The organism is Paeniglutamicibacter sp. MACA_103 (assembly GCF_045798555.1).
GTDB lineage: Bacteria > Actinomycetota > Actinomycetes > Actinomycetales > Micrococcaceae > Paeniglutamicibacter.
Window position 1 is genome coordinate 1 of the sequence record NZ_JBIXLN010000020.1, and the last position, 56,805, is coordinate 56,805.

The window sequence follows — 56,805 nt, forward strand, 5'->3', positions numbered from 1 at the left end:
TCGCCATCGAGGACCACCGTGACGGTGGCACCCGGCTCGCCCTTGCCCGACACCGGAACAGAGCCGGTCTCGCCCAGATCCTGACCGGCGGTCGGGGAATCAATGCTCACCGGAGCAACAACCGGTGCGACATCAAGTGCTCGCACCGTGGAGGATCCAAGGCGCACTTCTGCCGCTGCTGCTTGGGGCAGCAGCGTCAATGTCAGGGCGTTCACCGTGAACGACTCAGCGCCCAAAAGGCCCGGGGTAGGCTGCTCGTTTACCGTCAGTTGGACAACCTCAGCAAGGACGTTGTCAATAACCGGAGTCAGGGCCGTCAGCAACGGGGTGACCGCATTTGCAGCCAGGCCGCCGACGCCATCCAGTACAGGATTGAGTGCGCCTCCAACAGCAGTCTTGATAAGCGGCAGCGCCACGGTGTTCAGAGCTGCCTCAAGGGTGGTCTCCACCAAGAGAGCGCCAACACCGGTCACGTCAACAGAAACTACAGGCGTGGTTGTTGCCGTTCCCAGCAATTCACCAATCGAAGCATCGATAGTCGCGGTACCGGAAACGAGACCCGCGTCGACATCCGCCGTGATCTTGAGACGGATCGAGTTGATCGCGTCCTTGAGTTCTTGGGTGAGCGTCGCCGTCAGGTCATCGATGGCTTCGCCAAGAGCCGTGGTGATGGCGGTTAGTGTCGCTGCATCGATAACTTCGGTGTTCGGTGCCTGGCCGTTCAGGCCATTGGTTGCATCGAAGGCCTTGGCAAGGTCGATCGTGACTATGCCGGTCCCGAGATTGATGGAGGCAATGCCATCAGCGTCAGAAAAGCTCTGCGTAATGATGCTATCCGTGACGCCCGACAGTGCTGCATCAGCTCCTTCGAGACCGATGACAGTGTTGCTCAGGCCGATTCCAGCGAGGTTCAGGTTACCGAGAATGCCGGAAATTGTTCCCAGCAGCGGGCTGCCGACGCCCACTAGACCATCAAGCGTGTCACCAAGCTCGACAACCGTCGCGCCGACGGCAGTCGTCATGGTTCCGACGGCTGGGCTTTCGAGGGCGATCTTCGCGTCGGCCACCACGTAGTCAGACGTTACGCTGGCGGCGTCCTTCGTTGCGGTCGAACCGATGGCTCCGAGTTCAAGTGAAAGGTTCTTGATTACCGGGTCGGTCGCTGGATCGATGCCGATCTGGGCCAGGAGGTCGGTCAAGTTCACCGTGGCGTTGCCGCGCGGCTCGGCGGCACCACCGTCAACATCAATGGCACCGTTCTGATCGACGGCACCAGCGCCGGCCACCGCCTGAGTCACGGAGGGCGCGGACGCATAGCTATTCAGCACTCCGGCATTGCCAAGGTTCAGCAATCCTGGAGTTGTCCCGTCAGTGATGAGCGGGAGCTGCACGGATCCGAGGTTCAGATCAAGTGCTCCGAGTGCTGAAAGGTTGATTGGCTCGGCGTTTGGACCAGCATCACTGGGGTTTCCCGCAGCACTCGTCGCGACATCCAAGAGGCTCAAGGAAAGCAAGTCAGATCCAATAACCTGACCCATTGCCTCCGAATCATCGGTTTCGGCTGCATAGGCCGAAGTTGTAGGCACAATAAAAAGGCTGGACGCAACGGCGCCAGCCATAATTTTGCGGGCGATTGGGAAACGACGCTTCCCAATGCCAGGTGGTGAAATATCTCTTGTCAATGCATCCTCCAGGACGAAAGCGAAATGATCTGAGGCACATTTCTCACGTGACCCAAGCTTGACCTTATGGAAGCGATCGGATGCTTGCCTTACCCTTACTGGACAAAATCCATTCACTGTACGGTTATCATTGAAGGGCCTATTGGAAGGACACGTCCGTCGAATGGCCAAATCCAGCTAGCCGCCCGGCCATAAGTCACTCTCTTTTCCGTAACCTGCACTCTTCTGACAGTCGTAGTTCGCCAACTGGCTATTGAACATGGCTAACATGGTGAACAAATACATCGAAAAATATGGATTAGGGGCATTGTTCGCTGTATCTTTTTCTGATTATTGCGATCTATTACTTACATTTTCAGATTCCATAGGAGCCCAACCATGCAGCCTCGTATACGAGTCCATCTAGCAGATGGTGATTACTTTCTTCGGCTTGGACTCGAAAGCCTCCTGGCTTCCAGCCCGGACGTGGAGCTTGAGTCAGTCACCGGCACAGGCGACGCGGCCATCGAAGCTGCCCTCGGCAAAAAACCTGACCTGATTCTGATGGAAACCACCATTAGTGATGTCTCAAGCTTGGAAGCCACGAGGCGGATCGTTGCAGGAGTTCCGGAGACAAAGGTTGTCATGCTCTCGGCGACCCATGACGTCGAAACCATGGCTCGGGCGCATGCTGCCGGGGCCTGTAGCTATCTGGCCAAGAACGCCGTCTCAACGGATCTCGGTGCCGCACTTCGGATGATCAATTCCGGCAACATGATCTTTTCCAAACCAATCGATGCAGAATATTTTCCAATTCATAGCCCGGGAAAGTACGACTTGAGATCACAGATCCTGCGTCAGGCGGGATCCCGCGATCGACGCATGCTGCACGCCCTGGCGGAGGGTCACACGAATGCCCAGATAGCCGCGCTTCTGCATGTCAGCGAAGGAACAGTCAAGGCGCAATTGGCAAAGATCATGGAACCGCTCGACGTCAGCAATCGTGTTCAACTCGCGGTTTTGGTCGTTCAGGCAGGGCTTCTCGATGACGTCCGGCCCACGGTGCCGCTAAGTGCCGGACCCCTGCGTCATGCAACACCCCGGGCTTGAGCGTCGTTCCGAGGTCAGTATCCCAAAAACGGATCATAGGAATTGACGAGGTCTTCGCCGCCTAGATAGCGGCGAAGATTACTGGTGAAGAGATCCACCAGTCGCGCGTTTTCGGCGTCGACATTGGCGGCGGTATGTGGTGACAGGAGGAGGTTCGGGGCATCCCACAAAGGATGGCCGATCGGCAGTGGTTCAGGTGTCGCCACATCGAGGACGGCTCCGCCAAGGTGCCCGGATTCCAGGAAATCCATGAGTGCTTCCTGGTCGAGCACCGGGCCTCGGGCCAGGTTTACAAGCAAGGCCCCATTCCTCATCGCGGAAATTCTCTGCTTGTTTAGGATCCCCGTGGTCTCCTCGGTCAACGGGCAAGCCAGAACCACGATGTCGTACTCCCCCAAATCACAGTCTTGCAAGGTGACGGAACGCTCGAACGGTCGACCAAGAATTCTTGATCCCCTTGTCGCTCCGTCGCAGCTGACACCCATGAAGCCCAGCGTCCTGGCAACTTCGCTACCGATGCTGCCGGCACCGACGATCAAGGCTCTTTGCCCGTGAAGCGTGCGTGATGCCCCGTTCTGCCACTGCCTCGACTCTTTTTGGGACGCGAGGCGTGGCAGTTCCCGGACGAAGTACAGCAGGCCGGCCAAGGCGAACTCAGCCAGCGGCTTGGCATGGACGCCTGCGGCGGTAGTAATTCGAACTTGGTTTTCAGTGTGCCCCATGGCCGCGGCCCGCGCCCCCACACCCGCCTGGGTAGCCTGGATCCACGCGAGGTTGGGACTGTGTTCCCGCCAGGCACTGGGCTGCCACCAATCGAAGTCAAACATGATGGTGGCGTCGGCCAAGAGGGCTCGCCATTCGGCGATTTGGTTGTCAGACAGCTCGCGGGGCTTTCCCCAGTGGTCTGCCCCGAATTGTGGGACCGGCAGCAGGTCAGGTCGGTAGACGACGTCGACCTCGGGCACCTCGGCGATCAGCCTGCCAACCAGGTCTTCGTGCAGATACGAGCAGATCAATACCTGTGGACGCATGAAACTCTTGTACCTCTTTCATCGGCTGACGGCCAGGGACGAGCGAAGGTCCATTGGATTGCCGTCACGGGCGTCACCACAACGACACGCCTGAACCTCTCGCCCCCTTCGGACAGGCTATCCCGGCCGATTGGATAAAGTGAGCGCATGACTACACACGTAGGCGACCGAAAGGGCCCCAGTGAGGCCTCGGTTCCTCGTCACCACCAGCTGATCGTCTCGCTCTTCGGCCTGTACGCGCGCCAACACGGCGGCGCCTTGGCCGTGGCCACCATCATTTCCCTGATGCAGGATATCGGTGTCGAGTCCACCGGGACCAGGTCGTCGATATCCCGCCTGAAGAAGCGCGGCGTCATCGACAGCGTGCAGGTCAACGGCCGCAATGGCTACGCATTGGCGCCTTCCGTCATCGAAACATTCATTGAGGGCGACGAACGCATCTTCCACCCGCGACGGGCGAAGATCGACGACCAGTGGCTCCTGGCAACGTTCACCGTGCCGGAATCCCAGCGCAACATCCGCCACAAGATCCGTTCCTCGCTGGTGCGGATGGGATTTGGTTCGGTCACTCCCGGGCTCTGGATTGCGCCCGGCCATCTGCGCGACTCGGTGCTGGCCTACTTTGACACCCGCGGGTTGAACGAATACCTCGAGTTCTTCATGGCAGACCACATCGGCGGAGCCGACCTGCACAAGAACATCGGGTCATGGTGGGACTTGCCCGCTCTCGATGCCTTGTATTCGGACTTCCTGGAGCGCAACAGAGGGCTCTTGAAGTCCTGGGCCCAGCGGGACGGATACCGCATTGATCCCGAATCCGACGCGCGCGCCTTTGCCGACTACCTGGTCCTGATCACCCAATGGCGGCGTCTGCCGTACCTCGATCCCGGGTTGCCCATCGAGTTCCTGCCCGAGAATTGGAATGCGCTGGAGGCCGAGCGCCTTTTTCAGGAACTCCACGCGTTATTGTCGCCGCGTGCCCAGCGACATGCCGACCGCGCCATCGATCAGAACATGGTGGCCCGCTGACGGAACCTCCCGGTCCACAAAAAAGCCGTGCCGTGTAGCCAAGGTCCCCTCCATGGGGATGGCTGCACGGCACGGCTTCGTTGTTTACTTCTTGGGGCCCGGGACGGGCCCGACCGGGCGCTAGCCGCGATCCTGGATCACGGCCACGCCTTGGATCTCGATGAGCGCTTCCTTCTGCCACAGGCGGCTGACTCCGATGCCGGCGAGCGCCGGATACTTGTTTCCGGCCATCTCACGCCAAAGCCGGCCGATCTCGCGGCCGTTGGCCATGTAGTCATCCACGTCCGTGAGGTAAATGGTCACGGAAACCAGGTCGTCGGGCTGCCCGCCGGCCTCGGCAAGTGTCGCGAGGACATTTGAGAATGCCTGCTTGAACTGATCGACGATGTTGCCTGGGACGATCTTCATGTCCTTGTCCAGGGCAGTCTGTCCGCCCAGGTACACGGTGCTTCCGGCGAGCACGCCGTGGGCAAATCCGGAGGGCTTGCCCAGTGAATCCGGATTGATCGTGAGGTTCTGGAAGAGGGTGGTCTCGGTCATGGTGCTCTCCTATGGGTTCCCGTGGCGATTGGAGCCGTTCCGCTCTGGCGCCGAACTAGTGATGCGTGTTACATTGAGGATACGTGACGGCAGTCAAAAAGTCGACACACGCAAATTTGATGGATGGCAAGGGGCCCAGGAATGAAACTCGCAACGATTCGACACGACGGACGCATCACCGCTGCCCTGGTGGCGGACGGCGGCTACCGGCCGCTGCCAGCACGCAATCTCAGCGAGCTATTGGCCATGCCCGAGTGGAAGGGAATTGTCCGCGATGCCGCTTCCATGCTTGGCGGGTCCGATGTCATTCCGGCGTCGGACGCCACGCTGCTCAACCCGGTGCCGGCCCCGGCCAAGGTCATCTGCTGCGGACTGAACTACTCCGAGCACATCCGTGAAATGGGCCGCGAGCTTCCCGAGTACCCCACGCTCTTCGCCAAGTTCGCCGACACCCTCACCGACCCCGATGCACAGATCGTCGCCGACGGGTCGGTGGACCTTGATTGGGAGGCCGAACTGGCCGTCGTCGTCGGCTCCACCCTGAAGGACGCTTCTCAGGACGAGGCCGCCGCGGCCATTGCCGGCTACACCGTGGCCAATGACGTCTCCATGCGTGACTGGCAGCGCCGCACCCTGCAGTGGTTCCAGGGAAAGGCCTTTGACGCCACCACCCCGTTGGGCCCGGTGCTGGTCACCGCCGACGAGATCGATCCGGAAGCCGGGCTCGACGTCGTCTGCACCATCAACGGCGAGGAAGTCCAGCGCGGAAACACCAAGACGCTGGTCTTCTCCGCCCCCAGGCTCCTGGCATACATCTCCACATTCACCGTCCTTCGCCCCGGCGACGTCGTCCTCACCGGCACCCCCGGCGGGGTCGGCATGGGCATGGTCCCACCGCGCTTCCTGAAGGACGGCGACGAACTCGTCACCGAAATCCCCGGCATCGGCGCGTTGAAAAACGTCATCAAGATCCGCGTCGGCGCAGCACTCTAGAATCCGCACACCCACCAAGCCCAGCATCCAGGAAAGCCAAGGAGAACAACTCATGAGCAACACCGCCCCCACGATCTACCGCACCGAGGGTGACAACTCGGTCTACGCCGGCAGCGACGGAGTCGTCGTCCCGGTGGTCACCCGCAAGGGCGAGGAAGACACCAACACCGCACAATCCGGCGACTGCATCCGGGTTTCCGGGGTCAGCATCCAGCACACCCCGGCCACCAAGATCTGGTTCGGCCAGGTCTCCAACACCCCCGGCTACCGCTCGCTGCCGCACCACCACGGCGAAGCCGAGACCGGCGGCTATGTCTTGCGCGGCCACGGCCGGATCTACTTCGGCGAGAACTACGAACAGTTCCTGGACATGACCGCCGGCGACTGGGTCTTCGTCCCGCCGTTCATGCCGCACGTCGAGGCCAACATGTCGATCACCGAGGACCTCGTCTGGCTCACCGCGCGCACCCCGGAGAACATCGTGGTGAACCTCGAGGACGTCGCCGACGAAACCCTGGAAGGATACCGACGGGCATGAGCTCACAGATCTTCCTGGACGCCATCGAAATGACGTCCTGCGAGGCCGAGGTCTTCGACCAGGCCTACACCGCCATCCCCCAGTACGTTCCGTGGCCCAAGGCCTACGGCGGAGACATGGTGGCCCAGGGTGCCTCGGCCATGATGCGCTCGGTGGGCGAAGACCGGGAACTGCACTCCATGCACTCCTACTTCCTGCGCCCCGTGGACATGCATGTGCCGGTCCGCTACGAGGTCGAGCTGATGCGCGACGGCCGCGGCTACTCCACCCGCCAGGTGCGCGGCTTCCAGAACGGCAAGGCCGTCTACACCGCCCTCGGCTCGTTCCACGTCCCCGAGTCCGGCCCCGAACAGTCCTCCGCGGCCCCGGCAGAGTACCTGGACCTTGATCCCGAGACCCTGGCCAGCGCCGCCAGCGTGCTCGCCGAGGCCGAGGGCCCCGCCGCCGACTACTGGTCCGCCGGCCGCTCCTTCGACATGCGCCACGTGCCCGGCGCCCTCTACCTCGAGGTTCAAGGCGCTCCCGCCGCCCACCAGGCGGTCTGGGTCAAGGCGTTCACCGAACTTCCCGATGACGGCATCACCCAGCGTGCGGCCCTGGCCTACGTCTGCGACTACACCATCCTGGAGCCGCTGCTGCGGACGCAGAACCTGTCCTGGAGCACCGAGGGACTGGTGACGGCCAGCCTTGACCATTCCATGTGGTTCCACCGTTCCGGGCGCGTGGACGACTGGGTCCTCTACGTCCAGGAAGCCGTCTCCAGCCAAAACAACCGCGGCCTGGCGCTGGGCCGCTTCTACACCCGTGACGGCCAGCTGCTGGCCACCGTCGCCCAGGAGGGCATGATCCGCGGACCCCGCGGATAACGCACCACAGGCACCACCGCACCCTTGAAAATCGATTCCTGAAGAGAAACGGCAAGTTCATGGAGCTATCGCTTTCATCCCACGAAGACACGTTCACGCGCGACCATCTGCCGCCGCGTGACTTGTGGCCCACCCTGGAATTCACGCTGCCCGAGCTGCAGTACCCCGATCGGCTCAACGCCGCCACCGTGCTGATCGACGACGCCGTCGCGGCCTTCGGGGCCGACCGCCCCGCGCTGCTGGCACCGGACGGCTCGAGGCAAAGCTACGGGGAGCTGCTCACCCGGGCCAATCAGGTCGCCCAGGTCCTCACCGAAGACTTCGGAATCGTCCCGGGCAACAGGGTCATGCTGCGGGCGCCGAACAACGCCTGGCTCGTGGCCTGCTGGCTCGGCGTGCTCAAGACCGGCGCCGTGGTCGTCACCACCATGCCGGCGCTGCGCGCGCCGGAGATCGCCAAGCTCGCGGAGCTGACCAAGCCCTCGCTGATGCTCTGCGACCACCGCTTCCTGGACGACGCCCGCACGGCCGCCGGCACCGCCTACCCGGTCGTGGCCGTCGGCTCCGGTGAACCCGCGGACCTGGTGGCACGCGCCGCCGCAAAATCCGGGGAATTCACCAACGTGGAAACCGCGGCCGACGACGTGGCGCTGCTGGGCCCGACCTCCGGGACCACCGGCGTCCCGAAGATCACCATGCACTTCCACCGGGACATCCTGGCCAACGCGGACACCTTCGCCCGGCACATCCTGGCACCGACGCCCGAGGACGTCTTCGCCGGTTCCCCTCCCCTGGCATTCACCTTCGGCCTGGGCGGCCTGGTGGTGTTCCCGCTGCGCTTCGGCGCCAGCACCCTGCTCACCGAACGAACCACCCCGGTGGAACTGGCCCAGTACTCCCACGACGCGGGCGCCACGATCCTCTTCACCGCACCCACCGCCTACCGCGCCATCCTCAAGGAGGGCAAGGCGGACCTGCTTCGCCCGCTGCGCCTGGCCATCTCCGCCGGCGAACACCTTCCGGCGGCCACCTGGGAAGCAGTCAAGGACGCCACCGGGCTGGAGCTGATCGACGGGATCGGGTCCACCGAGCTGCTGCATGTCTTCATCTCCGCCGCCGGCAAGGACATCCGCCCGGGCGCCACCGGAACCGCGGTCCCCGGCTACCGCGCCACCATCCTCGATGCCGAAGGCAACGAACTCGGCCCCGACGAGGTGGGACGCCTGGCGGTCATCGGTCCCACGGGCTGCAGGTACCTCGACGACGAGCGCCAGCACGCCTACGTGTCCAACGGCTGGAACGTCACCGGGGACACCTTCGTGCGCGACGCCGAGGGCTACTTCACCTACCAGGCCCGCAGCGACAACATGATCATCTCCTCCGGCTACAACATCGGCGGCCCCGAAGTCGAGGAGGCGATCATCCAGCACCCCGACGTGATGGAGACCGCGGTCGTGGCACGGCCGGACGAGCAGCGCGGCTCGGTGGTCTGCGCCTTCGTGGTCCTCGTCGACGGCGTCGAGGGCTCGGAGGCGAAGGCCAGGGAAATCCAGGACTTCGTCAAGTCGGTCATCTCGCCCTACAAGTACCCGCGGGACATCCGCTTTGTCGATGACCTTCCCCGGAACCCCAGCGGCAAGCTCCAGCACTTCAAGCTGCGCGAAGCCCTTTCCGATTCCCACGCTTCCTAGCTTTTCCCTCCCCCCAGCCACTTGAGCAGCACCGCTCGGCCGTCAACCGGCCGCACCGTGTCATTGAAAGGATCCATCATGAAAATCGCAGTTGTTGGCGGCGGCCCAGGCGGCCTGTACTTCGCGGCCCTGATGAAGCAGCTCGACCCGGCCCACGAGGTCACCATCTGGGAACGCAACGCGGCCTCGGACACCTTTGGCTTCGGCGTGGTCTTTTCGGATGAGACCCTCGGCGGGATCGGCAAGGCCGACACCGTCATTGCCGACTACATGTCCCGGCGCTTCGCCCGCTGGAGTGACATCGACATCCACTTCCGCGGCGAAATGCACACCGTGGGCGGCCAGGGCTTTGCCGCCATGAGCCGCAAGGAGCTGCTCCAGCTGCTGCAGCGCCGCTGCATCGAACTCGGCGTCGACGTGCGTTTCTCCACCATTGCCCCGGATGTCGAGGAACTCTCCGCGAACTACGACTTGGTGCTGGCGGCGGACGGGCTGAACTCGGCGATCCGCACCCGCTTCGCCGATTCCTTCAAGCCCTCCCTGGATGCGCGCACCTCCAAGTACATGTGGCTGGGCACCGACCAGGTCTTCGAGGCCTTCAAGTTCTTCGTCAAGGAGACCGACGCCGGCACCATGCAGATCCACGGCTACCCGTATTCGGACGAGGGCTCGACCTTCATCGTGGAGATGCACGAGGACGTCTGGCGCGCCGCCGGCTTCGACGAGACCGAAAACGAGGTCTTCGCCCCCGGGGTGAGCGATGAAAAGGCGGTGGCCAAGGTCAAGGAGATCTTTGCCGAGGAGCTGGCCGGCTACGAGGTGCTGACCAACAATTCGAAGTGGATCAACTTCACCACGGTGCGCAACGAAAACTGGCGCCACGAGAACATCGTGCTGCTGGGCGATGCCGCGCACACCGCCCACTTCTCCATCGGCTCGGGCACCAAGCTCGCCATGGAGGACTCCCTGGCGCTGGCAGCCTGCCTGCACGAACATCCCTCCGTCGAGGCGGCGCTGGAAGCCTATGAGACCGAGCGCCGCCCGGTGGTCGCCTCCACCCAGCGCGCCGCGCAGGCCTCGCTGGAGTGGTTCGAGAACATCGGGCAGTACAAGGACCAGGACCCGGTGCAGTTCTGCTTCAACCTGCTCACCCGCTCCCGCCGCATTACCTACGACAACCTGAAGCTGCGCGACACCGGCTTCGCGCAGACGGTCGACGAGGACTTCGCCCGCCTGGCCGGTTCCAAGGACGTGGCCCCGGCCATGTTCCAGCCCTACAAGATCGGCGAGCTGGAACTGGTGAACCGCGTCGTGGTGTCCCCCATGGACATGTACTCGGCGACCGACGGCGTGCCCGGCGAATTCCACCTGGTGCACCTGGGTTCCAAGGCCATGGGCGGGGCCGGGCTGGTCATGACCGAGATGGTCTGCGTCTCGGACATCGGCCGGATCACCCCCGGCTGCACCGGCCTGTACAACGACGAGCAGGCCACGGCTTGGAAGCGCATCACCGACTACGTGCACGGCAACTCGAACGCCAAGATCGGCGCGCAGATCGGGCACTCCGGCCGCAAGGGCTCCACCAAGCTCATGTGGGAGGGAATCGACGAGCCCCTGGAAACCGGCAACTGGGAGGTGCTGGCCCCCAGCGCCATCCCTTACGGCGAAGGCTGCCACGTCCCGGTGGAAATGGACCGCAAGCACATGGATGAGGTCCGCGGGCAATTCGTGGACGCCGCCCGGCGCGCGGATGAGGCGGGCTTCGACCTGCTGGAGCTGCACGCCGCACACGGCTACCTGCTCTCCTCTTTCCTGTCCCCGTTGTCGAACACGCGCACCGACGAGTACGGCGGATCGCTTCAGAACCGCCTGCGCTACCCGCTCGAGGTGCTCGATGCGGTGCGCGCGGTGTGGCCCGCGCACAAGCCGATCGGCGTGCGCATCTCCGCCACCGACTGGACCGAGGGCGGGAACACCGAGGACGATGCCCTGGCAATCGCCTCCGCGTTCATCGAGCACGGGGTCAAGTCGATCGACGTGTCCTCCGGGCAGATCGTGCGCAACGAGCGCCCGGCGTTCGGGCGCAGCTACCAGACCCCGTTCGCCGACAAGATCCGCAACCAGGTCGCCGCGGCGGCCGGCGTCGCGGTCATCGCGGTCGGCGCGATCTCCTCCTACGACGACGTCAACTCGATCCTGCTGGCGGGACGCGCGGACCTGGTGGCACTGGGCCGCACGCACCTCTACAACCCGGCCTGGACCCTGCAGGCCGCAGCCGAGCAGGAGTACGTGGGAGACGGCGCCACCTGGCCGTTGCCGTTCAAGGCCGGTCGCCGCAAGCCGCCCAGCGCCCGCACGGACGCGGTCCGCCCGCGCCTGTCGCTGCTGAAGGAGGAGCAGATCGACGACCAGGTCCACCTGCGTTGGACCCCGGCCACCAACAAGTCAACGCAGAACCTGGTGCCCAGCGCCTAGCTTCTGATGCAGGGTGGGAGTGGTTCGATTCGCGACAAGGGGGTCGGGCCGCTCCTTCTCTGCGTTGTGCCCCCGGGGGCATCAGGAGTTTTCGTCAGTGCACCGCGGGATCATGTGTGCAGCTTGGGGCCGGGCGCTACCGCTGTGCCGAGCGCGCGTTCCTCCGCCGGCGGTCAAGGAGCTGGCCAAGGAACAGCCCAATCAGCATCCCGAACAAGCCTAAACCGAGCCCCTCCGATTCCGGGCCGGTGATACCGCCATCGTTCGCCATGGCCAAGAAGATGAACCATGCCACGACCGGTGCAACCGCCAGGACGGTTCCCCACAGACGGTTGGCGAACGCTGAAGCCAGGCCGAAAGCCAATCCGGCCAAGAGACCGATCCAGAGGGGCATGCCAGTCTTCCTTTACTTCGTGGATGCCGGGCCCACCATGAGGCCCGGGAGCAACATTCCTTGCACCGAGGCTACCCCGGCGCGTCATTTACACTGGCTCGTCTGCGTTTCAGCAGGCACGGCGTGTTGCCCAGACCATGCTCTCCTGCGACGGCGTTGGGTACCGCCGGCTCGTTGATGGTCGCGGGGCCGTGCGAACGCAAGAAGTCCCGATGGGGAAACCTTATCCCCCACCGGGACTTCGCATGTGCCGGCCAAGGGCCCGGGGTCAGTGCCCCTTGAAGGCCTCCGCGAGCCACCAGGAGCCCGAGTCGGAAGCGATCTTCGCATCGATGACCAGCGGCCGGCTCGGGTTCGAATCCAGCCATGCTTGCACCGCGTCCAGGTCCGCGAGCGTGCGCACGGTGATGCCGTCGGCCCCGAAGCCGCGGCCGATCGCGGCGAAGTCGGTGTCCGGGAACTGCACCGAACTCATGTCCGCCTCCGGGTCGTCGCTCCCGAAGTGGTGCACCTCCGCCGAGTACGCGGCGTCGTTGTAGACGATGCACACCAGCGGCAGGCCGAGGCGCACGGCGGTGTCCAGTTCGGCGATGGCCATGTGGAAGCCGCCGTCCCCGGTGCCCAGCACCGGCATCCGCCCCGGTTGGGCCAGCGCCGCGCCGATGGCGGTGTACAGGCCCAGCCCGATGGACTGGAAGGCCTGGGTGAAGCAGAACCCGAACTCGTCGGGCACCGAGAGGAACTGGCTCGGGTAGCCCATGAAGTTCCCCGAATCGACGCTGACGATGCGCTCTTGTGGCAGCAGCCCGTCCAGGGCCTTGGTCACTGTGCGCGGGTCAATGCGTTGGCCGTCGGAGAGATCCTCGAAGTCGACCTGGTTCCAGTGGATCGAGGAGTCGATGCGCGCGGCCACCGCCGCGCTGCGGTAGCCGGTGCGCTTTTCAAAGCCGCGGCGCTGCAGCTCCTGAAGAGTGTCAAGCGCGCATTGGGCGCTGTCGCCCACCACGCCTAGGTCGATGGGACGGTTGGCGCCAAGCGCCTGGTCCTCCAGGTCGACCTGTACCACCGTGGTGGCGGCGCCGATCAAGTGTCCGTGGCGCATGGTCCACATGTTCAGGGCGCACCCGAAGGAGACAATCAGGTCGGCGCCCGTGATCAGCTCGGCGGCCAAGGGCGAGGAGAAGCCGCCGGAGATCCCCAAGTTGAAATCGTCCTCGTTGAACAGCCCCTTGGCCACCGCGGAGGTCGCGACCAGGGCCCCGGTGTGGCGGGCCAGCGCCAGGATCTCGTCCCGGGCGCCGCGTCCGCCGCGCCCGGCAACGAACACCGGGCGTTCGGCCTTCTCGATGAGTTCGGCCAGGGCCGCGACCGAGGCCCGGGCGGGCCGGATCGGCTGGGCAGGGGAAAAGCCGACCGTTTCGGCCGCCTGTTCGTCGGTGACTTCCTGCGCCTGGACGTTCAGTGGCAGGTTCAGCACCACGGTGCGCCGATCGTTGACCGCCCGCTTGTAGGCGCGCACGGTGTCGGCCACGGCGCTGGCGGCGCTGTGGACGCGCTCGGGGATCGCGTAGACCGAGGCTGCAAAGCCGTCCTGGTCCATCGCGAAGTTCGAGTACACGGCGCTCGGAGCAGCCTCGGCCGCCAGCACGATCATCGGGGTGCGCGACTTCGCCGCCTCGCCGATCCCGGTCGCGGCGTTGGTGAGCCCGCAGCCCTGGTGCACCGAGAGCAGGGCCACCTGGCCGCTGGCGCGGGCGAAGGCGTCGGCCATGGTGGCCGCCCCGCCCTCGTGCCGCGCGGGGGTGTACGGAACCCCGTGTTCGATCAAGGTGTTGGTGATGGTGAAGTTCCCGGAGCCGACCACGCCGAAGCAATGGCCAACGCCGAGCTCGGCCAGGGTCTTGCCCACCAGTTGTGCGACGTTCATGCCCGGTTCCCTCCCGCAATCGCCAGGACGCGGGTCGGGGCGCCGGTTCCCCCGACGATCGGCAGCGGTGCCACCACGATCATGGCCCCGTGCGCGGGTAGCTTGCCCAGGTTCTTCAGCGAGGTGATCCCATACTTGTCGGCACCCAGCAGGAAGTGGTGCATGGGGAACGGGGGTTCCAGCACGGCGGCGTTGCCGGCATCGATGCCGACCGTCTCGACCCCGACACCCGAGATGTCCAGTTCCTCGGCAATCCACCGGGCGCATGCTGCCGTGAATCCCGGGGTATGCGATCCGTTCTCGTCCTGGTTCAGGAACGCCCGTTGGTCATGGTCGTAACGGTCCCATCCGGTGCGGAAGAGCAGCCACGCGTTGGCCGGGAACGAGCCATGCTCTTGTTGCCACGCGACAAGGTGTGCCACGTCTATCAGGAAGTCCGGGTCTGCAGCCGCCTCGGCGCTGAAGTCCAGGACCACCGCAGGGCCGACCAGGCGGGAGGGATCCAGCCTGGAAACGTCCTTGCCCTCGCGCCCCGAGACCCAGTGGATGGGGGCGTCGATGTGCGTGCCGATGTGCTCGCCGGTGTGGATGTTGTGGTGCTTCCACAAAGGTCCGCTCGCGTCATAGGCGGAGACCTCGTCCAGGCTGAAGTCGATGAGATTGGAAAACGGTTCCGGCAGGACGAGCGTCGGCGTCTCGGCCGAGAGCGGCGCGGTCAGGTCGAAGACCTCCACCGACCCCGCGGCAAGCGAGGAAAGCATGGTTTGTATGGGACTCATGATGGGCTCCGGGTCGGTTGGCGGTGAAGGGAGTTCCGGTCAGGCTATCAGCGAACCAATCCTGCCGATAAAGCCTGCTCAGATACTGGATTGTTGTTTCACGGCGGCAAGGATCGCCTCGGGCCAGGGCGCGGATTCCTCGGAGCCTTCGGGCACGCAGACCGTGACGAAGCGGCCTTCGGCAGCGAGCACCGTTTCACGTCCCTCGTGCGGATGCCCCCAGACCTTGAAGGCAAAGGCCATAGAGGCGGTGCCGACATGTTCGATGGCGATTGCGGTGCTCACCGCCTGCCCGAAGTAGAGTTTGGCGCGGTAATCGATTTCATGGCGCACCCGGGGCGCAATGCCGAAATACGACGTGGCCCCGAGCTCGCGAAAGAGCTTGGCTTCGGCGGCTTCGACAAAGCGCATGATCGCGGAGTTGTGTTGGTGCCCGGCCGCATCGGTGTCGACCCATTCGATGGTGCGCTCCACCGTGGTTCCCCGCATTGCTTCGGCAAGGAATCCCTCCGTCAGCAGGGCAATGGCGGTTGATTCGTCGGTTCGCTGGCAGTCGACTTCCTTGACCATCGTTAAACATTCTCCATTTAGCTATTGTTACGCACGTCACCTTAACGACATAATACAAGCATTCGTTGATCCACCACCAGCACCACTCGACCCCTTATTCACGAGGAGCCCCAAGCATGGCGGCAACACAAGCCAGCACCGACTGGAACATCCCCAAACGCACCACTTCCGTGGTCCTCTTTGCCTGCTGGCTGGCCATCCTGGCCGAGGGCTACGACGTCGGCGTCCTTGGTGCCGTCCTGCCGGCGTTGGCCGAATACCAGGAATGGTCGCTGACCCCGTTGCAGCTTGGCGGGCTCGGCGCCTATGCCCTGGTCGGCATGCTTTTCGGCGCACTGTTCATTGGAACCCTCAGCGACATCATCGGCCGGCGCAAGATGCTCTTGCTCTCGATGGCGATCTTCACCGTCACCCAGGCCGGTGCCGCCCTGGCTCCGACCCCGGAAATGTTCGGGTTCTTCCGCTTCCTTGGAGGTCTGGGCATGGGCGGCATCATCCCCGTCGCCGCCGCACTGACCATTGAATACTCGGCACCCAAGAAGCGCTCACTGAACTACGGGATCATGTACTCCGGCTATTCCTTGGGCATCGTTGCCGCGGCCATGGTGGCCATGGCCTTGCTGCCGACACTCGGCTGGCGTTGGGTGATCGCCGTAGGCACGCTTCCGGTCCTCATCCTTCCCGTGGTCGCCTGGCTCGTTCCCGAATCCCTTGAATACCTGGTGGCCAAGGGCCGGATCCCCGAGGCCAAGGCCCTGGCCGCAAAGTTGAACGTGCGCGACTACCGTCCGGTGGCCCCGGCCAACCCGGGCAGGCGGATCCCGTGGCGCGAGGTCATGGGTGCCATGTTCTCCGGGAAGTACCTGCGCTCCACCGTGTTCTTCTGGATCTCGCTCTTCTGCGGGATGGTGCTGGTCTATGGCCTGAACACCTGGTTGCCGCAGATCATGCGCAAGGCCGGCTACGACCTGGGTTCCTCGCTGGCGTTCCTGCTCGTGTTCTCCCTGGCTTCCGCCATCGGTGGCCTGGTCCTTGGCTTCCTCGCCGACAAGTACGGTCAGAAGACCATCCTGGTGCTCTTCTACCTCCTCGGCGCCGGCGGCATCCTGTTGCTGATGTTCCCGAACACCATGTTCGTCAACCTCTGCTTTGTGGCGTTTGCCGGCATCGGCTCGATCTCCACTTCGCTGGTTCTCACCGGCTACATTGCCGACTACTACCCGCCCGCACAGCGCGGCACCGCCACCGGGTGGGCCCTGTCGTTCGCCCGCATCGGCGCGATCTCGGGTCCGATCATCGGCGGCTGGATCGCCTCGACCGGACTGAGCTTTGAATTCAACTTCGTCTTCTTCGCCATCGTCGGGGTCATCGCCGCCGTGGCGGTGTCGCTGATTCCCAAGCGGATTGTCGAAACCCCTGCGGTCGTCGCGGACGCCGAGCGCGAGGCAGCGCTCGAGTAGACCGACGCACCTGCTTCGCAGAACCGGGCGGGGTTTCCGCGGACGGAACGGAACACCTATGTTCCTTCTGCTCGCGGGAGCCCCGCCCTATTGTTGTCGGCGTTTCCGGTACCCGGCGGCGATTCCCTACCGCCCCGAGATCCGATCGGCGAAGACTGCCAACGGCGAGGTGGTGGCCCTACCTGCTGCCTCTTGCCTGTCGGCACGGTGGTACATCGCGTACATTGCCTGGACCCCGAGCCAGCGCACGGGTTCGGGTTCCCAGCGGCGCGCCTTGCGGTTGACCCACGGCATGGAGGTGGCCTTGGTGTCGCGGCCCAGCACCAGGTCTGTGAGGGTCCGGCCGGCCAGGTTCGTCGCGGTCACTCCGGTGCCCACGTATCCCCCGGCGAAGCCGAGCCCCGTGGCGGGATCGTAGTTGACGCACGCCTTCCAGTCGCGGGGAACACCCAGCACCCCGGACCAGGCATGGTCGATCCGCGCGGTGGAAGCGGCGGGGAACATCGAGTGCAGGATGCCGGTCAGCGTCTTGATGGTCCCCGGCTGCGTGGCCCCGTCCATGTCGGTGCGCGATGCAAACCGGTATGGCACCCCGCGGCCGCCGATGGCAATGCGGCCGTCGTCGGTCCGCTGCAGGTAGACGTAGGCGTGGGCCAGGTCCTCGAGGGTTTCGCACCCGTCCCAGCCGATCGCGGCCCAGGTTGCCGCGGCAAGCGGCTCGGTGATGATCATGGAGGAGTTCATCGGCAGCCAGTCGCGGTGCGCCTGCGGAAGGTTTGCGGTGAAACCCTCGGTGGCCCGCAGGACGTGCGCGGCGCGCACGGTGCCGCGTTCGGTCACCGCGTGTGCCGGCGCGCCCTGGCCGCCGGCCCGGATCTCGGTGACCAGCGTGTTTTCATGGATCGTCACGCCGAGCCGCTCCACCGCCCGTGCCAGTCCGCGGACCAACCGGGCCGGGTGGATCCGCGCGCAATGCGGGATGAACATTGATCCCAGGGCACCGGCAACGTTGATCCGATCCCGCGTTTCGGCCCCCGACAGCCTCACGGCCTCGTCCTCCGGCCACTTCGCTTGCTGGTTCGCAAGAGACCCCAGCCGGGCAAGCTGGGCGGCATTCCGTGCAACCAGCAGCTCCCCGCCCTTGACGATGTGCGCGTCGATGCCCTCGGCGGCGGCAACGTCGATGACCTCGTCGATGGTCTCGTTGAGCATGCGCTGGAAGTCCCCCACCGCCGCCCGGCCGTGGGATTTCACGTACCCGTCGCGGCCTCCGGTGATGGTGTTGGCCAGCCACCCGCCGTTGCGCCCGGAGGCCCCGAAGCCGGCAAAGCGCGCCTCCAGCACCGCGATGCGCAGCGACGGGTCGGCCTTGGCCAGGTAGTAGGCGGTCCACAGCCCGGTGTAGCCGGCACCCACGATCGCGACGTCGACGTCCAGGTCCCCGGCGAGCGCCGGGCGGGGAGCCGGAAGCCCCGCCTCGGCATGCCAAAACGACACGTTTCCGTTGACGGTCATCCGGTCTCCTGGTTCCTTTCGGCGGCGGGGATGTGCGCCTGCTAGCTCAGTTCGAGCACCGGGACGTCGGCCTCGAAGCCGAAGACCGCGGCATAGAACCCGAGCGAGGTCTCCAGCGCGTTGACGATGGTCTCGGCGCGGCGGAAGCCGTGCTGCTCGCCCTCATAGAGCACGTAGGCGTGCGGGATCCCGTTGGCGGCCAGCGCGTCGGCGACCACCTGGGACTGGGCCGGAGGCACCACCTTGTCCTGGTCGCCCTGAAGCAGCAGCACCGGGCAACGAATCGCATCCACGTGGTTGATGGGCGCGCGTTGGGCGTAGAGCTCGGCGGCCTCGGGGTAGGGTCCGACCAGCGAGTCCATGTAGCGGGACTCGAAGTCGTGGGTGTCGCGCACCAGGCCCACCAGGTCCGAGACCCCGTAGCGGGAGATGCCGGCGGAAAAGGTCTTGGTGGTGGTCAGCGCGGACAGCACGGTCCAGCCACCGGCGGACCCGCCCTCGATGGCCAGGCGCTTCGGGTCGGCCATGCCCGCGGCAACCAGGCCCTCGAGCACCGCGACGGTGTCCTGCACATCGACCACTCCCCATTGCCCGTTGAGGCGCTGGCGGTAGGCGCGGCCGAATCCGGTGGAGCCGCCGTAGTTCACGTCGACCACCCCGATCCCGCGGGAGGTGTAGTAGGCGATGGACAGGGAGAGCTGGGCAAAGGCCTGGGCGGTCGGCCCGCCGTGGACGAAGGCGACATAGGGCGGCAGCTCGCCTTCGGGGCCGGAAAGGTTTCCCAGCTTCGGCTCGTACACGTGGGCGTAGACGCGCGAGCCCTCGGCCGTGGTGAATTCCATGGCCTCGGCGCCGGGCAGTGCCTCGGGGTCCGGCAGTTCCTTCAGGGCCAGGGAGATGTTCCGGAACTTGAGGGTGTCCAGGTCGATGAGCCGCAGCCCGTCGCCCTCCACCAGCGAGGTGGCGGTGGCCAGCAACAGGTTCCCGGCCAGGGCCGAAGGAGAGATGCGGGTGAAGGGCAGCACCAGCTGCTGCAGCTTGCCGCTGGGGACATCCAGGCGGGCCAGCGAGGTGCCGTGGGTTCCGTGCGTGACCAGCAGCGTGTCCGCGTCCATGACCTGGTACCAGGTCTGTCCCACGGCCCACAGGGGTCCGGCGAATTCCTCGGCGAGCTCGCACAGCGGCCGTTGGGCACCGGTGGCCAGGTCGTGCAGGTAGGGGTTCCACCAGCCGCTGCGGTCCGAGACGAAGACCAGCGCATCGTCGGTGAGCCATTCGGGTTGCAGCACCGATTCGGTGGTGGACCCGGCCAGCACGGTGTCGTTGGCCGCGGCCATCGAGACAAGGTCGGCCACGTGCAGCTCGGTGCCGTCCCAGGGCATTTGCGGGTGTTCCCAGGAGATCCAGCTGATCCGGGTTCCTGCGGGGTTCAGCCGCGGCGCCGCCACGAAGCGCGAGGAGGCAGTGACCTCCCCCAGTGCGCCGGGGTTCTCCGCCGCCGAGCCGTCCAGCGGGATGGAGGCGATGTAGCGGCGCAGTTCGGTGCGGTGGTCCTCGCAAATGGCAAGCACCACCCCCGGGACGGGGCCGGGGATGATCTCGGCGAAGCGCAGTTGCGGGTCCCCGTCCGTCCCGGCACTGGCGGGGGTCAACGGCACCGGTGTTCCGCCGTGGGAGTCCACGGCGTAGAGGCGCTGGTCGGCGAAGTTCGCGAACACCAGCAGGTGCCCCTGGCCGGACTCGATGGCGGCCCAGGACGTTCCGCCGTACTCGTTGACGCGGCTGCGGACGTTGAAGGGGGCGGCGAGAAGTTCACGCGTCACCCCGCCGGAATCGAGGTTCCGGGCCAGCACCGTCAGCCGTCCCCCCTCGGCCGGGCGGCCCTCGATCCACCAGAGCTCGTCCCCGGCAAAGGTCCCGCCGCCCACCGGGGTGGTGCCGGCGGCGACCCGCTCGGCGGTGATGGGCGAGGGCCAGGAACCATAGGGCAAATGCGTATCCATGATGCGATCCTAGCCGCCTCGGACTTCGGGATGAACCTTCGCCGCTTGCGGAACGCGGCCGGCCGGGAAGAGCAGGCCCGGGCGGGGAATGCCAATACGGCGCACCGGTCGGTTCCTTAAGAAAGTGTTAGGACTGCGCAAATGAGCATGGATGTGCGGGCGATCACCTATACCTTTGTCTGTGACAAGACTCTCGCACGGGACTTGGCCCACATGGATCCGCAACGTTGCGCCCATCCACCGGGCCCGTCCCCTGCGCCACCGGCGGACAGCTTCCGCCGCAGGGTGTCCCACGGGTTGTTTGCCGGCCCGGAGGATGCGCAGGATCGTGCCGGATGTGCCGCCCCGAGGGCAGCATCCCGGGCACAGACGGCAACCACAAGGGTTAGGAAACACAGGCAGATGCCAACAAAAGACAACGTCCCGCCGGTCAGGCCTTTGCATGCCGACCGCATCGACGACGACGGCGGCAAGCCCGCCAAATGGAAGATCGTCGGCCCCGGCCTGGTCGTCGCGGCCACCGGCGTCGGCGCCGCCGACATGGTCGCCACCCTGGTCGCAGGCTCCCGCTACGGCTACGGCCTGCTCTGGGCAGTGATCGTCGGCGTCATCCTGAAGATCATCCTGGTCGAAGGAGCCGGACGCTTCACCCTGGCCACCGGAAAGACCATCTTCGAGGGCTGGAAGTCGCTGGGCAAGTGGACCACCTGGTACTTCGGCCCGTACATCATCATCTGGGGCTTCGTCTACGGCGCCACGGCCATGTCCTCGGCCGCCCTGCCGCTGGCGGCATTGTTCCCGGCGGTGGACCTGAAGATTTGGGCGGTCCTGATGGGCCTGGCCGGCTTCGTCATGATCTGGTTTGGCCGCTACGCCATCTTCGAGAAGATCACCGCGGTGCTGGTGGGCATCATGTTCGTCAGCGTCGTCGGTCTGGCGATCATCGCCGTGCCGAACATCCCCGAGATGTTCAAGGGCCTGATCCCCATGATTCCCTCCGGCGGACTGGTCTACACCCTGGCGCTGGCCGGCGGCGTGGGCGGCACCATCACCCTGGCGGCCTACGGCTACTGGCTGCGTGAAAAGGGCTGGTACACGCCCAAGTGGATGAAGGTCATGCGGATCGACAACTCCATGGCGTACGTGATCACCGGCATCTTCGTGATCGCCATGCTCATCGTCGGCGCCGAGGTAGTGCGCGCCGCCGGCGTTTCGCTCAGTGCGGGCGACGCGGGCCTGCTGGACTTGACCGAGGTGCTGAACGAGAAGTACGGCAACGTGGTGGGCACCGGATTCCTCATCGGCTTCTGGGCCGCCTCCTTCTCCTCGATCATCGGCGTGTGGAACGGCGTCTCGCTGATGTTCGCCGACTTCTGGGGCAACATCCGCGGCAAGGAATCCGGGCACCCGGACACCCGCGTGGGCGGCAAGTACTTCAAGTTCTACGTCCTGTGGCTCACCTTCCCGCCGATGGTCCTGTTCCTGCTCGACCAGCCGATCGGCTTGATCCTGGCCTACGGCGTGCTCGGCTCGCTGTTCATGCCGTTCCTGGCCGTGACGCTGCTGGGCCTGCTCAACGGCAAGCGGATCCCCGAGGTCTGGGCCAACAAGCTGCACACCAACATCCTGCTGGGCCTCACCGCCCTGCTCTTCATTTCCCTCGGCGTCCAGCAGCTCTACAAGGCCCTCTCGCCGGTGTTGGGCGGCTAGGACCGGCTTTTCGGACCACGCACGAATCCCCCACGGGGCCGTATCCGCTTAGGCGGGTGCGGCCCCGTGGTGCGTTCGGCCGCGAATGGACACCGCGCGGGGCCACGGAGCAGACTTGGCCACATGAATCTCTATGCGATATTCCTGCGCGGGGTGAACGTCGGCGGCGTCAAGGTCCTCATGAAGGACCTCGCCGCGCTGCTGCAGGAGGCCGGGTTCACGCAGGTCCGCACGCTGCTGGCCAGCGGCAATGTGGTGGTGGGCAGCGAGGAAACCGCTCCGTCACGCGTCAAGGAAACCGTTGAACAGGCACTGCGGAGCCGCTACGGCAGGGACATCCCGGTGATCGTGCAGGACGGGGAGCAGATCGCGCGAATCGTGGCGGAGTATCCCTTCGAGGCCCCCGATGACGGGATCCAGCGGCACGAATACCTGGTGCTCACGGGCAGCGACGAGGATGCCGCCCACGTCCTGGGCAGTGCCCCGGAACCCGCGGCCTCCGAGCGCGTGGCGCGCCTGGGCCACGCCATCTGTTGGGAGGTGCCGCGCGGCGAAAGCCTCAAGACCCCGCTGGCCAAGCACTTCGCCAAGGTCGCCTCCCGGACGCTGGTAACCACCCGGAACATGAACACCATGAAGAAGATCCACCTGGCCGCGCAGTCGCCGACACCGTAATCCGCCCGCGGTCCGTGTTGTAATGATTCCGTGGCGACAGGCCGCGGCCGAGCTCGAACCAGAGGATGAAAACCGGTGACCATGCCCTTGCTGTTCGACCTGTTGGGGGTCTTCTTCTTCGGCGTCTCCGGATCGTTGTTGGCCGCCCGCCGAGGTTTCGACATCGTCGGTTCGTTGCTCCTGGCCGGCCTGACGGGAATCGGCGGCGGCATCGTGCGCGACGTCGTCCTGGGCGTGTTGCCCACGGCTTTCGTGAACCCGTACTATTTCATTCCGCCGACCCTCGCGGCCCTGCTGGTCTACTTCGTGGCCCCCGGGGTGCAGCGGCTCAAGCGGCCCCTGCTGGTCTTTGACGCCGCGGGCCTGGCCCTGTTCTGCACCGCCGGCACGATCAAGGCGCTGGAGCTCGGGATGAATCCCTTTGCCGCCGCGCTTCTGGGCGTCACCACCGCGGTGGGCGGTGGCCTGCTGCGCGACGTGGTCGCAAACCAGATCCCGTCGATCTTCGACCCGCGCGACATGTATGCCGTTCCGGCCATGCTGGGCGCCGGGCTCACCGCCTCCCTGTGGGTGGCGGGCATTCGAGGATGGGCGTGGGAGCTTGGAGTGGCGGCGGTTGTCTTCTCGCTCCGGCTGCTTTCGCTGAAGCTCCGTTGGCACGTCCCCAAGGCCGTCGGGCCCTGGCACCGCGACGCCGAGCTTCACTAGGAACCGATCGCGCGGGCTAGCTGACCCGCTCGAGTTCGCCGAGCTTCTCGGCCTCGCCCTGGCCGTCCTCGATCTTGCGCGGACCGTTGATCATCACCGCTCCGGCGAGCATCACCACCAGGCAGATCCCCAACATCGCAAACGAGGCGGTCCAGCCGCCGGTGGCGTCCTTGACGATGCCAAAGAGCAGGGGTGCGACGGCCGCCCCCGCATAGCCCAGCCCCTGGCTGAAGCCGGCCAGGACGCCGGATCCGTAGGTGCTGCGCGAGCGCAGGTTCATCATCAGCAGGGCAATGGCAAAGGTGCCCTGGCCCAGGCCGGCAAACACCACCCACAGCGCGGTGTGCGCGGTCGGCGACAGGTACATGCCCAGGTGGCCGGCGATCCAGAACGCGGTGAAGACCAGCACCGCCACGATCGGATGGCGCAGGCGCGGAACCCACAAAGGGACCAGCAGGCTCACCGGCAGGCCCAGGATGGCGAAGAGCGCCAGCATGGATCCGGCGGTTTGCGTGTCCAGGCCCTGCTGCGAGAGATAGGGCGGCAGCCAGGTGAAGTACACGTAGGTCTGGGCGGAGTTTCCGGCCAGGAAGATGGCCAGGCCCCAGGCGACGGGGGATTTCCACGGATTGATCCGCGCCGGGGGCGCTGCCACCAGTCCGTTGACCATGGGGGTGTCCGGGCGCGGGTGCTTGCGGTCCCTGAACAGCTGGACGCCCCAGGGCACGAGCACCAGGGCCGAGAGCAGTGCCCAGGCGGCGATCGAGGTGCGCCAGTCGCCGGTGGCGTTGGCCAGCGGCACGGAGAATTGCGGGGCCATCCAGGTGCCCACGGCCAGCATCGTGACATAGCCCGAGGTGACGATCGCCAGGCGGTCGGGGAAATACTTCTTCACCAGCGGCGGCAACACCACGTTGCCCATGCCGTAGCCGGCCAGGGTGATGGCCGAGAGCAGCAGGAAGCTGGTCACGTCCCCCACCACCGAGCGCAGCAGCTGCCCGGCCACGGCCAGCAGGACCGCGGACACCAGCACCTTTTCCAGCCCCCACCACCGGATCAGGCGCGGGGTGAGCAGCCCGAACCCGGCGAACACCACGGGTGCCAGCATGGCCAGCAGGCCGGTGGAAAAGGAGGTGAAGCCCAGTTCCGGACCGATGCTGCCCAGCAGCGGCGGCACGGAGACCACCGCCGCGCGCAGGGAGAGGGCCATCAGGATGATGCCCAGCAGCGCACCGATCCGGCCGGCCAGCTTTTGTCGCGGTGGCGTAAGTGACATGGGTGGTTCAGCTGCCGTTCTTGAGTCGTTCGACCTGGTCCAGCAGGTGCTCCAGGTCCTTGGCGAAGGTCCCCTGGGACCAGGGCCCGGGCATGGAGGTCTGGTAGTAGAGTCCCTCGCCGATCAACATGATGGTTTCGGCCACGTACTGGTCCTGCACCTCGACGCGGATCAGGTCAAGCCACCCGGAGTGCACGGCGTCGAGCGCCTCGATGGAGGGTTCGTGGCCGGACTGGGCCAGCCGCAGCACGGCCAGGAAGAAGCGGTCCAGCTCGCCGCCGACGAGGGTGGAGGTGCGCACGAAGTACCGCGATGCGCCCTCCGGGGCCGAACCCATGCGTTCGAGGTCCTGCGCAACGACGGCATGCAGGGCATCGATGACGCCATGGGCCAGGGCCTCCTTGGAGGCAAAGTGGTAGAGCAGGCCACCCTTGGAAACCCCTGCGCGTGCGGCGGTGGCCTCAATGGTCGCCGCCCGCTCGCCCTCGTCGCACAGCAACGCGGCGTAGGCTTCGACGATCTTTTCCTTGGCTAATGGCGGTCGAGACATGTAGTGAACCTTATCCCCTTCGAGTAGGCATCGTCACATTGTAACTGTACCGTCTGGACGGTACAGTTACTCTTGTCAACGATCCAATCCCCTCCCAGGAAACCGAGCACCATGAGCATCCAGCGCGCCACGAGCACCCCCACGATTCCGGGCATCGGCACGAACCACCGCCGACGCTGGGCTGCGCTTGCGGTGCTCATGTTCCCGGTCCTGCTGATCTCCGTCGACAACACGGTGCTCAGCTTCGCGGTCCCCGCGCTGTCGGCGGCACTGTCCCCCAGCGGGAACCAGCTGCTGTGGATCATCGACATCTATCCCCTGGTGCTGGCCGGCCTGCTGGTGCCCATGGGATCCCTCGGGGACAGGTTCGGCCGCCGCCGGCTGCTGTTGGTCGGCTCCACCGGATTCGCCGCGGTCTCCGCCGCCGCCGCGTTTGCCACCAACGCCGAGCAGCTCATTGCCGCCCGCGCCCTGCTGGGCATCTTCGGCGCCATGCTGATGCCCGCGACCCTCTCGCTGATCCGCAACATCTTCACCGACCCGCTCGAACGCCGCAAGGCCATCGCCATCTGGGCCGCCGGGTTCTCCGGCGGCGCGGCACTGGGACCGGTCGTCGGCGGCTTCCTGCTGGAGCACTTCTGGTGGGGCTCGGTCTTCCTGCTTGCCGTCCCGATGCTGGTGCCGCTGCTGGTCCTCGCCCCAGCCCTGGTGCCCGAGTCCCGGGACCCCAAGCCCGGGGCCATCGACCCTCTCTCCATCGGCTTGGCCATCATGACCCTGCTGCCCATCGTCTACGGCATCAAGGAGATGACCCACGGGGATTCGCCACTGGTGCCGGCCCTGGCGATCGCCGCGGGGCTGGCCGCGGGCGTGGCCTTCACCCGGCGCCAGCTGGGACGTGCCAACCCGATGCTGGACGTGCGGCTCTTCGCCAACCCGTCCTTCGCCTCCGCGCTGGCGGTGAACCTGCTGAGCATCTTCGCGCTGGTCGGCTTCATCTATTTCATCTCCCAGCACCTGCAGCTGGTCGCCGGCTACACGCCCATGATGGCCGGGGTGCTGATGCTTCCGGGCCTGGCGCTGACGGTTGGATTCGGGCTGCTGGCGGTGCGGCTGACCCGCCGCTTCGCGGTCAAGAACGTGATGGTGTGGGGGCTGGGGCTCAACGCCCTGGCCTACGGCATCGTGATGCTCACCGGCGCCTCCGGCTCGGTGCCGATGCTCATGCTGGCCTTCGGCGTGCTGGGCGCCGGGGTGGGCCTGAGCGAGACGCTGTCTAACGACATGGCGCTCTCCGCGGTGCCGCCGGCCCAGGCCGGTGCCGCCTCGGCGATCTCCGAGACCGCCTACGAGGTCGGCTCGGTGCTGGGCACCGCGGTGCTCGGCTCGATCCTCAACGCCGCCTACAGCCGCAACGTGGCGATCCCGGCACAGCTGGGCGCAGACGCGGCCGAGACCGCCCGCCAGACCCTGGGCGGCGCGCACGAGGTCGCCCGCGGCCTGGGCGCCCCGGCCGCGGACCGGTTGCTGGAATCCGCCGCCGAGGCCTTCGACCAGGGCGTGGTCTACACCTCCGCGATCGCCATGGTGCTGGCCCTGGCCTCCGCCGCGATCGTCGCGTTCGCGCTGCGCCGGGTGCCGTCCGAACTCGCGCCCTCCCCGCGCTAGGCGTTGAGCCGGTAGCCGCGCTTGACCACCGTGGAGACCAGCCGGGCATCGGGCAGCGCGCCGCGCAGCCGGCTCACCGCCATGTCCAGCGCGTGGTCCGAGGACCCGTCCGGCAGCAGCGCCGCCAGCGCCCCGCGGGAGACGACGTTCCCGCGGGCCTCGAGCAGGGCCTTGAAGAGCCGCAGCTGGCTGGCGCCCAGCTCCGTCCCGGCCCCGCCCAGGTGCACGGTGTCCCCGCGCAATTGGCAGGGGCCCAGCACCGTGGCGCATTCCAGCGCCCCGCGCCGGCCCAGGTGCTCGACCAGGGTGTGGATCATGGCGCCCATCCGGTGCCGGGAAGGCACCAGCGGCTCGATGCCCGCCTCGCGCAGCGGCGCGGCCGTCACCGGCCCCACGGCAACCGTGGTGATGGTGGTTTGCAGCGCGTGCAGCAGCTCCGGGTGGCAGCCGTGCTGCCGCGCGGCCTCCAGCAGCGCCACCACCGCGGGGGCGCTGGTGAAGGTCAGCGCGTCCAGCGAGCCGGAACACAGCGCCCGCAGCAGCACCTCCGGTTTCCCGGCGTCCTCCGGCGGCACCCAGCGGTAGGGGCTGATCCGCACCAGTTCCCGGGTGCCGGCCTCCAGCAGCGCGGCGGCCGATTCGTCGTCCCCGAGGCCGTGGTGCTGCAGCACCACGGCCTTGCCTTCCAGCAGCGGGGCCAGCCTGGCCACCATGGTGGAGGTCAGCTCGTCTCCGGCCATCGCCTCGGCGTGGAATCCCAGGGCCCGCACCGCGCCCAGCGCCTTGGGTCCGCGCACGTGGATCCTTGCCGCGCGCAGCACCTGGGCCAGCTCGTCGCCGAGCCCCGCGGCCTCCGCGGTCTCGAACCAGCGGCGGAACCCGTAGGCGGTGCTGACCAGCACGTACTCGGGGCGCAGCTGAAGCACCCGGCGGGTGTTGTCGAGCAGTTCGGTGTCCTCGGCCAGCGGGGCCAGGCGCAGCGTGGGGGCGTGCAGCACCTGCGCGCCGCGGCGCTCAAGGGCCTCGATGAGCTCCGCGGAGCGCCGCTGGGAGGTCACCGCGATGCGGAATCCGGCCAGCGCCCCGGCGCTGCGCGGTGCCGCGCCCGCGGTTGCCGTTGCCGTTGCCGCGCTCATCGCACGGCCGCCGGCAGCAGGGCGGCCAGCTCGTCGGCGCCCGTGCCCAGGGCCGCGACGCCCCCAATGACGATCACCGCGGGGTTGGAGCAGCCGGCAGCCCGGGCGGCTTCGGCCAGCGTGCCCAAGGTGGCGCGGGTGCTGCGCTGGGTGTCGCAGAAGCCGCGTTCGATGATCGCCGCGGGGGTGTCCGCCGCCAGCCCGTGGCGCAGCAGCCCGGCGGCGTTTTGCTGCAGCGTGGCCACGCCCATGAGCACCACCAACGTCCCGCCGATCCCGGCCAGGTGCCCCAGCTCGGTCTCGGTGAAGGGGTCGTGGCCGGAGACGACGGTGAAGGCCTTGGCCACCCCGCGGGCGGTCACCGGGATGCCGGCGGCGCCGGGCACCGAGATCGCGCTGCTGATCCCGGGCACCACGTGCACCTTCAGCCCCGCGGCCAGCGCGGCGTCGCGTTCCTCGGAGCCGCGCCCGAAGACGAAGGGGTCCCCGCCCTTGAGCCGCACCACGGTGCGCCCGGCCCGCGCCTCGGCAATGAGCAGTTCGTTGATGCGGTCCTGGGGCACCTTGTGGTTCCCCGGGGCCTTGCCCACGTCCACCAGCTGCGCGCCCGGCGCCAGCGCGGCCAGGTCGTGTCCCGGGCCCAGCCGGTCGTGGAAGACGACGTCGGCGTTGGCCAGCGCCGCCGCTCCGCGCACCGTCAGCAGGTCGGAACTGCCCGGTCCCCCGCCCAGCAGCGTGATGCTGCCATCGCGCGAGGCCGCCGGTTCGATGGAGAGCAGGATCGATTCGCGCATCGCCATCTCCTGGAGCACCTCCCAGCCCGCCGCGCCGTCGTCGACTGCCACCAGCAGCCGCACCGAGCCCAGCATGTGGCGGTGGTCTTCCAGCTCGTAGGGGTGGTGGGCCCGCAGCACCATGGCGCCGGCGGAGACATAGCGTGCCACGACGTGCCGTGCGGCCCAGCGGGCTCCGGCGACCAGGACGAATTGGCCATGCAGTTGAAGTCCGGTGGCGATCATGAGGGCTCCTGGGTCGGGTTCGGGGCGCCGATGGAAATGGTGGCGCCGAGGCGCACCGGCTCGGCGGGGCGGTGCTGTCCGCGTTCGGGCACGTAGTGCAGGTCGGGGTCGGCCTGCTCCGGTGCGTTGACGAAGGAGCGGAAGCGGCGCAGCTTCTCGGGGTCCGCCAGTGTGGCGGCCCATTCGTCCTGGTAGTTGCCCACGTGGGTTTCCATGGCCGCCTCGAGCTCCGCGCCCAGGGACAGGGAGTCCTGAACGACGACCGACTTCACGTGCTCGATCCCGCCCTCCAGCTCCTCCATCCAGCGTGCGGTGCGCTGCAGCTTGTCGGCGGTGCGGATGTAGTACATCAGGTAGCGGTCGATGTAGCGCAGCAGCGTCTTGTCGTCGATCCCGCCGGCCAGCAGCTGGGCGTGCGCGGGATTCGCCCCGCCGTTGCCGCCCACGTAGAGGTTCCAGCCCTCGGCGGTGGCGATGACGCCCACGTCCTTGGCGCGGGCCTCGGCGCATTCGCGCGCGCAGCCCGAGACGCCCATCTTGAACTTGTGCGGGGCGCGCAGCCCGCGGTAGCGCAGCTCCATTTCGATGCCCATGGCCACCGAGTCCAGCATCCCGTAGCGGCACCAGGAGGAGCCGACGCAGGTCTTCACGTTGCGCAGCGACTTGCCATAGGCCTGCCCGGATTCGAAGCCGGCGTCGACAAGTTCCTTCCAGATCTCCGGCAGCTGTTCCAGCCGGGCGCCGAACATGTCGATGCGCAGCCCGCCGGTGAGCTTGGTGTACAGGTTGTACTTCGCGGCGACCGCGGCGATCACGCCGAGCTTTTCCGGGGTGATCTCCCCGCCGGGGATGCGCGGGACCACCGAGTAGGTGCCGTCCTTCTGCATGTTGGCCATGACGCGGTCGTTGGTGTCCTGCGCGCCGGCCAGGCCGGCCTCCATCGGGTGGCCCGAGGTCTGGGACGCAAGCACCGAGGCGATGACCGGCTTGCAGATGTCGCAGCCGGTCCCGGTGCCGAAGCGCTCCATGATCTGCGGGTAGCTGTGCAGCCCGGCCAGCCGGACGGCCTCGAAGAGCTCGGAGCGGGAAAGCTCGAAGTGCTCGCACATGGCGCTGGAGACGACGACGCCGTTCTTGGTCATCTGAGATTCCATGAGCTTCTTGAGCATCGGCACGCAGGACCCGCACTGGGTTCCGGCGCGGGTGCAGGTCTTCAAGCTCGCCAGGTCGTTGACCGGTTCGCTGCCCGCACAGGACCCGCAGCCGCCGACCGCGTCCTTGATGGAGCCGACGCTCACGCCGTTGCAGGAACAGAGCACCGCGTCGTCGGGCAGGTCCCCGTCGGGCACCTCGCCGCCCAGGGCGCTGAGGTAGGCGCCGGCCTCGGCGGGAAGCTCGCGGCCCAGCAGCGGGCGCAGCGACTGGTACGGGCTCGCGTCGCCCACGAAGATCCCGCCGAGCAGGACCTTGGCATCGGCGGAGACCACGATCTTTTGGTACAGGCCGCGGGCCGCGTCCGCGTAGACGACCTCCAGCGCGCCGGCGGTGCGGGCGAAGCCGTCGCCGAAGCTGGCCACGTCCACCCCGGAGAGCTTGAGCTTGGTGGCGGTGTCGAAGCCGGTGAATTCGGCGTCCCCGCCCTGCAGGTGGGACGCGAGCACCTCGGCCATGGCGTTGGCCGGGGCCACCAGGCCGATGCACATGCCGCCGAAGTTCGCGACCTCGCCGATGGCCCACACGTGGGGCACCGCGGTGGCGCAGTGCCCGTCGATCTCCACGCCGCCGCGCGGGCCGATGCCGAAGACCGGGCCTTGCGTGCCGGTGCCCTCGATCGCCTGGTTGTGGTTGCGGGCGAGCTCGTCGCGCGGCCGCACGCCGATGGAAACGATGACCATGTCGGCGGGGATGTGGTTGCCGTCGGCCATCAGCACTCCGGTGACCTTCTCGGTGTCGCCAACGATCTCGGTGGTGACTTCCTGCGGGAAGACCCCGCCGTGGACCGTGAACCCGGTCTGGGCGATGAGCCTGCCCATGGCCTGGCCCGCGCCCTCGTCCAGCTGGGTGCCCATGAGCCACTTGCCACCGTCGATGACCACGGCCTCGGCGCCCAGGGACTGGGAGCCCGCGGCCGCTTCGAGCCCCAGCAGCCCGCCGCCGATGGTGGCAACCACGGGCTTGCGGCCCAGCTGCGCGGCGAGCTCCTGGATGCCGGCGTTGATCGCCCAGACATCCTCCAGGGTGCGGTAGACGTGGGTGTGCTCGTTGCCGGGGATCGGCAGCGTCGCGGCATTGGAGCCGGTGGCCAGCACCAGCTCGTCGTAGCCGAAGGCGCGGCCGTCATGGGTGTGCACCACGTTGTTGGCGCTGTCCAGGGTCTTGACGCCGGCGCCGGTGACAAGGGTGACGTTCTGGCGTGCCCAGAGAGCCGGGTCCCCCAGGGTGAGGTCCACGGCGGTGTCGGTCAGTGCCTTGGTCAGGGCAACCCTGTCATAGGGAACGTGAGCTTCCTCGGTCAACACCGTGATCTCGAGGTTGCTTGGTTCGCGTGCCGCCATGGCCTCGGTGAAACGATGTGCGGCGGGGCCGCCGCCAACCACCACGATGCGGCGTGCGCCGTTTCCTGTACCCATGTCTGTTACCCGACTTTCACTCTTGCGCCGATGACGCGTCGTTGATTGTCTCCCAGCCTAGGAGGGCGGTTTTGCCTAGCAATTTCCTCTATGTTTCGGGCAGGACAACTCTGCGTCCCGGACAAAAGGCAACCCGTGAGGTTGCCGAAACATGCCGGAAACCGCAGGCGGGCGAGCTCCCCGGCCGAGGTCCGCCGACGGTCCCGCCGTGGTTGCCTGAGGCCGTCCTCGATCCGCATCACCAACCGGGCGCGGCACCGTGAGACGGGGTTTACCGGCACGCAACGCGGCATCGCAACACGTGTAACAAGGCATTCGTAGGCTCGGGACATCGAAGCAGAAACCACGAGAGGACCGAAGCGATGAGTGCAACTGTCGAAGAAAGCACACTCGGGACCGTGCAGGGCATGGTTGCCGTGTGCCGGACCGGGGACCTCGAGCCCGGCTGGGGCGAGGCCGCATGGCTGGAGGGCACACAGGTGGCCGTGTACCGCACGGAGGGCGACGAGTTCTTCGCGGCCTCGCACCACTGTCCGGGCACCGGCGCCAAGGTCATGGCCCGGGGCATCCTGGGCGACAAGGCCATTGCCGGGGCACGCGTTCCCACGATCGCCTGCCCGCTGCACAAGGAGGTGTACCGCTTGGACACCGGAGACTGCCTCAGCGGCACGGCGCCGGCGCTGCAGGTCCACCCCGTGCAACTGCACCGGGGCGTGCTCTGGCTGGAGGCGGCCCAATGAGCACCACAACGCTGACGCGCACCGGCACCCGGTTCTCCGGAGGCGTCGAACACTCGGCATGGCTGGGCTGGATGGAAACCGCCCCGTCTCCCGACCTGGTGGCGGTTTCACACGGAACCGGCGACCCGGCGGGACGGGCGGCCGTCCGCGCGCTGGTGGATGTGGTCGATCTCGCACTTTCCGGCATCCGGGTCCACGGGGCCTTCGTCGATGTGCAGGAACCTCGGGTCGGTCCATTCTTGCACTCCGGGGCCATCGAGCCCGGGCAGGCTGCGGCCCTGGTGCCGCTGCTGCTCTCGGCCGGGACCCACGCCTCGGGCGATCTCGCGGCGGCCACCGGGGCACTCCCGGGCACCAAGGTCGCGGCTCCGCTGGGACCCGATGCATCCCTGGCCGCCGTGCTGCATCGCCGCCTGCTCGAGGCCGGCTGGCTTCCGGGCGAGGCGGTGGTGCTTGCCTGCGCAGGGTCCACCGATCCGCGCGGGTTGGCGGATTGCCACACCATGGCGCAGCTGCTGGCCGGCCGGTTGCAGGTTCCGGTGACGCCTGCCTTCATCTCGGCCGCCGAACCGCGCCTCCCGGATGTCATGGCGGCGGCCCGCTCGCTCAACCCCGGGCGGCGCACGGTGGTTGCCAGTTACCTCTTGGCCCCCGGACACTTTGCAACGCTGGCGGCAGGCAGCTCCCCGGACGTCCTCAGTGCCCCGTTGCTGGACCCGAACCAGGCCCCTCCGCGGGAGCTCGTGGACATCGTCATCCAGCGTTACCGGCAGTGTGTCGACTGGTAAACAGCTGGGGTCTATCTGGCGAACAATGACCAAAAAAGACCCTCGTGCTAGCAACTGGCCGCTAAGTAGCGTACCGTTGAGCTTGTAGTTCTAGTTTTTCTCGCAGTAATTTCAGTGCAAACACCCCGTTGCCGGGGCGAGTACCTTTCTGAACCGCGTTGAATCACGTAGCTGCAAGTGGATTCCACAGTGGAATTTACTCCCCTACGTCCCATTTCAGGACAGTCTCGAAAGGACACCCCCATCATGGCAACAGGTACCGTTAAGTGGTTCAACGCCGAAAAGGGCTTCGGCTTCATCGCTCCGGACGACAACTCGGATGATGTTTTCGCACACTACTCCGCCATCCAGTCGAACGGCTTCCGTTCGCTCGAAGAGGGCCAGCGCGTTGAGTTTGAAGTTACTCAGGGCCAGAAGGGCCTTCAGGCCACCGATATCCGCGCTGTCTAAGCAACGGATCATCACCTTCGGCATTTAGCTGATTAGTATGGGCGCCACTCCCTCGGGAGTGGCGCCCATACTGCTTTAACCGAAGGGGCTCACCAACTGAAGTAGCCGTGCGCCGCTTCCTTGGTTTCCAGGTGGAACACCAGGTTTCGCGATTCCTGCGGCACCGCGATGACCATCCACTCCTCCATGCGCGTGGGCTGTATCGACCGGTTGTCCAGCTTGCGCACGATGAGATTCAGGAACGCGCCGCTTTCCGATTGGGATGACTGCTGCATGAGAGCCAACTCCCGCCTTGCGTTCGTGGCCCCGCCCTGGGCACGGGCGGCTTCCAGGTTCACCAGGTTCTCCTTGACCATTTCCGCCTGAAAGGCGGTCAGCGTTTCATCCCCTCGCTCGGACAGGAGTGCCGGCCCGTGGATCCGGCCGAGCAATTCAGCCAGATCCCCCAGGCAGTGCCCGGGCAACCCGGGTCCGATCCACTCCGGCTCATTGGCGACCATCGCCGTTCCGGCATTGACCCAATCCCCGACGGCGGCCAAAAGGTCGGCGGCAATCTGGGCCTCGGTCCCCGATTCGATCCCCCGGGGCTCCGCGACGCCGCCCGAGCGCGGACAGTCGGCAGGGAGCTCGGCCAGGCGATCCGGAGTCGGCAGCGTGGACGTGACGGGATCGGGATCCGGGACCAGCACCGTGCACGCGCCCAGCAGGCACGCCAGCAGGCCGCAGGCAAGCGGCCACGCCTTCCGCTTCATGACCCAAATCCTACGCTTTCGGGCGTTTGGGGCGTGCGCCCGGAAACCGAGGGAATGAAACCGGGCGGGCGCTAGTTGCCGCCTATGTGAGCATTCCTTTGTCGATCCTTGATCTTGCCCCCATCCGCCGTGGCGGTTCCGCCGCAGAGACCTTCGCGCAGAGCGTCGAGTTGGCTCAAACTGCCGAGTCCACCGGTTACAAACGCGTCTGGTACGCCGAACACCACAACATGAGCACCATCGCTTCCTCGGCGACCTCGGTGCTCATTGGCCACGTCGCCCACCACACCAGCACCATCCGCCTCGGAGCCGGCGGCGTCATGCTGCCCAACCACTCGCCGCTGGTGATTGCCGAGCAATTCGGCACCTTGGAAACACTCTTCCCGGGGCGCATCGACCTGGGACTGGGGCGCGCTCCGGGCACCGACCAGGCCACGTTCCGGGCCATGCGCCGCGATCCGGCGGCCTCGGATGCGTTCCCGCACGATGTGCTCGAGCTGCAGGCATTCCTCGGGGACACCTCTCGCATCGAGGGAATCCACGCCTACCCCGGACGCGGAACCAACGTCCCACTCTACATCCTGGGCTCGAGCCTCTTTGGTGCCCGCTTGGCCGCGCAGCTGGGCCTGCCGTACTCCTTCGCCTCGCACTTTGCCCCCGATGCCCTGGTCCAGGCGACCACCGCGTACCGCAACGAGTTCCGCCCCTCCGAGTTCCTCGCCGAGCCCCATGTCATTGCCGGCGTGGGCGTGGTTGCCGCCGAAACCAATGCCGAGGCGCAGGTCATCATGGAACAGGTCCGCCGCGACCGCATCCGGATGATGTTGGGACGCAACCGCGAGACCGAGTTCACCGATGCCGAGGTGGAAATGCTGCTGGATTCCCCGCATGGGGATTCGATCATGAAGATGCTCCAGTACACCGCCGTGGGCGACGGCACGGCCGTCGCCGAATACCTGCACGAGTTCGCGCGCACCGCGGGTGCCGATGAGCTGATCACCGTGCACAACGCCGGCGATCCGGCGCAGCGCCTGGAATCGGTGAAGATCACCGCGCACGCCATGGACCTGGCGAACGTCTAGGACAACGTCCATCCCGGCGGGGCCGGCCGGGAAGGCCGTGCGTCGGCTCGAGGGAGAGAACCTGCCGGGCGGCCTGGCCGCCCGGCACGTCGACGTTTTGCCATGCATCGCCGGCGGCGCGTCCGCCAAGGCCACGGCGTAGGCGCCCTTCATCGGCGAAAACGCAGTCGGCCGCCAGCTTGCCCATATCTTCAACACGATAGGCCCCCCGGGTACGACGGCGTCCTTGAGGGGACGCATGAACCCAGACCGAAGCCGCATCGGTGACGACCTTCCCCGCTGCGCCTTCGCTCCGGCCCTGAGACGGCGATTCATGCACCACCCCGGGTCTTGCGGATTTGGGTAGTCCTGCCGATGCGGCGGCACGCGGACGAAGCCTAGCGTGGAGAACGCAACATCCCCGCGGAGGTCGAAGGAGAACCAGACATGGATCCAGGCTTGGCCGTTGTGGCCGGCAGCATTTCCACAACCATCTTCGTCGGCAGCGTCTTGCCGATGGTCGTCAAGGCGGTGCGGACCCGGGACTTGGCGTCCTACAGCCTGGGCAATTTGTTGCTTGCCAACACGGGCAACGTGATCCATTCCGTGTACGTCTACAGCCTGCCTGCCGGGCCCATATGGTTCATGCATACGTTCTACCTGGCAACCACCGGATTCATGCTGGCGATGTATCTGCGCCATGCCCACCCAAAGACCCGGATCCTGCGTCGTTCGCTCCGCTTGGCCGCCGACCGGACGCATGGCTTTCCCGAAAAAAGGCGCGCTCCCGACCTCCTCGCGTCGAATCTGCTGGGCAGCACTCGCCCCGCTTTATCGAAGGAATGGCCATGAACATCGAGGCGGAAACCATCTCCGCCTTCGGGGAGGTCGAATGCAAGAGGAGTACGTGTCGGATTCGTTAAGCTCGGGGCTACCGCCCCGGCAGCACCCAGCGGCGCACGCCCATGACCAGCACCGTGACGAGCAGGACGAAAAGCAGCCCGTCCGCGGCAATGTAGAAGTAGTGCCAGCTTGAGCCGCCGGCCTCCACTCCGGCCAGCACCGCCTCGGTGCGCTTGGCCAGGAACGGCCTGATGAGCGCCACCTTGGCCAGCAGCACGGTCCCCAGCCCGGAGACCGCCCACAGGTATGCCCTATCCAGGCCGCGCCGGATGCAGGAGGCGGCGAGCACGACGAAGAACACCACTTCCACGATGTTCATTGCGGCGAAGACCAGCTGCCCGATTCCCAGCCCCAATGCCAGCGTCATACCCGGGGCCATGAATTTCAGCGGCGTCTCGATGAACGAAATCCCGATCAGCAATCCCATCCACAGCGCCGGGGCCAGGATCCTTCCGGCGGCGGCAAGCAAGGCCGGGCGGCTGACGGCGGGCGTGAAGAATCGAGGGGAAATGTCGCTGTCCATCTATCGACAATACTCCCTGCGACGGCCCGGTCCGGCATACGAAAAAGTGCCCATTCCCATACGGTCGGATGCAACATAGGCTGTAATCAATCGGGGTTCAGTCGCAGATCCCGGCGTTTGGAGAAAAGAGGGACACGATGAGCAACAGCTTTGATGACACCGTCTTCGATGAGCCGATTGACGACGACATGTACGAGCCCGACGACGGCCGGGACGGCCAACCTTACGATGGTTCCTCCGACAGTCCCGAGACCATGACCGCCCTCGATCCGCTGCGCAAGCACCTTTACCTCCTCGATGACGACCTCACGGCCGAGGACGATACGGACGACGAGGAAACCGTCGAGGAAGAGTGGACCGAGGACGAACTCCTCGAAGAAGAAAGCCGCTAGGTTCCTCACCCGTCTAGGATAGGACGAGCGCGCTCCATAAGCGGTCCGCGCTCTCATCCCGCCCGAGGCACAGGAGTTTCAGTGGTCAATCCGGTACATTTGCGCACGCTGCTGGAAGTCGTGACGCAGAAGTCCTTCGCCGCCTCCGCCCTGCGCCTGGGCTACACGCCCTCGGCGGTCTCGCAGCAGATGTCGGCGTTGGAACGCGACACCGGAACGACCCTTTTTGCCCGCGGTGCCAAGAGCATCGAACCCACTCCCGCGGCGCTGACCATGGTCCGCCATGCGCGCCGCGTGCTCACCGACATCGACGCGCTCATGGCCGCGACCTCTACCCCGGACCTGGACCCGAGCGGCAAGCCCCTGCAGGAACTGCGGATCGGGATCTTCCCGTCCCTGGCCACCTATGCCCTGCCCAAGCTTCTGGGCTCCCCGGACTGGGACCAGCTGGGCATTGCCCTGCGCGTGAACGTGGGCGAACCACACCAGACCATCACCGGGCTGCGCCAGGACGGTGAACTGGACCTTGCGCTGATCTTCCAGGTGGGCCAGGGCGGGCTCGCGTGGCCGGCGCAGCTGGAGCGCCAGTGGCTGGGCGACGACCCGTTCCGCGTGGTGGTCCCCGCGTCCTGGAAACTCGACGGATCCTCGGTCTTCAGTGCCGCCCAGCTGGCGGACATGCCCTGGATCATGCACCATCCGGGCACGAGCGATGCGACAGTGATCTCCCGGCTCTTCGCGGCATTCAACATCCACCCGCGCGTGGTCGCGCATTCCGACGACTTCAACGCCTCGCTGCACATGGCCGCCGCCGGGCTGGGTGCCGCTTTGGTCCCGGAGCTTGCCATGCTGCGGGCCCCTGCGGGCATCCGGGTGATCGATGCACCCGAGATCCGCCTGGCCCGCAGCATCTTTGCACTCCGCCCGGAAAACCGGGACAACCCCAAGGTCGGGGTGTTCATGGACCGGCTCACCAATGTCCTGGCCGAGCTGAGCATCGAACCCAAGCGGCGCTAAACGGGGCGGACCGTGCTGGTGCCCACGGACACCGTGGCACCGTCTTTGTTGCGGACCCCGCGGGTTCCCTCACTGCGGAGGTCTACGCTCAGTCCACGAACGTTGGCTTCAGCCACAACGACGTAATGCCGGTGCCGTCGGTTCCAATGACGGTGTCCGTCGCAATCCGGGTCTGGCTCTCATCGGTGCCGCCGCTGGTGATCCGGCACCAACCCGTATCCGGATCGAATTGCGTCCACCAAACTTCAGCCGGATCACTGCTGTCGCGGCGAATGGAAACACTTCCGCTTGAATCCAATTCTGGCTCATCGACCATGACCACGCCGTCAACCACGTTGGCCGGCTTTCCCGGGACCTCGAGCCAGGAAGACTGCGGCGAGTACCCCCAAATATAGAGGAGAATGCCGTAGGGCATTCCAACTTCCAGCAGGACGGTGTCTATGGCCAGCGAGGCAGGGGAAACCCTGCGCGCCGCAACTTCGCCCAGATCGCTTGGAATGAAATCGAATGCCTGATCGGCCACCCCGTACACCACACGGCCGGAAACAGGTTTGGTGAGGAAAACTACGTTCATTTTATCCTCGTTGAAAATCGCAGTACAGGACGGCTTGTCTTTCAAAGGCCCGGGTGTTCATGGACAAGCTCACCGTGGGCCTGGCGGAATCGAGCATCGGGCCCAAGCAGCGCTATGAGTCGGCACCTATTTGTTGCCGCGCACCGTGCTGGTGCCAACGGACACCTTGGCACCGTTCTTGGTGCGCACCCCGCGGGTTCCGGCTCCGCGGTTCTCCAGGATCCTGGAGGCGGAAACCTTCACCGTGGCCTTGTTGGACGCGGCGATGCCTCCGGTGAACGTGGCAGGCCGGAACCCCGCCCAGCCGTTCTTGCTGATTTCGGTTCCCCGCACCACCGAGTTCTTCCCTCCCGAGGCGCTGATTCCCGCCTGGCCGTTGAGCCGGACAATGGAGTTGATGATACTGGTGGAGGGGCCGTTGCTTTGCACCCCGATCCCATGGTTCACCGCGACCCGGGAGGTAAAGAGCGTCGAGTGGGCGCCGCGCAAGGACACCGCACCGGTGTTGGAAGGGTTGGCGTAGCCAACGACATTGACGTTGCCCATGCGCGACCAGGTACCCAGCGTCAATGCACGGGTCAGCGAGGCCATGGTGTATTTGTTCTTGGAACTGCTGGCCTTGCCCGTGAAGATCGCCCGGTTCTTGTGGTCGACCCAGTAGGTTCCGGCCTTCACCTTGGACTTGGAGGAGACCCGGGTCAGTTGGGCCCCGTTGGCGAAGAGGACCTGTGCGGTGTTGCACTGGCTTCCGGTGGCGCAGGCAAGGGCCGTGGGGGCCTTGGCCGGAATCCTTGCCGTGCCGATCCGGTGCAGCTTGCCGGACTTCTTCGTGGCCACGGAGATGGTCCCGTTGAGTCGGGTGTTCGACCGCGTCTGCCCCACCAGGGTTTGCCGCGGCCTGAGCACCACGTTGTTGGGTTTGTGGGTTCCGGAGCTCAGGCAGATGACTGCCCCGTCGCGGGCCTTGGCTGCGGCCGTGGAAATGTTGCCCCCGGGCTTCACGGTGGTGGTGCAGAAGTTCCGGGCATTGATGGCGGTCGCCGTGGGGGCGACCACGCTGGCCTTGATGCCGCTGATCCACGCCGAGTGCGCCCCGACGCCGGAGGCCGAACCGCGGAAGGTGTTTCCCTTCAGGGTCTTGCCGGCACCGGACGAGGATCTGGCGGTCGCTGTGGCAATGGTCAGGTCCTTGGCGCGGGTGAACTTCACGCTCACCACGTCGCTGAGCCCGAAGACCTTGGCCATCTCCCGCTGGCTGGTGCGCTGGGTCCAAGACTTGTAGGGGTTGTTGGCGCTTTTCTTCAACGACCAGGAGTCCGCGCGCGAGCGCAGGTAGGGCTGGCCCGCGCCGCCCCAGACGTCCTCGCTGTTGCGGGTGGCCCCGCCGGTGGAGGAGGAATACACGGTCTCGGCCAGCCGCCCGGCGTACATCACGACTTTTCCTGCGGTGGGCACGCCCGCGGTGTTGCGCGAGACGGTGGCGTTGACGGCCGTCTTCCACTTGGCCCCGTATCCCGGCTGTTCGTTCTCCTTCTTCCAGCCGGTGAACTTCTGGTCCTGGACCTCGTCGGTGACGTTGCAGTCGCAGGATGCCTTGAGCCTGTTGACCTTGCGCATGGCGTAGGTACGTCCCGCGATGGCCTGGGCCTGCAACACCGCGGAGGGCCATGAGGACGGGACCTCGGCCAGTCCGTAGAGGTACTCGTCGTTCAGCCGCAGGGATGTCACCAGGTTCACTTGGTCATCGAGCAGCCCGGCTTCCAGGGCGCCGTGCCGGTAGAGCCCCGGTGCCGAGGATTCGGCGTTGGCCTTGGGGACGGAGATCGTGGCGCGGTTCGCCGAGGGCCAGGCGCGCGTGCCCTCCCAGGTGATGCGCAGCTTGCCGGCGGCCTTGTTTGCCTGCGGCGCAGGTTTCGCGTCGCGTACCCCGTCCTTGTTCAGGTCGCGCGGCACCGCGTCGTACCCGGCCGGGGTCTTCAGCACGTAGCTGAGCTGCGAGCCGCTCCGGGAGAGGGTGAGCGTGGACCCGGCCGTTGCGGTGTAGGTTTTTCCGGACCTGGGATCGGTGACCCGCATTCGTCCGCCGGAAACCGTCAGCGAGGCGGTGGAAGACTTGAGCAGTTGCACCCTGATGTCGCCGGATGCCGCGGTCTTGCTGGGCGTGACCTTGGCGGGGTTGTAGTAGTACTGCAGGATGCTCGTGGCGCTTTTGCCCTCGGCGGCCATGGCCCGGGCGCCGTACTGGCTCATGCCCACGCCGTGCCCCCAGCCCGCGCCGCTCACGGTGAAGTCGGGCAGCTTGGGCGCCTTGGGCAGCCAGTAGGAAGTTCCGTTGAGGCGCACCCCGATGATGCCGCCGCTGAAGGTTTGCCGGGTGTCGGACCCGGACTTGTATTGTTCGCCGGTCGGGTAGCCGAAGCGGCCGTTCTCCCAGCCGGTGTCCGCCCAGGCCTGGGCCACCGCGTTGCGCACCGTCAGCGCCCGGCGCTTGTTCGAGTAGACCACGATCCCGTCACGGTGGGAACGCCACAGCGTCCCGTCCCGGAGCTTGCCCGTCGCGGCATCGGCGCCGCCCAGCGACTTGGCGGCCCTGGCCAGGTATGCCTTGTTGGTGGCGTTGATGCCCGCGGCGGCCACGGTGGCCTGGGCCGGTGCGGCGGCCGTTGCCCCCGTGCCGGGAACCAGCAGAGCTGCGATGAGTGCGGCGGCAATGGCCAGGGCGGTTTTTCTCATGGGTATCCTTGGACAGCATTGCGGTGACAGGCCGGGCCGGGCCCGAGACGTTGATCCTTGATCATACGCCAGCGGCCATCGGGCGGCACGTTGCCGGCCGCCGAATCGCGGTGTGGACTTACGGGCCCAGCACCACCAGAATGCCGAGGACTCCCAGCCCGAGGACAGCACAGCTCATCACGCCGACCGCAACCACGTCGGCCCGCAGCCGCTCGGCGGAGATGCCTCGGGCGGCCACGGCATAGCGCCGCCGCTGCGTGGCATAGATGCCGCCGGCTACCAGCAGGGACACCACCACCATCGCCAGCACCCCGGCGCCGTAGTGCGGCAGCCAGCGCAGGAAGACCAGCGCGGCGACGCAGAGCGACAGCGTGGTCCGCCCCCAGGACATGACGGTGCGTTCGGGCTGCAGCCCGGGGTCCCGGTGCAGGGGCGGGCGGGGAGCGGTGCTCACCGGCCCAGCGCGATCAGCACGGCCACCACCGCTGCGGCCACCGCGCCGCCCAGGCCCAGGAGGGGGACGATCAGCGGCAACGGCAGCGGCTTGGAATGGCGCATCGACATCTCGATGCCCCGCCAGCGCATCGCGGCACCGGCGCTGATCAGCATCCCGATGCCGATGAGCAGCACCGCGATGCCGGTGCGAAGCGGGCCCGGGAAGGCGGCGGCGGCGAACGCCTCCAGGGCGATGCCGCCGGCGAGGAAGGCCAGCGCGGTGCGGATCCAGGCCAGGAAGGTGCGCTCGTTGGCCAGCGTGAAGCGCGGGTCAGGTTCCTGTCCCCCGGGCAGCACGCGCCTGGCAATTCTCCCGCGTTCGTCGTTGCCCTCGGTCGATGCCATGTGCCGGTGTGCTCCCCTGCGTTGTGTCTCCTGGAACCGGGGGCGCCGTCCGCCGCCGGAAAATCCTCTTCAGGATACCGGTGAAATGCCGTTGCCCCGCCGCCCGGGAGCTCTGTTGCGCACCGGCGGCGTTTCCCTTGGAAGCTGCCGGGGCGATATCTTGGCTGGGAACCGCACGCCGCAATGAACAGGACACCCGCAATCACTACTCTTATCAATTCCGCCGTCCTGGGTCCGCTGGGCATCGTGGTGCTGCAGCGGCCCGAGCGCATCAACGCCCTCACCCGCGAGATGCTGCAGGAGCTCACGGACGTCCTCGCGGCGTGGCGGGACGATCCGCAGGTGTCGATGGTGGTGCTGCGCGGCGAGGGAACGCGCGGCTTTTGCGCCGGCGGCGACATCAAGGACTTCCACCGGGCCGTGACAAACGGCGGGCACGCCGGCTTCCTGGAGCTGCTCTCCCTGGAATTCGCGCTTGATTTGATGATCGCGAATTATCCCAAGCCGGTGATCACCCTGGTCCACGGGCTGTGCATGGGCGGCGGGATCGGGCTGGCCTCCCATGCCTCCATCCGCATCGCCACCCCGGAAGCGGAATATGCCATGCCCGAGGTCCTCATCGGCTACAGCCCCGATGTGGGCGCCACTCACCTGATGTCCCGGGCGCCCGGGCACCTGGGCGAATACCTGGTGCTGACCGCCGAGAGCTTCACGGGTGCCGACGCCGTGGAGCTCGGCTTTGCCGACATGCTGGTGGACCAGGAGCGTTTCGAGGAGGTCATCGAGGCCCTTCCCGACTTCGAATCGATGCCGGCGGCCGACATCGCGGCCGGGCTGGAAGTGTTCTTCGGTTCCTTTGCCGCCTCCCCGTTGGCCAGCGCCCGCCCCTGGATCGATGAGGCCTTCGGCGCGCCGACGCTCGAAGCGATCCTCGGGCGCCTCGATGCCATGGCCCATCCGGCGGCAGCCGCGGCGGCGGCACGGATGCGCGCCAATTCCCCGACTTCCTTGGAATGCGCATTGCGCGCGGTGCGCGCCGCCCGGGAGGCGGACCACCTGCCCTCGGCCCTTCAGCGGGAGCTGCGTGTGGCCGACTACCTGATGCACCGCGACGACCTGGCCGAGGGCATCCGCGCCCGGGTCATCGACAAGGACCGCAGTCCGGTGTGGAACCCCGCCGGCCTGGCTCATGTCGACCGCGAGGCCATTGCCGCGGTGATCGCGGACCCCGAGTAGACGACACCCGCGTCCCGGGCTCAGTCGTCCATGGAGCGCAGCGGCACGATGGCCCCGAGCGTCGCCGCGGCCGTGGTGGCGCCCAGGGCAAGGAACACTCCCCCGGCCCCCAGCGCGGTGGCGAAGACGCCGACCCCCACCGGGATCACGGCCTGCCCCAGGCGGTTGCCCAGCAGCCGGATCGACATCCAGGTGCCGCGGGTGCCCTCGGTGGCTGTCATCGACACCACGGTCATGCTCAGCGGCTGCCCGATGCCCAGGGCCAGCCCGGCCAGCACCAACAGCGCGGCCATCGCGGGCGTCGGCAGCGGCAGCACCAGCAGGGCGATCAGCACCGCGGAGATGCCGGTGGACCCGAGCAGCAGGCGGGCCCTGCCCACGGAACGGACCAGCCTTTCCATGGCCAGCCGCGAAAGCACCGTGGCGGCGGCCCGCAGCGCCAGCAGCATCCCCACCGCCTGGGTGGAGATGCCCCGCTCCACCGCCAGCGCCGGGAGGTAGACCTGCATCAGGTCGATGGTGCACAGCACCATCATGCTCAGCCCGATGGACGCGATGAGCGTGTTGCGGGCCGCCGGAGGGACGCGCAGCGCGGTGCGCAGCTTCACCTGGGCCTTGGCGGGGCCGGTCGCCCGTACGGCCCCGCGGTGCCGGGCCATGAGGATGCCGGTGGCCAGCACGCCGCCGGCACCCACCATGTAGGCCCGCAGCAGCACCGAGGTGTCGGGCGCGACGGCCGCCCCGCCCAATAGCCCGAGCAGCAGCGGGGCCACTGCCTGTGCCACCGCGGTGACCATGGTGTAGAAGCCGAAGACCCGGTCCATGTTGCGGTTCGTGGCCGAGGCCAGGCGGCTGTGTTCCCCGATCAGGCTCATCAGGTGCCCCACGCCCAGGATCAGGTTCCAGCCCAGCAGGGCCGGCAGCGAGGGCGCGGCAAAGAGCAGCCCGGCCCCGGCGATGATCAGCAGGGCGGCGCCCGCCAGCAGGATGTGTTTCTCCCTGCCGCGGTCCGCGGCACGGCCGATGAACACGGCCAGCAAGACCGGCAGGATCGAGAAGCTCGCCACCACCAGGCCCAGCAGCCCGGGGTCCACCCCGAGTTCCAGGGCCTTGTAGGAGGTTGCCGGACGCACCAGGTACACCGCCGCCTGCAGGAAGAAGGCGTGGGCGAGCACGGAGGGGAAGCCGATGCCCGGCGCGGAGTTGGAGGAGGCCATGGGGGCCATTATTCCGAGCCGCGAAACGCCGCCCGGCATTGATGACGGTTGTTAACCCCCATGTGGCATGGCCTTGGGTGCCGGTCTGCCCTCGGGTCGCTCGGCGTTCGGGTGCACGGGTTCGACGGTTCGGTGGGTGGAGTCCTTGGGTTCCACCCGTTTGGGCGCAACGGTCATCTCCGCGGGGACGGGTTCGCGCGGGGTCGGCCACGGCATCGGGGCGTGCTCCCCGAAGGTGTCCGCGTCGGCTTCCAGCCAGTCCGGGGCCCAGCCGCGTGGAGGTTCGCGCAACAGTTCACCCGGCTCCAGCCAGTTGTGCAGCCCGGCATAGCTGCGGGTTGTCAGGTGGTCGACGCGGCGGCGCAGCATCCTGGTGTTCAGCTGCGACGGCGTCGCCACACCCATCGAGGCCATCAGCTGCGCGGCTTCCTGCACCGTGAGCTTGTGGTAGTTGTAGACCCGGTTGCCCTTGTCGGTGACATCCAGCGCTCGCATCAGCCGCGGGTCCTGGGTGGCAACCCCGACCGGACACTCGTTGGTGTGGCACTTCTGCGCCTGGATGCAGCCGGTGGCCATCATCATGGCCCGGGCGCTGAAGGTGAAGTCCGCGCCCTGGATCAGCCGCTTGACCACGTCGGACCCGGTGGCCACCTTGCCGGCGGCCCCCAGCCGGATCCGGCTGCGCAGCCCGGTCCCGACCAGCGCGTTGTGCACCAGCATCAGCCCCTCGGTCAGCGGGGTTCCCACGTGGTCCTCGTATTCCAGCGGCGCAGCCCCGGTGCCGCCCTCGGAACCGTCGATGGTGATGAAGTCCGGGGTGGTGCCGGTTTCCAGCATGGCCTTGCACATCGCCAGCACGTCGGTGCGTGATCCCACGCAGAACTTGAAGCCCACGGGCTTGCCGTCGGCCAGTTTCCGCAGCCGGGCCACAAATTCCATCAGTTCCCGCGGCGTGGAGAAGCTCGAGTGCGAGGCCGGGGAAATGCAGTCGACGCCCATGGGCACCCCGCGGGTCGCGGCGATCTCCGCGGTGATCTTGGCCGCCGGCAGCACTCCTCCCAGTCCCGGCTTGGCGCCCTGGGAGAGCTTGATGGTGATGCCCTTGACATGTTCGTTGGATGCCTTGAGGGCGAAGATCTCCGGATCGAAGTTCCCCTGGGCATCGCGGCAGCCGAAGTAGCCGGAACCGATTTCCCAGAACAGGTCGGCCCCGTGTTCCAGGTGGTACGGGGCCAGTCCGCCCTCGCCGGTTTCGTGGACGAAGCCGCCCATGGCCGCGCCCTTGTTCATGGCCAGCACGGCGTTTTTGGACAGCGAGCCGAAGCTCATGGAGGAGATGTTCATCAGCGACATGTCGTAGGGCTGGGTGCAATCCGGGCCGCCGATGCGCACGCGGTGCTGGTCCTTGCTGACCTCCACCGGGGCGGTGGAATGCAGCAGGTACTCGTAGCCGACCTCGTTGACGTCGCGTTCGGTCCCGAAGGCCTTGTGGCTGTCGGCGCCCTTGGCCCGGGCATAGACCAGGGAACGGGTGTCCCGGTCGAAGGGCCGCCCATCGGTGTTGCGCTCGATGAAATACTGCTGGATCTCGGGGCGGATCGACTCGAGCAAAAAACGCATGCGCCCCAGCACGGGGAAGTTCCGCAGGATCGCGTGCTTGGTCTGCACGACGTCGTGGATCCCGAGCGCCAGCAGGAGGACTACCAGCACGGCGATCACCCACCAGCCGCCGGGGCCCAGCGCGGCGGCGACGATGGTGATGAACCCGAGCACGGACAAGAGCGCCAAAATCAGAAATCTCACCATGTGCCGAGCCTATAGCCCCGGGCCGGGCGGCGGCAGCATTCGTGCACCGAAATCGCCGGTGGGACCCGGGCCTTCCCACGAGCAGCGTTCCGTCGCCAGCCCCTGCTGCACGGCGCCGGCGACGGGACGGGGAAACGCCCTAGGCGTCCACGGCCGCGGCGTCCTCGAGCTTCAGCGGACCGAGCTCGGCGAGGAATTGGCCCGGGCCGGGGTTCGACTCCGCGTCATCGCCGCCCAGGTGCCTCAGCACTCCCCACACCGCGTTCAGTCCGGTGGTCACCGCTCCCTCGGCCCAGCCCGCCGTCCAGGAGACGTCGTCACCGGTCAGGAAAATCCCGCGGTGTTCGGCGGCCAGGTCCTGCTGGTCGTAGTGCGTGTACAACCGTTCCTGGTAGCGGTAGTGGCCGGGCAGGTTGGCCTTGAAGGCGCCCATGAAATTCGGCTCGGCTTCCCAGGACACCGTGATCGGCTGTCCGACGATGTGGCTGCGGATGTCCACGTCCGGGTAGATCTTCGCCAGGGAGTGCAGCATCAGTTCCATGCGGCGCTCGGCCGAGAGCGAGAGCCACTTCAGCGCATCGTCGTTCCAGGTGTAGGACAGCAGGATGACCGCGGGATTGTCCTCGCCGTTGTCCAGCAGGTAGGTGGCGCGGTTCAGCCGGTCGGTGAGCGTCATGGACATCGGGAATTCACCGCTCACCGGGTCGCGGTCCTTCCAGAACGGGCGGTCCACCATCACGAAGGTCTTCGAGGACTGCATGTAGTGCGAGCGTTCGATCGCGGTCCACAGCTCGGCCGGGAACAGCGATTCCTCGGTGTCGATACCGGTGGACAGCAGCCAGGACTGCACGGAGGAAACGACCGCAGGGTAGGTCTCGGTGCGCCCGAACCGTTCGGTGATCTCGATGGCGTTGGCACCGTTGAAGCCGGGAGCCTCCGAGCGGCCGATCCTGGCCACGGCCCCGCGCGGGGCACCGGAGTGCAGTGAGGACAGAGTCGTGCCCTGGGGCCAGTGCGCCATCTTCGCCGGTGCGTGGTTCCATAGGGCGTGAGGCAGCTTCGCCGCCCCGCCGCTGATGCCGCGGTGGTTGTCGTCCGCGTCGGTGTAAACCACTCGCAGGATCTCCAGGATCGAGTTCGAGAAGTCGGTGTCCCAGCCACCGGATCCGAAGCCCACTTGGCCGAAGGCCTCCCGGTGTTCGAAGCCCGCTTCCTTGAAGGCCCTTGAGTTGGCGATGAATCCGTAGAAGCTTTCCTCATCGAAGTCTTCCAGCAGCGAGTTCCAGATCCGTTTCACTTCGTGCGCATCGCGGGACCTGATGGCCAGCTGCATTTCATCAAACTTGGCATCCTCGCGCAGTGCCCGCTTCCAGGCCTCGGCAACCTCGTGGAAGAACTGCGGCAGGTCCTCTTCCTTCTCCACGTAGACCTTTTTGCCCTTCAACTCGATGACCGTCGAGTCGGTGGGAGCCGCCAACGGGTTGGGGAAGTCAAAGGTGTCCAGGCCCAGCAAGTCGATGTAGTGGTAGAGCGCCTTGCTGGAGACGGGGAAACGCATGCCGCCCAGATCGCACGTAACCTCGGGGGCGGACGAGAAGCTGGCGGTGCGCAGCCGTCCGCCGATTTGGTCGGCCTCGTAGACCACCGGCTTGAGGCCGAGTTTCATCAGTTCGTAGGCGGTCACCAGGCCCGACAGGCCCGCGCCGATGACGGCGACTTCGGTGCCATGGAGTTCTTCCGGCACGCTGCCCAAGCCAGCGGGATGCTGCAGAAAAAGGTCGTAGTTGAACGGGAAGTCGGGATTGAGCATGTTGATCGTGCCATCGGCCTGCGGAATCGAGGTCATCTTCTTGGTCCTTCGGTTGTTTCTCGGAATGCTGTCATCGACCGCAGTCGGCTATTGCCCGCCGACATGTGTGTCAATGTACTGCTGCTTGCTCAGTGCCCCAAGCCGGGACCGGCGGCGTCCGTAGCCCAGGTAGAGCGCCACACCGACCAACATCCACACCCCGAACACCAGCCAGGTGTGCCAGGAGAGGTTGAACATCAAGAACAGGCAGGCAGCGATTCCCAGCAGCGGGGTGAGCGGGTACAGCGGCACCTTGTACGTGCGCTGGGCAAGTGGCTGCCGACGGCGAAGATAGATGACCGAGACGCCCACCAGGGCAAAGGCGAACAGGGTGCCGATGCTCGTGGCTTCGGCCAGCGCACCCAGCGGAATGAACCCGGCGGTGATGGCCACGATGCCGCCGGTGATGAACGTGCCGGCCACCGGGGTTCCCGTGCGGGCGGACACGCGGGAGAAGACCGCCGGCACCAATCCATCGCGGGACATGGACAGCAGGATGCGGGTTTGGCCGTAAAGCACCGTCAGCACCACCGAGGCGATGGCCAGCACGGCGGCGACCGCGAAGAGCAACACAATCCACGGTTGTCCGGTCAGCTCGCCAATGATCTGCACGAGTGCCGCCTCCGTGCCTTCGAACCACGTCCAGTCACGCGCTCCGATGGCAGAGACGGCAACCAGCACGTAGGTCACGGTGACGATGACCATCGAGAGCAGAATCGCGCGGGGCAAATCGCGCTTGGGATTTGTGGCCTCCTCGCCGGCGGTCGAGGCTGCGTCAAAGCCGATGTAGGAGAAGAAGACAATCGAGGCGGCACCCGTGACGCCGGCCGCACCCATCGGCAGCAACGGTTCGAAGTTCCCCGCGTCGAAGGCGGTGAAGGCCACGATGGAGAAGAACACCAGGATGGCGGCCTTGATGATTACGACCACGGTGTTCACGATGGCCGATTCCCTGGCTCCGCGCGCCAAGAGCAGCGTGGCGAGCACAACGACCACCAGCGCAGGCAGGTTCACCACCCCGCCCTCGCTCGGCCCGCCGGCAAGTTCCACGGGAAGTTCCATGCCAAATGTGCGTAGCGCTTCGTTGACGTATTCGCCGGCGCCCACGGCCACCGCGGCGACGGAAACCGCGTACTCCAGGACCAGGCACCAGCCGCAGACCCAGGCTATTCCCTCACCCATGGTGGCGTACGAGTAGGAGTAGCTGGAGCCTGAGACCGGCACCATCCCCGCCATCTCGGCATAGGAGAATGCAGAGAGCAGGGCCGTGATCCCGGCCAGGACAAAGGAGATCCAGATGGCCGGACCGGCTACGGGAACCGTGGCGCCCAAGACCACCAAGATGCCAGTGCCCATGGTGGCTCCCACACTGATCATGGTCAGTTGCACCAGCCCCAAGCTGCGGCGCATCTTGCCGTTGCCGGCATTGTCCTCGGCTTCCCGGGCCATGGAACTGATCGACTTTCGTCGCTTGAGCTGCTGCCCCAGGCGGACCGGTGCCCGGCGCGCTGCTTCGATGGTGGTTTGCATATGCGAATCCTCGTTTGAACGGTTTCTGGGAGTTGCCGGTTTCCAGCCTAAGTGTGTGACCCCGCTCTCACGCTGGGCCAAATTGAACTAAAGTTGTTTCCCATGGGACAAATTGCACCGGATCACGGGGCCGCACTTCGCCCGGGCCTCGACTTCGCCAGGCCCTGGGACTCCATCACGCTGGCCCGGTTCCTGCGCCAACTTCCCTCGGGAATCACCGTCCTGCACGATGCCGGAGACCGCCCGCTGCGGTGGGTGGAACCCAGCGACATCGACGACCCCACGCCCTACCTGGTTGATCATGAACTGATTCTCACCAGCGGCTTCCCCCTCGTGGAACATGCTGCAGATGCCGCCAAAGTCCGCCAATTCGTTGCCCGGCTCGTCGACGCGAACGTCTCGGCCCTGGGCTTCGGGCTCGATCCCTACTTCTCCGCTGTTCCGCCCACGGTGATCGACGCCTGCCGCGAATTGGATCTGCCTTTGTGGCAGATCCCGTCCTCCTTGCCCTTCGCGGCTATCGGGCTCGCCTTCGCCAAGCTCATGGAGGCCGACAATGCCCGACTGCTGCGGGAGAACGCTGAAGCAAATCGTCACCTGATGCGTTGCGTGGGCAGCGAGCACCCCGAGCAAGAAATCGTCACGGTGCTCGCGCACCGAGCCAAGGCTGCGGTGCAGCTGCTGGACCAGAGCGGTCGGCTACGCCATTATGCCGCACCCACGGGTCTCCAACCCGCCCAAGGCCAGGAGCTCGAGGCCCTCCTGGCACAGGCCTCGGCTGCGCAGGGCGCCAAGCTGGTGGTGAGCGAATCCGCAGGACATCACCACTTGGCGTTTCCCATCAGGCCAACGTCAACCTCGGGGGCCCGGGTTCCACCTCTGCTTGGGGTGCTCCAGCTGAGTTTCGCGCACCAGCCCGGGGCCGCCGAACACAATCTCATGTCCACCGCATTGGGGCTGCTGGAAGTGGTTGCACGCCAGCGCGTCCTGGGCTCGGTTGCTCCCGGGCAGCTGGCCACGGCCCTGTTGCTGGACGGCGCAGAGTCGCTGGATTCCGGAGCCATGGAATTGTTCAATAGCTCCCTCGGTGGCGCCTTGCGCCGAGCTCCACGGGTCGTCGTTGCCGTCCCCCGCGCCCAGCCGACGGCCCAAGATCCAAGCCACGCGCTCACCCGCCTTCGCTCACTCTTGGACACCAAGCTGGTGATTCACAGCGGGGGGCGGTTTGCAGCCATCACGCGCAGCGAACCAAACCGGGAACTGCTTGATCGCATCGAGGCGGCCGGATATCTGGCGGCATTTAGCCGCCCGGCCGATCCTGGCCACGGAGAAGGGCAGGGAGTTTCGCTGGCCACGAACCTGCGCGAGCTGGCGGGGCAGGCCCGCGGATTGGTCCCGCGCCTTCTCGACGAGGGGCGCAGCCTCAGTGCGGACCAGTTGCCACAGTCCTTTTCCGCGTTGTTGCCCCAAGAGGCCGGTCGTCAGCTGGCGACTCATCTGCTGGGCAACTTGTTGCAGCTACCCGCAAAGCGCCGGGAACTCTACCTGCAGGTCTTGCGGGCCTGGTTGGACGCGAATGGGTCATGGGACGCAACGGCGGCAGCCATTGACGTCCATCGCAATTCCGTGCGACGGCACATTGCCTCGATCAGTGAGGTTCTGGACATGGACCTGTCCCGGGCAGAGGTGCGCCACGAGCTGTTCCTGGCACTTCGGTTCCTGCCCTGAGACCCGGGTGAGCTAGAGGCCCCAGTGACGGTAGAGGTCAGGGCGACGCTCGTCCAGATAGGGGATCTCGGCGCGGGCCCTGGACGGCGCTTGCGGATCGATCTGCGCAAAGAGCAGTTGCTCGCCCTGGGAACCCATGGCAAGGACCCGACCGAAGGGGTCGGCCACCACACTGCCACCTCCCAATGCAAAGCCGTCCTCAACGCCGGCATGGTTGGCGTAGGCAACGTAGAGCTGACTTTCCAATGCGCGCGTGGGAACAACTGTGGTGCTCACCGACTCGTAGCCGCGACCCAAAGCGGTGGGCACCAGGAGCAGCTGTGCACCTTGCAAAGCTGCCGCACGCACCGATTCAGGGAACTCGACGTCAAAGCAAATGATCATGCCCATCTTCAATCCGTGGTGGTCAATGATGGTTGCCGGACGGTTTCCGGGGCTGAACACTTCCTTTTCTTCGTCCCCGAACAGGTGGACCTTGACGTATCTGCCTCGCTCGACTCCGTCCTCGTCCACAAACGTTGAAGTGATCTCCCAAATGGATTCTCGGACCGCCGGTAGCGAATAGACGATGGCAATTGAGTGCCTGGCAGCAATTCGACGCAATTCATCGTGAAACGCAGGCAGCAAAGCGGGATCCAGCTCGTCTCGCAACCTGCGAGGTGCGTAGCCAACCACAAACAGCTCTGGGGTCAACAGCACATCGGCCCCGGCCGAGGCAGCGCGCTGGGCAGCATTGTCGATAGTGGCCAGGTTCGCGGCGTCATCCAATACGTGCGCCTGCGCCTGCATTACGGCCAAAAGCATACGTTCCTCCAGGTCTCGGTCAGTGCTCGGTATCAGCCTACGGTCACAACGCTGTTGACCGTGGTGGCCATTTGGCACCGCAGCCCGACATTCCCGGGATGATTCGCACCAACCGGGCCCGCCCCGCTTGCTTCCGGCTACAGGGCCGGAGAACTCGTAGGGTTCGCCAGATTCCGCGGTCCCCGCCGAACCGTAGCGTTGGTCCTGGCCGCCAATGATGATGCCCAAGGACGGGCGAGCATCAGGGGCATCATCCACCGTCCCGACCAGGTCGGCCCGATTCGGCAGACGCCACGTTTCCGATCGATAGCGTCCGGCAATTATCCGGCGGGCACTCGGAGGCTTGGCGGCTTGCCTCTTCGATCGTCAATTTCGTTGCCCTGCCAGGCCAGGCAGCCGACCAATTCGGTGTTGAGGATGTCAATAACCTACCCGCGAGTAAGTTATTTTCTCAAAACCCTTGCAAACCTACCCGGCAGTAAGTTCAATGGTTCTAGTCCCTTTGTAATCCAGATCACAGCTCCGCCTTGGGTCCAGCCGGATACCGGCCGCAGGACCCTCCCGATTCACCGGGCCACGGACAGTGGCGTACCTTTGTACGCCCAAAATCGCCGCGGCCGCCCGCTTCACCGCCCATCACTTCCGACCCCAAGGAGTCCAGTTGAATGCACATATTGCAGCCAAACGACACACGCTGCTGCATGCAATCATCACGGTTTTGCTCGGCCTGTTCCTCATAGCCTTCGTGGCCTTTTACGCGATGTTCTCTTCCCAAGTGGCTACCGGCGCATCTGCCCTCAACAACGGCATGGGCAAGGCCAATGACGGCGTTGCCAAGCTCGCAGACGGATCCACCGGGGCGGCTGCCGGTGCAGCAGAACTGGCCACCGGCACCGGCGCGCTCACCGAGGGCGCCCAGAAGCTGGCAACGGGCGCGCAAAAGGCCGCGAGCGGAGCAGGAAAGCTGAGCGATGGCGCGACTTCGCTGCACGCCGGGACATCCAGGCTTTCGGCCGGCGCCCAGGACGCCGTGACGGGTTCGGCCAAGCTCGGCAATGGTGCCGCGGACCTGTCCACGGGCATGCAAAAAATCGCCGCCGGCACCGATGCCGTGGATGCCGCGGCAGGCAAGCTCAACGCCGGAGCCGGCAGATTGGCCACCGGAGCCAAGGATGCAACAGTGGGTGCAGGTGCACTCAGTGCGGGATCATCTAAGTTGGCTGCTGGAGCGGGGTCACTCGCCGCGGGCACCAGCACCTTGGATGCCGGAGCACAGTCGCTCAAGGACGGATCTCTTCAGCTCTCGGCGGGCATGTCCCAGCTGGGCCTGGGCACCGGCAAGGTCAACACCGGCGCGCAGGACCTCTCGGCCGGCGCACAGCAGCTCTCGGCGGGTGCCGGAGCGGCCAACGACGGTGCGCAGAAGCTCGCCGCGGGAACGCAGGCGGCAAATGCCGGTGCGCAGAAGCTCGCCGCCGGCACCTCCAGCGCCGCCGCGGGATCCGATGCCCTTGCGGCCGGCAGCGGCCGGTTGCTCGGTGGCGTCGAGGAACTGGCAAGCAAGGCCCCCGCACTGCTCGAAGGCGTGGCGACACTCAAGGACGGCTCGGGACAGCTCGCCGACGGCAGCTCCAAGCTGGCTGCGGGAACCAGGACCCTGGCAGATGCGGCACCGCAATTGCGTGGCGGCATCGTTGCGGCACAGGAGGGTTCCGCGGGCGTCGAGGAAGGCGCCTCGGGCCTGGCCGACGGGCTGGAGAACGCCGATGCCAAAACGAAGGACCTGACGGCCGGCTCCGGACGCCTATCCAGCGGCCTGGGTGATCTTGAGGAGTTCGTGAAAGCGAACCCGGCGGTGCCCGCCGGCCTCTTGCTGGAAAAGATCAACGCACTGCATTCCGGTTCCCAGGACCTCAACGACGGAATGGAGAAGCTGCAAGCCGGGACCACCAACCTGTCCGCCGGGGCGACGAAGCTGGCCGCCGGCAGCAGCCAGCTGGCCAGCGGCATGGATTCCCTGAAGCTGGGTACCAAGGACCTGGTTGGCCAAACAGGCGCACTGAACGACGGGGCTCAGGCCATCAAGTCCGGGGCCGTCAAGCTCGATGGCGGACTGGGCAAACTCAGCGAGGGGTCCAAGGCGCTGGGCGAGGGCATCGGCACGCTGAAGGCCGGAGCCACCGACCTCGATGCCGGCGCCAAGAACCTCAACGCCGGTCTCGGACAGCTCGATGCCGGGTTCAACGACTCCGCCAAGGGCCTTCTGGTCGGACTGGGATCCCTCGGCGACGGGGCCTCCCAATTGGCCGAGGGCACCGATGCCCTGGCCGCCGGCACCACCAAGCTCAGCACCGGGGCCGGCACGCTGGCCAAGGGAACCGCTTCGCTCCAAGACGGAGCGGGCAAGCTCACCACCGGCGCCGACGCCCTGGCGGCGGGCGGCACCAAGCTGGCGGACGGCACCTCGGCCCTGGAATCCGGGGCCGACAAGCTCAACTCGGGCGCCCGCGAACTGGCGGCCGGCGGCAAGAAGCTTGCGGCCGGAACCGACAAGCTGGCCGCCGGAACCGGCGAGCTGAAGGCAGGAACCTCCAAGCTGGCAGCCAAGACCCCTGCCCTGGCGCAAGGCGCCGACTCGGCGGCGGCAGGCGCGCACAAGCTCGAGGCCGGGGCCGGCAAGCTGGCGGCAGGCAACGCCAAGCTCGCCCGCGGTGCAGACGAGCTTGACGCCGGCGCAGCCAAGCTCGCGGGTGGCACCGAGACTCTGGGGCTGGGCCTGGAGGCGTTGCGCAAGGGCAGCGGGGACCTCTCCACCGGTGCCGCCAAGCTCGACGACGGCGCCAACAGGCTCGCCGACGGAAACTCGCAACTGGCCACTGGGCTGTCCACCTTGTCCGAGGGTTCCACCCAGCTGGCCAGCGGCACCTCACGGTTGGAAGCCAGCACGCGGGCAGTCTCGGCGTCCAAGATCGGCAGTGGCCCCAGCGCGCTGTTGCTCCTGATCCCGGTGGTGTTGCTATTGATTCCGGCGCTGATCATGATCCGCAACCGCCGGCACCTGCGCGGCTAATCCGCGCCCAACATGGCGCTTGCGCCATGAACACGACAGGCGCAGCCGGTGCGGCCCTCCCCCGGGGGTCCGCGCCGGCTGCGCCCTTGTCGTTTCCAACCGGTTCCGCCACCTGCCTTGCTGCGGCCGACGGGAAACCGACAGGTCCGGGAATGCCTCGATAGTCCACGTTGCTGTACCAGTCATGGACATCAATACCATTCCCATCACCACGATGGAGGGACAGACAACTTCCCTCGCGGAACATGCAGGCAATGTCATTCTGGTGGTGAACGTCGCCTCACGCTGCGGCCTCACCCCGCAATACGCGAAGCTCGAAGCAATGCAGCGCACCTACGCGCAGCGCGGCTTCACCGTGCTTGGCTTCCCCAGCAACCAGTTCCTGCAGGAGCTGGGCAGCAACGAGGCGATCGCGGAATTCTGCTCCACCTCCTACGGTGTCACCTTTCCGGTCTTCGACCGCGTTCGCGTCAACGGCAGGAACGCACACCCGCTCTACACCGAACTGAAGAAGACAAAGGACGCCGCGGGGAAGGCAGGACGCATCACCTGGAACTTCGAGAAGTTCCTCCTGTTGCCTTCCGGCGAGACCATGCGTTTCCGGCCCCAGACCGAGCCCGATGACCCGCAGATCATTCGCGCGATCGAAGCCAATCTGCCCGGTTAGGGGAAGACCCCGCAGGTGCCCGGCTGCTTCGGCGTCCGTTGCTCCCACCGCAACCGTCTAGGTGTTCGGCCTCGGGCTCGGCTAGCGTGGAAGTTCTCTTAAAACAACTTTGAAGTGAGGAAATTCGTGGGAGCAACAATCCGCATTGGCATTGCCGGTTACGGAAACCTG

General features: G+C 66.4%; 49 protein-coding genes (1 of these 49 only partly in view). 24 read left to right on the forward strand and 25 right to left on the reverse strand.

The genetic code is table 11. From position 1 onward, the window contains the following. Positions 1–1,682, reverse strand: a 1,682-nt coding sequence (locus ACIPVK_RS10960; RefSeq protein ID WP_407612011.1) for a choice-of-anchor G family protein, incomplete at its 3' end; no start/stop codon positions are given. 378 nt (positions 1,683–2,060) lie between these two features. On the opposite strand from ACIPVK_RS10960, the gene ACIPVK_RS10965 reads away from it, so the two are divergent. Further along, positions 2,061–2,771, forward strand: a complete 711-nt coding sequence (locus tag ACIPVK_RS10965) for a response regulator (protein ID WP_407612012.1) — start codon at positions 2,061–2,063, stop codon at positions 2,769–2,771. Between the two features lie 14 nt (positions 2,772–2,785). Here the strand turns inward: ACIPVK_RS10965 and ACIPVK_RS10970 are convergent, their stop codons facing one another. Then, on the reverse strand, positions 2,786–3,802 hold the full coding sequence (locus ACIPVK_RS10970) for a D-2-hydroxyacid dehydrogenase (protein ID WP_407612013.1): 1,017 nt from the start codon (positions 3,800–3,802) through the stop codon (positions 2,786–2,788). A gap of 147 nt (positions 3,803–3,949) precedes the next feature. Between ACIPVK_RS10970 and ACIPVK_RS10975 the strand changes: the two genes are divergently transcribed. Continuing rightward, complete coding sequence (locus ACIPVK_RS10975; RefSeq protein WP_407612014.1) at positions 3,950–4,831, forward strand: PaaX family transcriptional regulator C-terminal domain-containing protein; 882 nt, start codon at positions 3,950–3,952, stop codon at positions 4,829–4,831. A 120-nt stretch (positions 4,832–4,951) separates the two neighbouring features. Here ACIPVK_RS10975 and ACIPVK_RS10980 read toward each other — a convergent pair whose 3' ends face one another. Continuing rightward, positions 4,952–5,371, reverse strand: a complete 420-nt coding sequence (locus ACIPVK_RS10980; protein ID WP_407612015.1) for a RidA family protein — start codon at positions 5,369–5,371, stop codon at positions 4,952–4,954. A 141-nt stretch (positions 5,372–5,512) separates the two neighbouring features. Between ACIPVK_RS10980 and ACIPVK_RS10985 the strand changes: the two genes are divergently transcribed. The 5 genes from ACIPVK_RS10985 (at position 5,513) to ACIPVK_RS11005 (ending at position 11,934) form a co-directional block, all read left to right on the forward strand. Beyond that, positions 5,513–6,364 carry a fumarylacetoacetate hydrolase family protein gene (locus ACIPVK_RS10985; protein WP_407612016.1) on the forward strand — a complete coding sequence of 284 codons (852 nt, stop codon included), beginning with the start codon at positions 5,513–5,515 and terminating at the stop codon, positions 6,362–6,364. A 52-nt stretch (positions 6,365–6,416) separates the two neighbouring features. Then, positions 6,417–6,902, forward strand: coding sequence for a cupin domain-containing protein (locus ACIPVK_RS10990; protein WP_407612017.1), 486 nt, complete (start codon positions 6,417–6,419; stop codon positions 6,900–6,902). Further along, positions 6,899–7,768 carry an acyl-CoA thioesterase gene (locus ACIPVK_RS10995; protein ID WP_407612018.1) on the forward strand — a complete coding sequence of 290 codons (870 nt, stop codon included), beginning with the start codon at positions 6,899–6,901 and terminating at the stop codon, positions 7,766–7,768. Before ACIPVK_RS10990 ends, ACIPVK_RS10995 begins: the two co-directional genes overlap by 4 nt. A gap of 59 nt (positions 7,769–7,827) precedes the next feature. Further along, a complete protein-coding gene (locus tag ACIPVK_RS11000) occupies positions 7,828–9,459 on the forward strand; it encodes an AMP-binding protein (RefSeq protein ID WP_407612019.1) in 1,632 nt (543 codons plus the stop codon). Between the two features lie 78 nt (positions 9,460–9,537). Next, positions 9,538–11,934 (forward strand): bifunctional salicylyl-CoA 5-hydroxylase/oxidoreductase, encoded by a 2,397-nt coding sequence (locus ACIPVK_RS11005; protein WP_407612020.1) that lies wholly within the window; start codon positions 9,538–9,540, stop codon positions 11,932–11,934. A gap of 136 nt (positions 11,935–12,070) precedes the next feature. On the opposite strand, the gene ACIPVK_RS11010 is transcribed toward ACIPVK_RS11005, so the two are convergent. From ACIPVK_RS11010 to ACIPVK_RS11025, 4 genes are all read right to left on the reverse strand, one after another. After that, positions 12,071–12,328: a hypothetical protein gene (locus ACIPVK_RS11010; RefSeq protein WP_407612021.1), complete on the reverse strand. Its 258-nt coding sequence runs from the start codon at positions 12,326–12,328 to the stop codon at positions 12,071–12,073. A 268-nt stretch (positions 12,329–12,596) separates the two neighbouring features. Next, positions 12,597–14,255 carry a thiamine pyrophosphate-binding protein gene (locus ACIPVK_RS11015; RefSeq protein WP_407612022.1) on the reverse strand — a complete coding sequence of 553 codons (1,659 nt, stop codon included), beginning with the start codon at positions 14,253–14,255 and terminating at the stop codon, positions 12,597–12,599. Then, positions 14,252–15,034, reverse strand: a complete 783-nt coding sequence (locus ACIPVK_RS11020) for a cyclase family protein (RefSeq protein ID WP_407612023.1) — start codon at positions 15,032–15,034, stop codon at positions 14,252–14,254. Before ACIPVK_RS11020 ends, ACIPVK_RS11015 begins: the two co-directional genes overlap by 4 nt. Positions 15,035–15,112: 78 nt before the next feature. After that, a complete protein-coding gene (locus ACIPVK_RS11025) occupies positions 15,113–15,604 on the reverse strand; it encodes an acyl-CoA thioesterase (RefSeq protein ID WP_407612024.1) in 492 nt (163 codons plus the stop codon). Positions 15,605–15,720: 116 nt separating this feature from the next. Here ACIPVK_RS11025 and ACIPVK_RS11030 point away from each other — a divergent pair, with 116 nt between their 5' ends. After that, the gene (locus tag ACIPVK_RS11030; RefSeq protein WP_407612025.1) at positions 15,721–17,064 is read left to right on the forward strand and encodes an MFS transporter; all 1,344 of its coding nucleotides are present in this window, start codon (positions 15,721–15,723) and stop codon (positions 17,062–17,064) included. A gap of 126 nt (positions 17,065–17,190) precedes the next feature. Here the strand turns inward: ACIPVK_RS11030 and ACIPVK_RS11035 are convergent, their stop codons facing one another. Together ACIPVK_RS11035 and ACIPVK_RS11040 are read right to left on the reverse strand one after the other, a co-directional pair. Further along, complete coding sequence (locus ACIPVK_RS11035; RefSeq protein WP_407612026.1) at positions 17,191–18,579, reverse strand: NAD(P)/FAD-dependent oxidoreductase; 1,389 nt, start codon at positions 18,577–18,579, stop codon at positions 17,191–17,193. 41 nt (positions 18,580–18,620) lie between these two features. After that, positions 18,621–20,582 (reverse strand): prolyl oligopeptidase family serine peptidase, encoded by a 1,962-nt coding sequence (locus ACIPVK_RS11040; RefSeq protein ID WP_407612027.1) that lies wholly within the window; start codon positions 20,580–20,582, stop codon positions 18,621–18,623. Between the two features lie 402 nt (positions 20,583–20,984). On the opposite strand from ACIPVK_RS11040, the gene ACIPVK_RS11045 reads away from it, so the two are divergent. The 3 genes from ACIPVK_RS11045 (at position 20,985) to ACIPVK_RS11055 (ending at position 23,675) form a co-directional block, all read left to right on the forward strand. Further along, positions 20,985–22,292 (forward strand): Nramp family divalent metal transporter, encoded by a 1,308-nt coding sequence (locus ACIPVK_RS11045; protein ID WP_407612028.1) that lies wholly within the window; start codon positions 20,985–20,987, stop codon positions 22,290–22,292. Between the two features lie 123 nt (positions 22,293–22,415). Beyond that, positions 22,416–22,967 (forward strand): DUF1697 domain-containing protein, encoded by a 552-nt coding sequence (locus ACIPVK_RS11050; protein ID WP_407612029.1) that lies wholly within the window; start codon positions 22,416–22,418, stop codon positions 22,965–22,967. A gap of 81 nt (positions 22,968–23,048) precedes the next feature. After that, entirely contained in the window at positions 23,049–23,675 is a 627-nt protein-coding gene (locus tag ACIPVK_RS11055) for a trimeric intracellular cation channel family protein (RefSeq protein ID WP_407612081.1), read from the forward strand. Positions 23,676–23,691: 16 nt separating this feature from the next. On the opposite strand, the gene ACIPVK_RS11060 is transcribed toward ACIPVK_RS11055, so the two are convergent. Beyond that, complete coding sequence (locus ACIPVK_RS11060; protein WP_407612030.1) at positions 23,692–24,951, reverse strand: CynX/NimT family MFS transporter; 1,260 nt, start codon at positions 24,949–24,951, stop codon at positions 23,692–23,694. A 7-nt stretch (positions 24,952–24,958) separates the two neighbouring features. Further along, positions 24,959–25,501 (reverse strand): TetR/AcrR family transcriptional regulator, encoded by a 543-nt coding sequence (locus tag ACIPVK_RS11065; protein WP_407612031.1) that lies wholly within the window; start codon positions 25,499–25,501, stop codon positions 24,959–24,961. 111 nt (positions 25,502–25,612) lie between these two features. On the opposite strand from ACIPVK_RS11065, the gene ACIPVK_RS11070 reads away from it, so the two are divergent. Then, a complete protein-coding gene (locus tag ACIPVK_RS11070; RefSeq protein WP_407612032.1) occupies positions 25,613–27,169 on the forward strand; it encodes an MFS transporter in 1,557 nt (518 codons plus the stop codon). On the opposite strand, the gene ACIPVK_RS11075 is transcribed toward ACIPVK_RS11070, so the two are convergent. Genes ACIPVK_RS11075 through nirB form a run of 3 tightly spaced genes read right to left on the reverse strand, consistent with a single transcriptional unit; the run spans position 27,166 to position 31,954 of the window. Beyond that, positions 27,166–28,305 carry a uroporphyrinogen-III synthase gene (locus tag ACIPVK_RS11075; RefSeq protein WP_407612033.1) on the reverse strand — a complete coding sequence of 380 codons (1,140 nt, stop codon included), beginning with the start codon at positions 28,303–28,305 and terminating at the stop codon, positions 27,166–27,168. The two genes, ACIPVK_RS11070 and ACIPVK_RS11075, sit on opposite strands and share 4 nt — an antisense overlap. Beyond that, entirely contained in the window at positions 28,302–29,324 is a 1,023-nt protein-coding gene (gene cobA, locus ACIPVK_RS11080; protein ID WP_407612034.1) for a uroporphyrinogen-III C-methyltransferase, read from the reverse strand. The genes ACIPVK_RS11075 and cobA overlap by 4 nt, the downstream gene beginning before the upstream one ends. After that, positions 29,321–31,954, reverse strand: coding sequence for a nitrite reductase large subunit NirB (gene nirB, locus ACIPVK_RS11085; protein WP_407612035.1), 2,634 nt, complete (start codon positions 31,952–31,954; stop codon positions 29,321–29,323). Before nirB ends, cobA begins: the two co-directional genes overlap by 4 nt. Before the next feature lie 362 nt (positions 31,955–32,316). Between nirB and nirD the strand changes: the two genes are divergently transcribed. The 3 genes from nirD to ACIPVK_RS11100 all read left to right on the forward strand — a co-directional run bounded on the left by nirD (position 32,317) and on the right by ACIPVK_RS11100 (position 33,932). Then, positions 32,317–32,694, forward strand: coding sequence for a nitrite reductase small subunit NirD (gene nirD / locus ACIPVK_RS11090; RefSeq protein ID WP_407612036.1), 378 nt, complete (start codon positions 32,317–32,319; stop codon positions 32,692–32,694). After that, positions 32,691–33,482, forward strand: a complete 792-nt coding sequence (locus ACIPVK_RS11095) for a sirohydrochlorin chelatase (protein ID WP_407612037.1) — start codon at positions 32,691–32,693, stop codon at positions 33,480–33,482. Before nirD ends, ACIPVK_RS11095 begins: the two co-directional genes overlap by 4 nt. Positions 33,483–33,728: 246 nt before the next feature. After that, entirely contained in the window at positions 33,729–33,932 is a 204-nt protein-coding gene (locus ACIPVK_RS11100) for a cold-shock protein (RefSeq protein ID WP_007271190.1), read from the forward strand. 89 nt (positions 33,933–34,021) lie between these two features. Here ACIPVK_RS11100 and ACIPVK_RS11105 read toward each other — a convergent pair whose 3' ends face one another. Then, on the reverse strand, positions 34,022–34,684 hold the full coding sequence (locus tag ACIPVK_RS11105; protein ID WP_407612038.1) for a hypothetical protein: 663 nt from the start codon (positions 34,682–34,684) through the stop codon (positions 34,022–34,024). A gap of 86 nt (positions 34,685–34,770) precedes the next feature. On the opposite strand from ACIPVK_RS11105, the gene ACIPVK_RS11110 reads away from it, so the two are divergent. Continuing rightward, on the forward strand, positions 34,771–35,766 hold the full coding sequence (locus tag ACIPVK_RS11110) for an LLM class flavin-dependent oxidoreductase (RefSeq protein ID WP_407612039.1): 996 nt from the start codon (positions 34,771–34,773) through the stop codon (positions 35,764–35,766). A gap of 426 nt (positions 35,767–36,192) precedes the next feature. Next, positions 36,193–36,597, forward strand: a complete 405-nt coding sequence (locus ACIPVK_RS11115; RefSeq protein WP_407612040.1) for a hypothetical protein — start codon at positions 36,193–36,195, stop codon at positions 36,595–36,597. Between the two features lie 79 nt (positions 36,598–36,676). Here ACIPVK_RS11115 and ACIPVK_RS11120 read toward each other — a convergent pair whose 3' ends face one another. Then, positions 36,677–37,171, reverse strand: a complete 495-nt coding sequence (locus tag ACIPVK_RS11120; RefSeq protein ID WP_407612041.1) for a hypothetical protein — start codon at positions 37,169–37,171, stop codon at positions 36,677–36,679. Between the two features lie 137 nt (positions 37,172–37,308). Between ACIPVK_RS11120 and ACIPVK_RS11125 the strand changes: the two genes are divergently transcribed. After that, positions 37,309–37,563 (forward strand): hypothetical protein, encoded by a 255-nt coding sequence (locus ACIPVK_RS11125; RefSeq protein ID WP_407612042.1) that lies wholly within the window; start codon positions 37,309–37,311, stop codon positions 37,561–37,563. An 81-nt stretch (positions 37,564–37,644) separates the two neighbouring features. Then, on the forward strand, positions 37,645–38,580 hold the full coding sequence (locus ACIPVK_RS11130; protein ID WP_407612043.1) for a LysR family transcriptional regulator: 936 nt from the start codon (positions 37,645–37,647) through the stop codon (positions 38,578–38,580). An 88-nt stretch (positions 38,581–38,668) separates the two neighbouring features. Here ACIPVK_RS11130 and ACIPVK_RS11135 read toward each other — a convergent pair whose 3' ends face one another. From ACIPVK_RS11135 to ACIPVK_RS11150, 4 genes are all read right to left on the reverse strand, one after another. Beyond that, positions 38,669–39,154, reverse strand: a complete 486-nt coding sequence (locus tag ACIPVK_RS11135) for a hypothetical protein (protein ID WP_407612044.1) — start codon at positions 39,152–39,154, stop codon at positions 38,669–38,671. A gap of 126 nt (positions 39,155–39,280) precedes the next feature. Next, a complete protein-coding gene (locus tag ACIPVK_RS11140; RefSeq protein ID WP_407612045.1) occupies positions 39,281–41,887 on the reverse strand; it encodes a SpoIID/LytB domain-containing protein in 2,607 nt (868 codons plus the stop codon). A gap of 118 nt (positions 41,888–42,005) precedes the next feature. Then, positions 42,006–42,341 carry a DUF202 domain-containing protein gene (locus tag ACIPVK_RS11145; RefSeq protein ID WP_407612046.1) on the reverse strand — a complete coding sequence of 112 codons (336 nt, stop codon included), beginning with the start codon at positions 42,339–42,341 and terminating at the stop codon, positions 42,006–42,008. Further along, positions 42,338–42,727: a YidH family protein gene (locus ACIPVK_RS11150; protein WP_407612047.1), complete on the reverse strand. Its 390-nt coding sequence runs from the start codon at positions 42,725–42,727 to the stop codon at positions 42,338–42,340. Before ACIPVK_RS11150 ends, ACIPVK_RS11145 begins: the two co-directional genes overlap by 4 nt. 183 nt (positions 42,728–42,910) lie before the next feature. On the opposite strand from ACIPVK_RS11150, the gene ACIPVK_RS11155 reads away from it, so the two are divergent. After that, the gene (locus ACIPVK_RS11155; protein WP_407612048.1) at positions 42,911–43,963 is read left to right on the forward strand and encodes an enoyl-CoA hydratase/isomerase family protein; all 1,053 of its coding nucleotides are present in this window, start codon (positions 42,911–42,913) and stop codon (positions 43,961–43,963) included. Between the two features lie 20 nt (positions 43,964–43,983). Here ACIPVK_RS11155 and ACIPVK_RS11160 read toward each other — a convergent pair whose 3' ends face one another. From ACIPVK_RS11160 to ACIPVK_RS11175, 4 genes are all read right to left on the reverse strand, one after another. Beyond that, positions 43,984–45,180, reverse strand: coding sequence for an MFS transporter (locus tag ACIPVK_RS11160; RefSeq protein ID WP_407612049.1), 1,197 nt, complete (start codon positions 45,178–45,180; stop codon positions 43,984–43,986). A gap of 51 nt (positions 45,181–45,231) precedes the next feature. Then, a complete protein-coding gene (locus ACIPVK_RS11165) occupies positions 45,232–46,986 on the reverse strand; it encodes an FMN-binding glutamate synthase family protein (RefSeq protein ID WP_407612050.1) in 1,755 nt (584 codons plus the stop codon). A 139-nt stretch (positions 46,987–47,125) separates the two neighbouring features. Beyond that, positions 47,126–48,832 (reverse strand): flavin monoamine oxidase family protein, encoded by a 1,707-nt coding sequence (locus tag ACIPVK_RS11170; RefSeq protein ID WP_407612051.1) that lies wholly within the window; start codon positions 48,830–48,832, stop codon positions 47,126–47,128. A 51-nt stretch (positions 48,833–48,883) separates the two neighbouring features. Next, entirely contained in the window at positions 48,884–50,365 is a 1,482-nt protein-coding gene (locus ACIPVK_RS11175) for an APC family permease (protein ID WP_407612052.1), read from the reverse strand. A 102-nt stretch (positions 50,366–50,467) separates the two neighbouring features. Between ACIPVK_RS11175 and ACIPVK_RS11180 the strand changes: the two genes are divergently transcribed. Next, positions 50,468–52,093, forward strand: coding sequence for a PucR family transcriptional regulator (locus ACIPVK_RS11180; RefSeq protein ID WP_407612053.1), 1,626 nt, complete (start codon positions 50,468–50,470; stop codon positions 52,091–52,093). Positions 52,094–52,105: 12 nt separating this feature from the next. Here ACIPVK_RS11180 and ACIPVK_RS11185 read toward each other — a convergent pair whose 3' ends face one another. Then, the gene (locus ACIPVK_RS11185; protein WP_407612054.1) at positions 52,106–52,897 is read right to left on the reverse strand and encodes a carbon-nitrogen hydrolase family protein; all 792 of its coding nucleotides are present in this window, start codon (positions 52,895–52,897) and stop codon (positions 52,106–52,108) included. A 661-nt stretch (positions 52,898–53,558) separates the two neighbouring features. Here ACIPVK_RS11185 and ACIPVK_RS11190 point away from each other — a divergent pair. The 3 genes from ACIPVK_RS11190 to ACIPVK_RS11200 form a co-directional block, all read left to right on the forward strand. Further along, positions 53,559–55,967: a hypothetical protein gene (locus ACIPVK_RS11190; protein WP_407612055.1), complete on the forward strand. Its 2,409-nt coding sequence runs from the start codon at positions 53,559–53,561 to the stop codon at positions 55,965–55,967. Between the two features lie 184 nt (positions 55,968–56,151). Then, positions 56,152–56,634, forward strand: coding sequence for a glutathione peroxidase (locus ACIPVK_RS11195; RefSeq protein WP_407612056.1), 483 nt, complete (start codon positions 56,152–56,154; stop codon positions 56,632–56,634). A gap of 126 nt (positions 56,635–56,760) precedes the next feature. Further along, positions 56,761–56,805: the 5' end (the start) of a diaminopimelate dehydrogenase gene (locus tag ACIPVK_RS11200; RefSeq protein ID WP_407612057.1), read on the forward strand. Its footprint extends 939 nt past the window's final position; the window shows 45 of its 984 coding nt (coding positions 1–45); its start codon is at positions 56,761–56,763; its stop codon lies off the right edge, out of view.

Bases quoted from the DNA above. Each gene is read 5' to 3' on its own strand.
- ACIPVK_RS10965 (WP_407612012.1), top strand. From the start codon at position 2,061: ATGCAGCCTCGTATACGAGTCCATCTAGCAGATGGTGATTACTTTCTT.
- ACIPVK_RS10970 (WP_407612013.1), bottom strand. From the start codon at position 3,802: ATGCGTCCACAGGTATTGATCTGCTCGTATCTGCACGAAGACCTGGTT.
- ACIPVK_RS10975 (WP_407612014.1), top strand. From the start codon at position 3,950: ATGACTACACACGTAGGCGACCGAAAGGGCCCCAGTGAGGCCTCGGTT.
- ACIPVK_RS10980 (WP_407612015.1), bottom strand. From the start codon at position 5,371: ATGACCGAGACCACCCTCTTCCAGAACCTCACGATCAATCCGGATTCA.
- ACIPVK_RS10985 (WP_407612016.1), top strand. From the start codon at position 5,513: ATGAAACTCGCAACGATTCGACACGACGGACGCATCACCGCTGCCCTG.
- ACIPVK_RS10990 (WP_407612017.1), top strand. From the start codon at position 6,417: ATGAGCAACACCGCCCCCACGATCTACCGCACCGAGGGTGACAACTCG.
- ACIPVK_RS10995 (WP_407612018.1), top strand. From the start codon at position 6,899: ATGAGCTCACAGATCTTCCTGGACGCCATCGAAATGACGTCCTGCGAG.
- ACIPVK_RS11000 (WP_407612019.1), top strand. From the start codon at position 7,828: ATGGAGCTATCGCTTTCATCCCACGAAGACACGTTCACGCGCGACCAT.
- ACIPVK_RS11005 (WP_407612020.1), top strand. From the start codon at position 9,538: ATGAAAATCGCAGTTGTTGGCGGCGGCCCAGGCGGCCTGTACTTCGCG.
- ACIPVK_RS11010 (WP_407612021.1), bottom strand. From the start codon at position 12,328: ATGCCCCTCTGGATCGGTCTCTTGGCCGGATTGGCTTTCGGCCTGGCT.
- ACIPVK_RS11015 (WP_407612022.1), bottom strand. From the start codon at position 14,255: ATGAACGTCGCACAACTGGTGGGCAAGACCCTGGCCGAGCTCGGCGTT.
- ACIPVK_RS11020 (WP_407612023.1), bottom strand. From the start codon at position 15,034: ATGAGTCCCATACAAACCATGCTTTCCTCGCTTGCCGCGGGGTCGGTG.
- ACIPVK_RS11025 (WP_407612024.1), bottom strand. From the start codon at position 15,604: ATGGTCAAGGAAGTCGACTGCCAGCGAACCGACGAATCAACCGCCATT.
- ACIPVK_RS11030 (WP_407612025.1), top strand. From the start codon at position 15,721: ATGGCGGCAACACAAGCCAGCACCGACTGGAACATCCCCAAACGCACC.
- ACIPVK_RS11035 (WP_407612026.1), bottom strand. From the start codon at position 18,579: ATGACCGTCAACGGAAACGTGTCGTTTTGGCATGCCGAGGCGGGGCTT.
- ACIPVK_RS11040 (WP_407612027.1), bottom strand. From the start codon at position 20,582: ATGGATACGCATTTGCCCTATGGTTCCTGGCCCTCGCCCATCACCGCC.
- ACIPVK_RS11045 (WP_407612028.1), top strand. From the start codon at position 20,985: ATGCCAACAAAAGACAACGTCCCGCCGGTCAGGCCTTTGCATGCCGAC.
- ACIPVK_RS11050 (WP_407612029.1), top strand. From the start codon at position 22,416: ATGAATCTCTATGCGATATTCCTGCGCGGGGTGAACGTCGGCGGCGTC.
- ACIPVK_RS11055 (WP_407612081.1), top strand. From the start codon at position 23,049: ATGCCCTTGCTGTTCGACCTGTTGGGGGTCTTCTTCTTCGGCGTCTCC.
- ACIPVK_RS11060 (WP_407612030.1), bottom strand. From the start codon at position 24,951: ATGTCACTTACGCCACCGCGACAAAAGCTGGCCGGCCGGATCGGTGCG.
- ACIPVK_RS11065 (WP_407612031.1), bottom strand. From the start codon at position 25,501: ATGTCTCGACCGCCATTAGCCAAGGAAAAGATCGTCGAAGCCTACGCC.
- ACIPVK_RS11070 (WP_407612032.1), top strand. From the start codon at position 25,613: ATGAGCATCCAGCGCGCCACGAGCACCCCCACGATTCCGGGCATCGGC.
- ACIPVK_RS11075 (WP_407612033.1), bottom strand. From the start codon at position 28,305: ATGAGCGCGGCAACGGCAACGGCAACCGCGGGCGCGGCACCGCGCAGC.
- cobA (WP_407612034.1), bottom strand. From the start codon at position 29,324: ATGATCGCCACCGGACTTCAACTGCATGGCCAATTCGTCCTGGTCGCC.
- nirB (WP_407612035.1), bottom strand. From the start codon at position 31,954: ATGGGTACAGGAAACGGCGCACGCCGCATCGTGGTGGTTGGCGGCGGC.
- nirD (WP_407612036.1), top strand. From the start codon at position 32,317: ATGAGTGCAACTGTCGAAGAAAGCACACTCGGGACCGTGCAGGGCATG.
- ACIPVK_RS11095 (WP_407612037.1), top strand. From the start codon at position 32,691: ATGAGCACCACAACGCTGACGCGCACCGGCACCCGGTTCTCCGGAGGC.
- ACIPVK_RS11100 (WP_007271190.1), top strand. From the start codon at position 33,729: ATGGCAACAGGTACCGTTAAGTGGTTCAACGCCGAAAAGGGCTTCGGC.
- ACIPVK_RS11105 (WP_407612038.1), bottom strand. From the start codon at position 34,684: ATGAAGCGGAAGGCGTGGCCGCTTGCCTGCGGCCTGCTGGCGTGCCTG.
- ACIPVK_RS11115 (WP_407612040.1), top strand. From the start codon at position 36,193: ATGGATCCAGGCTTGGCCGTTGTGGCCGGCAGCATTTCCACAACCATC.
- ACIPVK_RS11120 (WP_407612041.1), bottom strand. From the start codon at position 37,171: ATGGACAGCGACATTTCCCCTCGATTCTTCACGCCCGCCGTCAGCCGC.
- ACIPVK_RS11125 (WP_407612042.1), top strand. From the start codon at position 37,309: ATGAGCAACAGCTTTGATGACACCGTCTTCGATGAGCCGATTGACGAC.
- ACIPVK_RS11135 (WP_407612044.1), bottom strand. From the start codon at position 39,154: ATGAACGTAGTTTTCCTCACCAAACCTGTTTCCGGCCGTGTGGTGTAC.
- ACIPVK_RS11140 (WP_407612045.1), bottom strand. From the start codon at position 41,887: ATGAGAAAAACCGCCCTGGCCATTGCCGCCGCACTCATCGCAGCTCTG.
- ACIPVK_RS11150 (WP_407612047.1), bottom strand. From the start codon at position 42,727: ATGGCATCGACCGAGGGCAACGACGAACGCGGGAGAATTGCCAGGCGC.
- ACIPVK_RS11155 (WP_407612048.1), top strand. From the start codon at position 42,911: ATGAACAGGACACCCGCAATCACTACTCTTATCAATTCCGCCGTCCTG.
- ACIPVK_RS11160 (WP_407612049.1), bottom strand. From the start codon at position 45,180: ATGGCCTCCTCCAACTCCGCGCCGGGCATCGGCTTCCCCTCCGTGCTC.
- ACIPVK_RS11165 (WP_407612050.1), bottom strand. From the start codon at position 46,986: ATGGTGAGATTTCTGATTTTGGCGCTCTTGTCCGTGCTCGGGTTCATC.
- ACIPVK_RS11170 (WP_407612051.1), bottom strand. From the start codon at position 48,832: ATGACCTCGATTCCGCAGGCCGATGGCACGATCAACATGCTCAATCCC.
- ACIPVK_RS11175 (WP_407612052.1), bottom strand. From the start codon at position 50,365: ATGCAAACCACCATCGAAGCAGCGCGCCGGGCACCGGTCCGCCTGGGG.
- ACIPVK_RS11180 (WP_407612053.1), top strand. From the start codon at position 50,468: ATGGGACAAATTGCACCGGATCACGGGGCCGCACTTCGCCCGGGCCTC.
- ACIPVK_RS11185 (WP_407612054.1), bottom strand. From the start codon at position 52,897: ATGCTTTTGGCCGTAATGCAGGCGCAGGCGCACGTATTGGATGACGCC.
- ACIPVK_RS11195 (WP_407612056.1), top strand. From the start codon at position 56,152: ATGGACATCAATACCATTCCCATCACCACGATGGAGGGACAGACAACT.